58 protein-coding genes and 1 tRNA gene (2 of these 59 cut by a window edge) are annotated in these 52,842 nt (G+C 67.6%); 30 read left to right on the forward strand and 29 right to left on the reverse strand.

Annotated features, from left to right (window positions below; genetic code table 11):
• Positions 1-1,234 carry the 3' portion of a Na+/H+ antiporter family protein gene (locus PSK12I2_RS0104380; RefSeq protein WP_027597456.1) on the forward strand. 86 nt of this gene lie to the left of the window's left edge, so 1,234 of the gene's 1,320 nt are visible here — the last part of the coding sequence; the start codon falls outside the window, past its left edge; its stop codon occupies positions 1,232-1,234.
• A gap of 70 nt (positions 1,235-1,304) precedes the next feature.
• On the forward strand, positions 1,305-2,246 hold the full coding sequence (locus PSK12I2_RS0104385) for a GNAT family N-acetyltransferase (protein ID WP_027597457.1): 942 nt from the start codon (positions 1,305-1,307) through the stop codon (positions 2,244-2,246).
• On the opposite strand, the gene PSK12I2_RS0104390 is transcribed toward PSK12I2_RS0104385, so the two are convergent.
• The 5 genes from PSK12I2_RS0104390 to PSK12I2_RS0104410 all read right to left on the reverse strand — a co-directional run bounded on the left by PSK12I2_RS0104390 (position 2,243) and on the right by PSK12I2_RS0104410 (position 5,355).
• Positions 2,243-2,473, reverse strand: coding sequence for a DUF2934 domain-containing protein (locus tag PSK12I2_RS0104390; RefSeq protein ID WP_027597458.1), 231 nt, complete (start codon positions 2,471-2,473; stop codon positions 2,243-2,245). The two genes, PSK12I2_RS0104385 and PSK12I2_RS0104390, sit on opposite strands and share 4 nt — an antisense overlap.
• A 175-nt stretch (positions 2,474-2,648) precedes the next feature.
• Positions 2,649-3,476, reverse strand: a complete 828-nt coding sequence (locus PSK12I2_RS0104395; RefSeq protein WP_027597459.1) for an AraC family transcriptional regulator — start codon at positions 3,474-3,476, stop codon at positions 2,649-2,651.
• Between the two features lie 36 nt (positions 3,477-3,512).
• Positions 3,513-3,824 (reverse strand): AzlD domain-containing protein, encoded by a 312-nt coding sequence (locus PSK12I2_RS0104400; protein WP_027597460.1) that lies wholly within the window; start codon positions 3,822-3,824, stop codon positions 3,513-3,515.
• Entirely contained in the window at positions 3,821-4,513 is a 693-nt protein-coding gene (locus tag PSK12I2_RS0104405) for an AzlC family ABC transporter permease (protein ID WP_007159822.1), read from the reverse strand. The genes PSK12I2_RS0104400 and PSK12I2_RS0104405 overlap by 4 nt, the downstream gene beginning before the upstream one ends.
• Before the next feature lie 83 nt (positions 4,514-4,596).
• On the reverse strand, positions 4,597-5,355 hold the full coding sequence (locus tag PSK12I2_RS0104410; protein WP_027597461.1) for a ParA family protein: 759 nt from the start codon (positions 5,353-5,355) through the stop codon (positions 4,597-4,599).
• Between the two features lie 229 nt (positions 5,356-5,584).
• On the opposite strand from PSK12I2_RS0104410, the gene PSK12I2_RS23665 reads away from it, so the two are divergent.
• Positions 5,585-6,379 (forward strand): OBAP family protein, encoded by a 795-nt coding sequence (locus PSK12I2_RS23665; RefSeq protein WP_037007506.1) that lies wholly within the window; start codon positions 5,585-5,587, stop codon positions 6,377-6,379.
• A gap of 9 nt (positions 6,380-6,388) precedes the next feature.
• On the opposite strand, the gene PSK12I2_RS25180 is transcribed toward PSK12I2_RS23665, so the two are convergent.
• From PSK12I2_RS25180 to PSK12I2_RS0104425, 3 genes are all read right to left on the reverse strand, one after another.
• Positions 6,389-6,772 (reverse strand): zinc ribbon domain-containing protein, encoded by a 384-nt coding sequence (locus tag PSK12I2_RS25180; RefSeq protein WP_256203947.1) that lies wholly within the window; start codon positions 6,770-6,772, stop codon positions 6,389-6,391.
• A 258-nt stretch (positions 6,773-7,030) separates the two neighbouring features.
• The gene (locus PSK12I2_RS25185; RefSeq protein WP_256203948.1) at positions 7,031-7,453 is read right to left on the reverse strand and encodes a hypothetical protein; all 423 of its coding nucleotides are present in this window, start codon (positions 7,451-7,453) and stop codon (positions 7,031-7,033) included.
• A gap of 54 nt (positions 7,454-7,507) precedes the next feature.
• Positions 7,508-8,353 (reverse strand): membrane protein, encoded by an 846-nt coding sequence (locus PSK12I2_RS0104425; protein WP_027597462.1) that lies wholly within the window; start codon positions 8,351-8,353, stop codon positions 7,508-7,510.
• A 127-nt stretch (positions 8,354-8,480) separates the two neighbouring features.
• Between PSK12I2_RS0104425 and PSK12I2_RS0104430 the strand changes: the two genes are divergently transcribed.
• Positions 8,481-9,170, forward strand: a complete 690-nt coding sequence (locus PSK12I2_RS0104430) for a YoaK family protein (protein ID WP_044342260.1) — start codon at positions 8,481-8,483, stop codon at positions 9,168-9,170.
• Positions 9,167-10,798, forward strand: a complete 1,632-nt coding sequence (locus PSK12I2_RS23675) for a hybrid sensor histidine kinase/response regulator (RefSeq protein WP_051398679.1) — start codon at positions 9,167-9,169, stop codon at positions 10,796-10,798. The genes PSK12I2_RS0104430 and PSK12I2_RS23675 overlap by 4 nt, the downstream gene beginning before the upstream one ends.
• On the opposite strand, the gene PSK12I2_RS0104440 is transcribed toward PSK12I2_RS23675, so the two are convergent.
• Together PSK12I2_RS0104440 and PSK12I2_RS0104445 are read right to left on the reverse strand one after the other, a co-directional pair.
• On the reverse strand, positions 10,791-11,432 hold the full coding sequence (locus PSK12I2_RS0104440) for a response regulator transcription factor (protein ID WP_027597464.1): 642 nt from the start codon (positions 11,430-11,432) through the stop codon (positions 10,791-10,793). The two genes, PSK12I2_RS23675 and PSK12I2_RS0104440, sit on opposite strands and share 8 nt — an antisense overlap.
• 119 nt (positions 11,433-11,551) lie before the next feature.
• The gene (locus tag PSK12I2_RS0104445; RefSeq protein ID WP_027597465.1) at positions 11,552-12,955 is read right to left on the reverse strand and encodes a NorM family multidrug efflux MATE transporter; all 1,404 of its coding nucleotides are present in this window, start codon (positions 12,953-12,955) and stop codon (positions 11,552-11,554) included.
• Between the two features lie 105 nt (positions 12,956-13,060).
• Here PSK12I2_RS0104445 and PSK12I2_RS0104450 point away from each other — a divergent pair, with 105 nt between their 5' ends.
• From PSK12I2_RS0104450 to PSK12I2_RS0104460, 3 genes are all read left to right on the forward strand, one after another.
• On the forward strand, positions 13,061-13,990 hold the full coding sequence (locus PSK12I2_RS0104450) for a LysR substrate-binding domain-containing protein (protein ID WP_027597466.1): 930 nt from the start codon (positions 13,061-13,063) through the stop codon (positions 13,988-13,990).
• A 161-nt stretch (positions 13,991-14,151) separates the two neighbouring features.
• The gene (locus PSK12I2_RS0104455; protein ID WP_037006627.1) at positions 14,152-16,122 is read left to right on the forward strand and encodes a methyl-accepting chemotaxis protein; all 1,971 of its coding nucleotides are present in this window, start codon (positions 14,152-14,154) and stop codon (positions 16,120-16,122) included.
• 128 nt (positions 16,123-16,250) lie between these two features.
• Positions 16,251-16,442 (forward strand): hypothetical protein, encoded by a 192-nt coding sequence (locus PSK12I2_RS0104460; RefSeq protein ID WP_027597468.1) that lies wholly within the window; start codon positions 16,251-16,253, stop codon positions 16,440-16,442.
• On the opposite strand, the gene PSK12I2_RS0104465 is transcribed toward PSK12I2_RS0104460, so the two are convergent.
• Both PSK12I2_RS0104465 and PSK12I2_RS0104470 read right to left on the reverse strand, forming a co-directional pair.
• On the reverse strand, positions 16,439-17,929 hold the full coding sequence (locus tag PSK12I2_RS0104465) for a YifB family Mg chelatase-like AAA ATPase (RefSeq protein WP_027597469.1): 1,491 nt from the start codon (positions 17,927-17,929) through the stop codon (positions 16,439-16,441). The two genes, PSK12I2_RS0104460 and PSK12I2_RS0104465, sit on opposite strands and share 4 nt — an antisense overlap.
• 63 nt (positions 17,930-17,992) lie before the next feature.
• On the reverse strand, positions 17,993-18,292 hold the full coding sequence (locus PSK12I2_RS0104470; RefSeq protein WP_027597470.1) for an accessory factor UbiK family protein: 300 nt from the start codon (positions 18,290-18,292) through the stop codon (positions 17,993-17,995).
• A gap of 393 nt (positions 18,293-18,685) precedes the next feature.
• Here PSK12I2_RS0104470 and glnK point away from each other — a divergent pair, with 393 nt between their 5' ends.
• The 4 genes from glnK to sutA all read left to right on the forward strand — a co-directional run bounded on the left by glnK (position 18,686) and on the right by sutA (position 21,409).
• Complete coding sequence (glnK, locus tag PSK12I2_RS0104475; RefSeq protein WP_003096476.1) at positions 18,686-19,024, forward strand: P-II family nitrogen regulator; 339 nt, start codon at positions 18,686-18,688, stop codon at positions 19,022-19,024.
• Positions 19,025-19,072: 48 nt separating this feature from the next.
• The gene (locus tag PSK12I2_RS0104480; RefSeq protein ID WP_027597471.1) at positions 19,073-20,413 is read left to right on the forward strand and encodes an ammonium transporter; all 1,341 of its coding nucleotides are present in this window, start codon (positions 19,073-19,075) and stop codon (positions 20,411-20,413) included.
• A gap of 172 nt (positions 20,414-20,585) precedes the next feature.
• Positions 20,586-21,005, forward strand: coding sequence for a secondary thiamine-phosphate synthase enzyme YjbQ (locus PSK12I2_RS0104485; RefSeq protein ID WP_027597472.1), 420 nt, complete (start codon positions 20,586-20,588; stop codon positions 21,003-21,005).
• 71 nt (positions 21,006-21,076) lie between these two features.
• Entirely contained in the window at positions 21,077-21,409 is a 333-nt protein-coding gene (gene sutA / locus PSK12I2_RS0104490) for a transcriptional regulator SutA (RefSeq protein ID WP_007159805.1), read from the forward strand.
• 263 nt (positions 21,410-21,672) lie between these two features.
• Here sutA and PSK12I2_RS0104500 read toward each other — a convergent pair whose 3' ends face one another.
• Entirely contained in the window at positions 21,673-22,008 is a 336-nt protein-coding gene (locus tag PSK12I2_RS0104500; RefSeq protein ID WP_007159803.1) for a hypothetical protein, read from the reverse strand.
• Positions 22,009-22,218: 210 nt separating this feature from the next.
• Positions 22,219-22,431 (reverse strand): hypothetical protein, encoded by a 213-nt coding sequence (locus PSK12I2_RS0104510; RefSeq protein WP_027597473.1) that lies wholly within the window; start codon positions 22,429-22,431, stop codon positions 22,219-22,221.
• A gap of 305 nt (positions 22,432-22,736) precedes the next feature.
• Here PSK12I2_RS0104510 and PSK12I2_RS0104515 point away from each other — a divergent pair, with 305 nt between their 5' ends.
• Positions 22,737-23,075 (forward strand): cupin domain-containing protein, encoded by a 339-nt coding sequence (locus tag PSK12I2_RS0104515; protein WP_037007507.1) that lies wholly within the window; start codon positions 22,737-22,739, stop codon positions 23,073-23,075.
• A gap of 187 nt (positions 23,076-23,262) precedes the next feature.
• Here PSK12I2_RS0104515 and PSK12I2_RS0104520 read toward each other — a convergent pair.
• From PSK12I2_RS0104520 to PSK12I2_RS0104535, 4 genes are all read right to left on the reverse strand, one after another.
• Positions 23,263-23,338 (reverse strand) — tRNA-Phe (locus tag PSK12I2_RS0104520).
• A gap of 86 nt (positions 23,339-23,424) precedes the next feature.
• Complete coding sequence (locus tag PSK12I2_RS0104525; protein WP_027597475.1) at positions 23,425-23,697, reverse strand: oxidative damage protection protein; 273 nt, start codon at positions 23,695-23,697, stop codon at positions 23,425-23,427.
• Positions 23,694-24,758 (reverse strand): A/G-specific adenine glycosylase, encoded by a 1,065-nt coding sequence (gene mutY / locus PSK12I2_RS0104530; RefSeq protein WP_027597476.1) that lies wholly within the window; start codon positions 24,756-24,758, stop codon positions 23,694-23,696. The genes PSK12I2_RS0104525 and mutY overlap by 4 nt, the downstream gene beginning before the upstream one ends.
• Complete coding sequence (locus PSK12I2_RS0104535) at positions 24,755-26,980, reverse strand: AsmA family protein (protein WP_027597477.1); 2,226 nt, start codon at positions 26,978-26,980, stop codon at positions 24,755-24,757. Before PSK12I2_RS0104535 ends, mutY begins: the two co-directional genes overlap by 4 nt.
• Positions 26,981-27,275: 295 nt before the next feature.
• On the opposite strand from PSK12I2_RS0104535, the gene PSK12I2_RS0104540 reads away from it, so the two are divergent.
• The 9 genes from PSK12I2_RS0104540 (at position 27,276) to PSK12I2_RS0104580 (ending at position 34,682) form a co-directional block, all read left to right on the forward strand.
• Positions 27,276-28,940: an OFA family MFS transporter gene (locus PSK12I2_RS0104540; protein ID WP_027597478.1), complete on the forward strand. Its 1,665-nt coding sequence runs from the start codon at positions 27,276-27,278 to the stop codon at positions 28,938-28,940.
• A 144-nt stretch (positions 28,941-29,084) separates the two neighbouring features.
• Positions 29,085-29,678 (forward strand): imidazoleglycerol-phosphate dehydratase HisB, encoded by a 594-nt coding sequence (gene hisB / locus PSK12I2_RS0104545; RefSeq protein WP_007159790.1) that lies wholly within the window; start codon positions 29,085-29,087, stop codon positions 29,676-29,678.
• Positions 29,678-30,316, forward strand: coding sequence for an imidazole glycerol phosphate synthase subunit HisH (gene hisH, locus PSK12I2_RS0104550; RefSeq protein WP_027597479.1), 639 nt, complete (start codon positions 29,678-29,680; stop codon positions 30,314-30,316). The genes hisB and hisH overlap by 1 nt, the downstream gene beginning before the upstream one ends.
• Positions 30,316-30,573, forward strand: a complete 258-nt coding sequence (locus PSK12I2_RS0104555) for a DUF2164 domain-containing protein (protein WP_027597480.1) — start codon at positions 30,316-30,318, stop codon at positions 30,571-30,573. The genes hisH and PSK12I2_RS0104555 overlap by 1 nt, the downstream gene beginning before the upstream one ends.
• A gap of 31 nt (positions 30,574-30,604) precedes the next feature.
• The gene (gene hisA / locus PSK12I2_RS0104560; protein ID WP_027597481.1) at positions 30,605-31,342 is read left to right on the forward strand and encodes a 1-(5-phosphoribosyl)-5-[(5-phosphoribosylamino)methylideneamino]imidazole-4-carboxamide isomerase; all 738 of its coding nucleotides are present in this window, start codon (positions 30,605-30,607) and stop codon (positions 31,340-31,342) included.
• Between the two features lie 10 nt (positions 31,343-31,352).
• Positions 31,353-32,135 carry an imidazole glycerol phosphate synthase subunit HisF gene (hisF, locus tag PSK12I2_RS0104565; RefSeq protein WP_007159785.1) on the forward strand — a complete coding sequence of 261 codons (783 nt, stop codon included), beginning with the start codon at positions 31,353-31,355 and terminating at the stop codon, positions 32,133-32,135.
• Between the two features lie 29 nt (positions 32,136-32,164).
• Entirely contained in the window at positions 32,165-32,926 is a 762-nt protein-coding gene (locus PSK12I2_RS0104570; RefSeq protein ID WP_027597482.1) for an ABC transporter substrate-binding protein, read from the forward strand.
• Positions 32,927-32,975: 49 nt separating this feature from the next.
• Positions 32,976-33,737 carry an ABC transporter substrate-binding protein gene (locus PSK12I2_RS0104575; RefSeq protein WP_027597483.1) on the forward strand — a complete coding sequence of 254 codons (762 nt, stop codon included), beginning with the start codon at positions 32,976-32,978 and terminating at the stop codon, positions 33,735-33,737.
• Positions 33,738-33,920: 183 nt separating this feature from the next.
• On the forward strand, positions 33,921-34,682 hold the full coding sequence (locus PSK12I2_RS0104580; RefSeq protein WP_027597484.1) for an ABC transporter substrate-binding protein: 762 nt from the start codon (positions 33,921-33,923) through the stop codon (positions 34,680-34,682).
• Positions 34,683-34,699: 17 nt separating this feature from the next.
• On the opposite strand, the gene PSK12I2_RS0104585 is transcribed toward PSK12I2_RS0104580, so the two are convergent.
• The 4 genes from PSK12I2_RS0104585 to PSK12I2_RS0104600 form a co-directional block, all read right to left on the reverse strand.
• Positions 34,700-35,461 carry a divergent polysaccharide deacetylase family protein gene (locus PSK12I2_RS0104585; protein ID WP_027597485.1) on the reverse strand — a complete coding sequence of 254 codons (762 nt, stop codon included), beginning with the start codon at positions 35,459-35,461 and terminating at the stop codon, positions 34,700-34,702.
• Positions 35,458-36,801, reverse strand: a complete 1,344-nt coding sequence (locus tag PSK12I2_RS0104590) for a S41 family peptidase (protein ID WP_027597486.1) — start codon at positions 36,799-36,801, stop codon at positions 35,458-35,460. Before PSK12I2_RS0104590 ends, PSK12I2_RS0104585 begins: the two co-directional genes overlap by 4 nt.
• A 29-nt stretch (positions 36,802-36,830) precedes the next feature.
• A complete protein-coding gene (locus PSK12I2_RS0104595; RefSeq protein ID WP_027597487.1) occupies positions 36,831-38,114 on the reverse strand; it encodes a murein hydrolase activator EnvC in 1,284 nt (427 codons plus the stop codon).
• A gap of 133 nt (positions 38,115-38,247) precedes the next feature.
• Complete coding sequence (locus PSK12I2_RS0104600; protein ID WP_027597488.1) at positions 38,248-38,859, reverse strand: NAD(P)-dependent oxidoreductase; 612 nt, start codon at positions 38,857-38,859, stop codon at positions 38,248-38,250.
• Between the two features lie 182 nt (positions 38,860-39,041).
• Here PSK12I2_RS0104600 and PSK12I2_RS0104605 point away from each other — a divergent pair, with 182 nt between their 5' ends.
• The 3 genes from PSK12I2_RS0104605 to secB are packed head-to-tail and all read left to right on the forward strand — an operon-like array spanning position 39,042 to position 40,249.
• Positions 39,042-39,461 (forward strand): rhodanese-like domain-containing protein, encoded by a 420-nt coding sequence (locus PSK12I2_RS0104605; protein ID WP_007159777.1) that lies wholly within the window; start codon positions 39,042-39,044, stop codon positions 39,459-39,461.
• A gap of 41 nt (positions 39,462-39,502) precedes the next feature.
• Positions 39,503-39,757, forward strand: a complete 255-nt coding sequence (gene grxC / locus PSK12I2_RS0104610; RefSeq protein ID WP_007159776.1) for a glutaredoxin 3 — start codon at positions 39,503-39,505, stop codon at positions 39,755-39,757.
• Between the two features lie 27 nt (positions 39,758-39,784).
• On the forward strand, positions 39,785-40,249 hold the full coding sequence (gene secB / locus PSK12I2_RS0104615; RefSeq protein ID WP_007159775.1) for a protein-export chaperone SecB: 465 nt from the start codon (positions 39,785-39,787) through the stop codon (positions 40,247-40,249).
• A gap of 45 nt (positions 40,250-40,294) precedes the next feature.
• Here the strand turns inward: secB and rarD are convergent, their stop codons facing one another.
• From rarD to PSK12I2_RS0104640, 5 genes are all read right to left on the reverse strand, one after another.
• Positions 40,295-41,182 (reverse strand): EamA family transporter RarD, encoded by an 888-nt coding sequence (gene rarD, locus PSK12I2_RS0104620; RefSeq protein WP_027597489.1) that lies wholly within the window; start codon positions 41,180-41,182, stop codon positions 40,295-40,297.
• A gap of 533 nt (positions 41,183-41,715) precedes the next feature.
• Complete coding sequence (locus PSK12I2_RS0104625; protein WP_027597490.1) at positions 41,716-42,690, reverse strand: serine/threonine protein kinase; 975 nt, start codon at positions 42,688-42,690, stop codon at positions 41,716-41,718.
• A gap of 110 nt (positions 42,691-42,800) precedes the next feature.
• Positions 42,801-44,690 carry a PhoX family phosphatase gene (locus tag PSK12I2_RS0104630; protein ID WP_027597491.1) on the reverse strand — a complete coding sequence of 630 codons (1,890 nt, stop codon included), beginning with the start codon at positions 44,688-44,690 and terminating at the stop codon, positions 42,801-42,803.
• Between the two features lie 65 nt (positions 44,691-44,755).
• Positions 44,756-45,493 carry a ComF family protein gene (locus PSK12I2_RS0104635; protein WP_037007508.1) on the reverse strand — a complete coding sequence of 246 codons (738 nt, stop codon included), beginning with the start codon at positions 45,491-45,493 and terminating at the stop codon, positions 44,756-44,758.
• Between the two features lie 58 nt (positions 45,494-45,551).
• Positions 45,552-45,848, reverse strand: a complete 297-nt coding sequence (locus tag PSK12I2_RS0104640) for a hypothetical protein (RefSeq protein WP_007159771.1) — start codon at positions 45,846-45,848, stop codon at positions 45,552-45,554.
• 112 nt (positions 45,849-45,960) lie between these two features.
• On the opposite strand from PSK12I2_RS0104640, the gene PSK12I2_RS0104645 reads away from it, so the two are divergent.
• Complete coding sequence (locus tag PSK12I2_RS0104645) at positions 45,961-46,662, forward strand: alpha/beta fold hydrolase (RefSeq protein ID WP_027597493.1); 702 nt, start codon at positions 45,961-45,963, stop codon at positions 46,660-46,662.
• Between the two features lie 70 nt (positions 46,663-46,732).
• Positions 46,733-47,320 (forward strand): cupin domain-containing protein, encoded by a 588-nt coding sequence (locus PSK12I2_RS0104650; RefSeq protein ID WP_027597494.1) that lies wholly within the window; start codon positions 46,733-46,735, stop codon positions 47,318-47,320.
• Here PSK12I2_RS0104650 and PSK12I2_RS0104655 read toward each other — a convergent pair.
• Both PSK12I2_RS0104655 and PSK12I2_RS0104660 read right to left on the reverse strand, forming a co-directional pair.
• Positions 47,317-47,739, reverse strand: coding sequence for a DUF1810 domain-containing protein (locus PSK12I2_RS0104655; protein WP_027597495.1), 423 nt, complete (start codon positions 47,737-47,739; stop codon positions 47,317-47,319). The two genes, PSK12I2_RS0104650 and PSK12I2_RS0104655, sit on opposite strands and share 4 nt — an antisense overlap.
• A gap of 70 nt (positions 47,740-47,809) precedes the next feature.
• Entirely contained in the window at positions 47,810-49,144 is a 1,335-nt protein-coding gene (locus tag PSK12I2_RS0104660) for an MFS transporter (RefSeq protein ID WP_027597496.1), read from the reverse strand.
• Between the two features lie 165 nt (positions 49,145-49,309).
• On the opposite strand from PSK12I2_RS0104660, the gene PSK12I2_RS0104665 reads away from it, so the two are divergent.
• From PSK12I2_RS0104665 to PSK12I2_RS0104675, 3 genes are all read left to right on the forward strand, one after another.
• On the forward strand, positions 49,310-49,633 hold the full coding sequence (locus PSK12I2_RS0104665) for a thioredoxin family protein (protein ID WP_027597497.1): 324 nt from the start codon (positions 49,310-49,312) through the stop codon (positions 49,631-49,633).
• Between the two features lie 146 nt (positions 49,634-49,779).
• Positions 49,780-51,585 (forward strand): phenylacyl-CoA dehydrogenase, encoded by a 1,806-nt coding sequence (locus tag PSK12I2_RS0104670; RefSeq protein WP_027597498.1) that lies wholly within the window; start codon positions 49,780-49,782, stop codon positions 51,583-51,585.
• 186 nt (positions 51,586-51,771) lie between these two features.
• On the forward strand, positions 51,772-52,842 hold the 5' portion of the coding sequence (locus PSK12I2_RS0104675; RefSeq protein WP_027597499.1) for an acyl-CoA dehydrogenase C-terminal domain-containing protein. 699 nt of this gene lie beyond the right edge of the window; only the first 1,071 of its 1,770 coding nucleotides appear in the window; the start codon lies at positions 51,772-51,774; its stop codon lies off the right edge, out of view.

Here is a 52,842-nt window from a genome sequence, read left to right on the forward strand (position 1 = left end):
CGTGGCCGGTGGTCTGGTGGGCGGCCTCGGGCTGGAAGGCACCCTGCTGGCCTTCAACGCCGGCCTGGGCAATGGCGCCAAGGTGGCGCTCTCCTATGCGCTGCTGGGCGCCTTCGCCGTGGCCATCAGCCAGTCGGGGCTGGCGCACATGCTGGCCGATCGCGCCCTGGCGCTGATGGAACGCCAGGCGGCCCAGGGCGGACGCTCGCTGCGCTGGGCGCTGCTCGGCCTGCTGCTGGCGGTGTCCATCGCCTCGCAGAACATCCTGCCCATCCACATCGCCTTCATCCCGCTGCTGGTGCCGCCGCTGCTCTATGTGCTGACGCGCCTGGAGCTGGATCGCCGGCGGCTGTCCTGCGTCATGACCTTCGGCCTGATCGCCCCCTACATGTTCCTGCCGGTGGGCTTCGGCAGTCTCTATCTGCACGACATCCTGCTGGCCAGCGTGTCCCGTGCCGGGGTGGACGTCAGCGGCGTGGATCCCAGTCGCGCCATGCTGCTGCCGGCCCTGGGCATGGTGGTCGGCCTGCTGCTCGCGGTCTTCGTCAGCTATCGCCGGCCGCGACAGTACGATCTCAACCTGGTGGCGCGCACCGAGCGGGCCGACCGTCCCTACAACGGCCGCACCCTGCTGGTGGCGCTGGTCGCGGTGATCGCCGCCTTTGGCGTGCAGCTCTGGCTGGACTCCATGATCCTCGGCGCCCTGGTCGGCTTCGTGGTCTTTACCGCCACCGGCGTGGTGCGCTGGCGCGAGGCGGACGACCTGTTCAGCGAGGGGGCGAAGATGATGGCGGTGATCGGCTTCATCATGCTCACCGCCGGCGGCTTCGCCGAGGTGCTGACCGCCACCGGCCAGATCAAGGACCTGGCCGCCACCGCCGCCGGCCTGATCGGCGACAACCGCGCCCTGGGCGCGCTGCTGCTCCTGCTGCTGGGCATGCTGGTGACCCTGGGCATCGGCTCGTCCTTTTCCAGCGTGCCCATCCTCGCCGCCATCCTCGGCCCACTGTGTCTGCACCTCGGCTTTTCGCCGCTGGCCATCGTCTGCCTGATCGGCACCGCCGGCGCCCTCGGCGACTCGGGTTCGCCGGCTTCGGATTCCACCCTGGGCCCCACTTCCGGCCTCAACGTGGACGGCCAGCACAGCCATATCTGGGACACCGTGGTGCCGTCCTTCCTGCACTTCAGCCTGCCGATGCTGCTGTTCGGCTGGGCCGCGGTGCTGCTGCTGTAACCGGCGATTGCCGCCCGGGCGCAAAGCTCCAGCCGGGCGGGTCCAAGGCCTACAGCCAAGGAGTCGCCCCATGTCCACCCCCGCCTTCAGTGTCGAACCCCTGACCGCCGCCGACCTGCCGGCTACCACCGAGGTGGTGCGCCTGGCCTTCGCCACCTGGATGGGCGCCGCCGAACCGGGCGAATTCTGGAACGACCGCGACTATGTGCGCAGTCGCTTCGCCGCACCCCACACCGCCTGGTTCAAGGCCCTCGACGGCGCGCGGCTGGTCGGCGCCATCTGCGTCACCCGCTGGGGGCGCCACGGCATCCTCGGCCCGCTGGCGGTGCATCCGGACTACTGGGACGCCAAGGTGGCCAAGGCGCTGATGGGCGCCGCGGTCGCGCAGCTCGATGCCTGGCAGCTGGTCCATGCCGGACTCTTCACCTTTCCCGACAGTCCGCGTCACCTGGGGCTCTACCAGGGCTTCGGCTTCTGGCCGCAGACCCTGACCGCGGTGATGGCGCGACCGGTGCAGGCGCAGGCCGCGCCACCGGCGCTGCGCTTTTCCCTGGCGGCCAAACCCGACCGGCTGCTGGCGGCCTGCGCCGACGTGGGTCGGGCCAATGCGCCGGGGCTGGATGTCTCCGCCGAGATGGCCGCGGTGCGCGCGCAGGGGCTCGGCGAGAGTCTGCTGCTGCATGATGCGCAGGGCCGGGCGGAGGGCTTCGCCGTCTGCCATTTCGGGCCCCACAGCGAGGCGGGTACCGGGGTCTGCTATGTGAAGTGCGCGGCGGTGCTGCCCGGCGCGGGCGCGGAGGCGCGCTTCGCCCGGCTGATCGCCGCCTGCGACGGCCTGGCCCGGGACCACGGTCAGCAGCGACTGCTGGCCGGCGTCAATACCGCTCGCCGGGGCGCCTACCAATGGCTGCTGGCTCAAGGCTTTCGCAGCGAGATCCTGGGCATCACCCTGCACCGGGGCGAAGCCCATTACGATCACCCCGAGGTCTGGCTGCTGGACGACTGGCGCTAGGCCTTGGTGCTGTCTTCGGGGGTCTTCTTGCGCGAGCGGCTGCGCGGCTTGGGTGCCGGCGGGGCGACGCTGCTCTGGATGCCGCCGACCTGGGTCAGGTTGTCGTCGGGCTGGTCTTCCAGTTCGCGATTGGCCTGGAACCAGTGCTCGAAATCCTGGCCATGGGGACGCCCTTCGCGTTCCCAGATTTCATAGGCGCGCTGGCGGATGCGTTCTTCGAGGGTCATACCGGTAACTCCAAAGGGGCAGGGGAGAGCGGCCGGCAGCGCCGGCGCTCTTCCTGACTAGGCCCGAGGCGACCGGAAAAAGTTTCCCCGAGGCTTGCGATGAGTCAGGCGCCGTTGCCGCTTGCCGGGCTCTGGCAGGCCGCTTTTGCGGACAGGACCGTTCGTCGGGCCCTGGCTAGCCCTGCCAGGCGCGGCGGTAGGCGCCTGGCGCCACGCCGTAGGCCTGCTTGAACTGGCGAGTGAGATGGCTCTGGTCGGCAAAGCCCAGCTGCAGGGCTACCTCCAGGGGCGCCCAGCCGGCGCGCAGCAGGCCCTGGGCGCGGGTCAGGCGCTGCTGCTTGAGCCAGGCGTGGGGCGGCAGGCCCGTCGCCCGGCGGAACACCCGCAGGAAATGAAAGGGCGACAGCCCTACCGCCTGGGCCAGTTCTTCGAGGCTGGGCGGTTGCTGCAACTGCTGGCCGAGCAGTTCGCGGGCGCGCTGCACCGCCAGGGGTTCGCGGCCAGGTTCGGTCAGGGCGCCCAGGCGGGCATGGCGGCCGAACAGCAGGAGCAGCGCCTCGCGCCAGGCGGTCTGCTGCTCCAGCGCCTCGGCGCCACCATCGGCCAGCCGATGCAGCTGGCCGAAGGCCGCGCTCACCTGAGGGTCGTGCAGCACGCTGGTGGCGAAGGCCGGGGTGGCGTCCAGCGGGCGTCCCAGCTCGGCGAACACGGGGCCCAGCTGCGCCAGCGTCGGATAGAAGCCGCGGTACTGCCAGCCTTCCTCGACCGCCGTGGCCCCGGTGTGCAACTCGTCCGGATTGATCAGCACCATGCTGCCGGCTGCGGCCAGGTGCTCGGCGCCGCGGTGGCGAAAGCGCTGGGCGCCGCGCTCGATCACGGTGAACACATAGCCTTCGTGCACATGGGGCGCAAAGCGCTGGCGGCGATAGCGGGCATGCAGCAGCTCGACGCCGCCCAGGCCGCGGGCCGGCCAGAGGCGGGCGTTTTCTTGTTGTCCGTTCATGGCTCTCTCGTGGCCCCGACGGGTTCCACCTTCGGGCTAGAGGAGCCAGCGTAGCAGGTAGAACACGCCCATGCTGAGGATCACCGTGGTCAGCACCCGTCGCGTCCAGAGCATCAGCCCCACCGCGGTCAGGGCCGCCAGCGGGTAGGGATCGACCAGGGTCGCGGCCAGCGACGTCTCGCCGGAGAACAGGATGGGGCCGCAGATGGCGGTGAGCATCCCGGGCACGGCGAATTCCAGGAAGGTGCGCAGGTTGCGGCCCAGGCGCAGCGGCAGGCGCGGTTCGAGAAAGAGATAGCGATTGCAGAAGACCAGGGCGGCCATGCCGAGCACGGTGGCGAGGATCATGGCAGGCGCTCCCGCAGGCGGCGGACCAGAAAGCCCACGCTCATCCCCGCCAGGCCGCCCAGCACCAGGGCGCCCTGCCAGTGCAGGTGATGCAGCCACACCGACACCAGCAGCGCGGTGAGCACGCAGGCCACGGTGGCCAGGTCGCGCACCAGGGGCACCACCAGGGCGATGAAGGTGGCGGCGATGGAGAAGTCCAGGCCCAGGGCACCCAGGTTGGGCAGCACCCGCCCCAGCAGCAGCCCGGCCAGGGTGAAGAGATTCCACAGCAGATAGAAACTCAGGCCCATGCCCAGGGCGCGCCAGCGGTCGAAGCTGGCTGGTTGCTCGGCATGGTTCAGGGCGAAGAATTCGTCGGTGAGCAGGAAGCCGAAGCCCAGCCGCCAGGGCAGTGGCTGGGGCGCCAGGACGCGTCTCAGGTGCAGGCCATAGAGCAGGTGCTGGGAGGTCAGCAGCAGGGTGGTCAGCAGGATGGCGGCGAGGCCCGCGCCGGCCTTGAGCATGCCCAGGGCCACCAGTTGCGCCGCCCCGGCGAACACCAGCAGGGAAAAGGCCTGGCCTTCCAGCACGCTGAGTCCGGTCTCGATGGCCAGGGCGCCGACCAGGATGCCCCAGGGCGCGCAGGCCAGCGACAGCGGCATGATCTGCCAGGCGCCCTGGAGGAAGGCGCGGCGGCGGGAAGCGGTCATCGGCAGGGCTCCGGAGGGCAGGGGATGCCCAGGGTGCCGCGCCGCGCCGCCGCCGTCTTGAACGTTCTTGCGCTGGGGCGCCTTCAGCCTTCCAGCAGGGCGAACAGTTCCAGGTACTGCCGGGTCAGCTTGTGGCCCGGGTCCAGGTGGATCAGCGGGCGATGCTGCTGGTGGGATTCGCGCATCTTCACCGAAGACATCAGCGGCGCCGCCAGCACCGGCAGGTCGCGCGCCTGGAGTTCCTCGATCAGCTGCCGCGGGGTGCTGGCCTGTGCGTGGTACTGGTTGATGACGATGCCCTCGACGGCGAGCTTTTCGTTGTAGTCCTCGCGGATCTCCTCCAGCTCCTCGATCAGGTCGTAGAGCGCCTGCTGGGCGAAGACATCGCAGTCGAAGGGGATCAGGCAACGATCGGCGGCGATCAGCGCCGAGATGCTGTAGAAATTCAGCGCCGGCGGGGTGTCCAGGTAGATGCGGTCATAGTCTTCGCCGAGCTTGTCGAGATACTTGGCGAGCTTCTGGATCTTGTACTTGGATTCGAGCTTGAACTGCAGCTCGGTCAGCTCGCCCGAGGCGGCGATCAGATCCAGATTCGGCCAGGCGGTGGCGTGGATGTTGGCCTGGGCTTTCTTGCCGCCGCTCAGGGTCTGCTTGAAGAAATCGGCGATGCCGTGGGGCAGGTCGTCGCCCACCTCGCCGGTGAGGTACTGGCTGGAGTTGGCCTGGGGATCGAGGTCCACCAGCAGGGTGCGATAGCCCTCGTGGGCGCTGATGGCCGCCAGGTTGCAGGCGATGCTGGACTTGCCGACACCGCCCTTCTTGTTGAAGACCACGCGGCGCAGGGCATGACCGGAGGGAGAGCTGTGTGCGTTCATTGAGTCGTCCCGACAGTGAGAGGAGCCTGGGTGCAAAGGTGTGGCTGTGGCGTTTCGCTTATACCGAAAGGCCAGGCGCGGACGATGACGAATTTATGGCCGTTGCATGACATTCGTATGACGAGCCTAGCGCAGCGGTGGAACCTAGGCGTCCGCCCGGGCTTCGAACTCGGCAAGCTCCCGTCGAGAATGCGCCATGACCCTCCGCCGATTCCCCGCCTTGCTGCTGCTCGCCTGCGCTCCGCTGGCCCAGGCCGCCAACGACACCCAATCGCCGGTCCCGGTGCCGGGTGCCCCCGCCCAGACCGATACCCGGGTGCTCGAAGCCGGCGCCGACGTCCTGCAGCGCAAGCCGCCCATCGCCGCCCTCAACACCTACCTGGACGGCTTCCACTTCTACAACGGCCATCCCCACAGCCAGATGGAGGCCCATCACTATTGCAGCGTCCTGGGCGAAGAGATGTTCCAGTGCGTGATCTACGACGGCAATGTCGCCGATGCCAAGCTGATGGGCGTCGAGTACATCATTAGCGAACGGCTGTTCAAGACTCTGCCCGAGGCCGAGAAGGCGCTCTGGCACAGCCATGTGCACGAGGTGAAGTCGGGCCAGCTGGTCGCGCCCGGCGTACCCCAGGTGGCCGAACACCGGCTGATGGACAAGCTGGTGCATACCTACGGCAAGACCTGGCATACCTGGCATACCGATCAGGATCTGGAGCTGCCCCTGGGCGTGCCTCAGCTGATGATGGGCTTTACTGCCGACGGCCAGCTCGATCCCAAGCTGCTCGCCGAGCGTGATCGCCGCCTGGGTATCTCGTCCAGCGAGACCAGGGCCGCCCGTGCCGACCTGCCGACCCCCGCGGTCGCCCCCGGCGCCAATGCCTGGCAGCAGGGCCAGGTCATCCAGCTGCAGGACCCCACCGGCCAGTTGCACAAGCACGACGGCGAGCACACCGAAAAGGGCGTCAATACCAGTTCGAACAAGCCCTGAGGCCTGCCATCAGGGCGCGCCCGTCGGACTTCGCTCGGACCCACGCGCCGCCGTCCCGCAGGCGTGGCAGAAATGCGCGAAGGCGCTCTTGCGCGTCTGGCAGGCGCCGCAGTGGTCGTGCAGGCCGATGCCGCAATGGGGGCAGAAGTCGATCCCCGGGTCCTTGAGGTCCACCGGCCGCTCGCAGCCCGGGCAGACGCCCTTGGCCAGCCGCGCCAGGGCGGTGTCGTAGTGCAGTTCTTCGCGTCGGACGGTGTCCGGCTGGGTTTCCTTGAGCGCCAGGCGGGCGCGATAGTCCTGCAGGGCGCGGATGGCGTAGCGCCCGCCCAGGACCGTCAGCAGGATGCCCACCAGATAGCGCACATAGCCGCCATAGCTGGGCAGATAGGGCACCAGTTCGACAAAGAAGGCGAACAGCGCGAAGAAGATGAAGCCCCAGACGAAAGGCCACCAGGTGCTCTTGCGCTGGCGGACGAATAGCCAGGCGGCGACTGCCAGCAGGGGGAGCGTCAGCGCCAGGCGATAGAGGAAGACCCGCAGTTCGGCCTGCTGGCGGGCGTCGAGCCAGGCCTGCTGGGCCGCGTCGCTCAGCTCGGCCAGGCTGCGCGCGGCGGCGGCCGCGTGCTGCTCGGCATCCAGTAGCGCCTGCTCCTAGCGTTCGACCTCCTGCTCGGCGGCGCGCTCGCCGGCCTTGAGCGCGTCCAGGGCGCGGCTGCGGGCGATCAGCTCGGCGTCCTGCTCGGGGCGCTGGGTGGTCTGGCGGGTCGCCAGCCAGTTGTCGAAGGTCTCGCGATTGGCCGTGTAGCTGCGCGCCGCCGCGGCCTGCTGCAGCTGGGCCTGGTCGAGGGCGTCCTGGGCCGCGCGCCGGGCCTGGTTCGCCTGGCGCTGGTCCGCCCGCGCCGCGGCGGTGGCCGCCGGATCCATGAAGTCTTCCAGACCCTGCTGGCGCTCCACCTGGGGCAGATCGCCGACCAGGGTGCCGCCCAGGCCGATGAGAAAGCCGGCGAACACCAGCGCCAGCAGCCAGAGGCCGCGATTGAACCACTTTTCCGAGAGTCGCAGCGATTTGCCCATGGGTCCCTCCAGGTCGAAAGAAGGCACAGCTTAGCCGCTCCCCGGGCGCCCCGCTCAGGCCAGCTTGATCGCCACCACCCCGGCGACGATGGCCAGGCCGGCGCAGACGCGCCCCAGCGGCAGACTCTCGTGCAGCCAGAAGACCCCGATCAGCAGGGCGAACAGCACGCTGGTCTCGCGCAGCGCCGAGACCAGGCCGATGGGCGCCTGGGTGGTGGCAACGATCACCAGGCTGTAGGCCAGCATCGACATGACCCCGCCAGCCAGCCCGGCGCGCCAGTGCGGACCGAGGCCGGCAAAGGCCGAGCCGCCACGACTCAGGCGCAGCACCAGCGCGGCCACCACGCCGTTCACCGCGAACAGCCAGAGGGCATAGGCCACCGCATCACCGCTGGCGCGCGCGCCCAGGGCATCGGCCAGGGTGTAGGCGGCGATGAAGCTGCCGGTGGTGAAGGCGCAGACCAGCAACGCCAGGCTGGGCGGCGTGCCGCGCCGGGCCCCGAGCAGCGCCATCAGGGCGAGACCGGTCACCAGCAGGCCGAGGCCGAGCAGGGCGGGCGGCGACAGCACTTCGCCGAGGGCGAGAAAGGCCACCCCGCTGACCAGCAGCGGGGCGCTGCCGCGGGAGAGCGGATAGACCTGGCCCAGGTCGCCATAGCGATAGGCGCGGGCGAGAAAGGCGTTGTAGCCGATGTGCAGCAGGGCGGAGAGGGCGATCCAGGGCCAGGCCGCGGCCGCGGGCAGGGCCACGAAGGGCAGGGCCAGCAGGGCGGCGACGCCGGCGCCGATCTGGATCAGGCTGGCGGTGAGAAAGCGATCGAGGCCGATCTTGAGCAGGGCGTTCCAGCCGGCGTGCAGCAGGGCGGCGAGCAGTACCAGGGCGAACAGGGGCGTGGTCACGAGGCCTCCGGCCAGGCGGGTCCATCAGTCTAGCCCAGGGCGCCTTCCGGAGCGTCGCCCATGGCGTCGGGGCGCGTCACGTCGCACACTGATGGCCGTCTTTTTTCGCTCAGCCAGGATGGCTGCCATGCACACCTCTTCCCCCCTTCCACCCGCCGCTCTGCCGGTCGCGCCGCGCCACGGCGCGGTCGGCCTGGCGCTGGTCGCCGGCCTGTCGCTGCTGGCCGGCATGACCGATGCCATCGGCTTTCTCGCCACCGGCGATTTCGTCTCCTTCATGAGCGGTAATACCACCCGTCTAGCAGCCGAGGTGGCGGCAGGCCGCTGGGCTGCAGCGGGGCACCTGGCGCTGGCCATCGGCACCTTCGTGCTGGGCAATGCCGGCGGCGTACTGCTGCAACGGCTGACCCGCCAGCGCGCCTGCCTGCTGCTCGGCCTGCTGGCCCTGCTGTTGGCGCTGGCGGCCAGTCTGCCCCTGGGCCCGCTAGCGCTGCTGACCGGAGTGTTCGCCATGGGCATGGTCAATGCGGTGGTGGAGCAGGTCTATGGCCTGCCCATCGGCCTCACCTACGTCACCGGCGCCCTGTCGCGCTTCGGGCGCGGTCTGGGTCACTGGCTGCTGGGCGAGCGGCGACGCGGCTGGCGCATCCAACTGGTGCCCTGGCTGGGCATGCTGCTTGGCGGGGTGCTCGGCGCTGCGCTGGAAGCGGGACTGGGCCTGGCGGCCTGGTACGCCAGCGCAGCCCTGGCCGCGATCCTGGCGGTGATCTTTCGCCTGATCCCGCGGGCCTGGCAACTGGGCTATCTGGCGTCATGAGCGCCGCGACCCAGACCCTGGGGGTCAGCGCCCGCGATCCCGAACTGGGCCAGGCCAAGGTCCGGCTGGCCTTCATCCTGCCGGCCTCGACCTACATCATCGGCGCCTGGGCCTGGGGGCTGTTCGACACCGCCATCCTGCTGGCCAACCTGCTCTGCTACGCCCTGTTCGCCGTGGCGGCCATCGGCCTGTTCGTCGAGGTCCGGCGGCGGCCGGGGGTCAAGCCCTGGCGACGGCTGCTGGCCATGAGCCTGGACTTCAGCGCCATCACATTTTCCTCCATCACCAGCGGCGAGGCCCTGCTGCCGCTGTTCGGCGTGCTGCTCTGGGTCACGGTGGGCAATGGCCTGCGCTATGGACGTGGCTACCTGCTGCTGGCCACCGGACTGTCGCTGACCGCCCTCGCCGCCATCATTGCCGGGATGCCCTTCCTGCAGCGCTATCCGACGGTGGCCCTGATGATGCTGGTGACCGCGCTGCTGGTGCCCGGCTACGTGCATTTCCTGCTGACCCGCATCCAGGATTCGCTGCGCGAGACCCAGGCGGCCAACCTGGCCAAGGCGCGCTTCCTGGCGCAGGCCAGCCATGACCTGCGCCAGCCGATCCATTCCATCGGCCTGTTCACCGCCTGCCTGCGCGACGGCCAGCTGAGCGCCGATCAGGGCCGGCTGGTCGACAACATCGACCGCTCCCTGCTCGGCGTCGAGCAGCTGTTCCGCTCGCTGCTGGACATCTACACCCTCGATCAGCAGCAGGTCAGTCCGCGGCGCACGGTGGTGGACCTGGATACCCTGTTCGGCGACCTGGTGCGGCAGAATGCCGAGGCGGCGCGCTGGGCCGGGGTGGAGATCCGCTGGCGCGCCTGCGGGCTGCAGGTCTACAGCGACCCGGCGCTGCTGCTCACCTCGCTGCAGAATCTGCTGTCCAACGCCCTCAAGTACGCGCCGGGCAAACCTCTGCTGCTGGCGGTGCGCCGGCGCCAGGGCCAGCTCGCCCTGGTGGTCTACGACCAGGGACCGGGCATCGCCGCCGAGCACCTGCCGCACCTGTGCGAGGAGTTCTACCGGGTACGGGAGACGCGCGATCGCGACATCGAGGGCGTCGGCCTGGGGCTGTCCATCGTACAGCGCATCGCCACCCTGCTCGATCTGCAGCTGACCATCCGCTCGCGCCCCGGCCGCGGTACCGCGGTCAGGCTCCAGGGCCTGCCGCTGGCCACCCTGCCGCTGGAGGTGCGGCCACGGCCGGTGAATGGCCCCCAGCACCTGCTCGCCGGCTGGCGGGTGCTGCTCATCGAGGACGATGCCAACGTGCTGCTGGCCACCGCGACCCTGCTGCGCAGCTGGGGTTGCGAGGTCACCACCGCCACCAGCATCCCCGCCGGCGCCGTGAGCTGCGACCTGGTGATCACCGATTTCGATCTGGATCGCAGCGCCTCGGGCGCCGACTGCATCGCCTATCTCAACCGGCTGCAGGGCCGGCGCATCCCGGCCATCGTGGTGACCGGGCACGACATTCCCCAGGTCCAGCAGGCGCTGGGCGACGCCGAGATCCCGGTGCTGGCCAAGCCGGTGCGACCGGCGGAATTGCGCGCCCTGCTGCTGGCCTCTCGCGTCGCGGCTAGCTGAGCGAGCGCTGGGCGCCGAGGCCGGCCTTGGCGCCAAAGGCGGCCGCCGCCGCGCGGGTGCCGACGCCCAGGGTGCGCAGCAGCGCGGAAACATGGATGCGCACGGTAAAGGGCGAGATGGCCAGGATCCGGGCGATCTCCTTGTTGCTCAGGCCCTGGGTGATCAGGCCGAGCACCTCCAGCTGCCGCGGCGTCAGCGCCTGCAGCCGGTGGTCGGGCGCCAGACTGGCCGCAGCCAGATTCGGCATGGCATAGCGCACCACCGGTTGCCCGGCGAGGCAGTCGGCGATCGCCTCGGCCATGGCCGCTGGCGGCAGCGCCTTGCCGATGAAGCCATCCACGCCCGCCGCCAGGATATGCTCGATCACCGTGGCGTCTTCCAGCATCGAGACCACGATCAGGGTGCTGCGCTTGAATTCCTGGCGCAGGGCGCGCAGCGAAAAGCTCAGGTCCTGGCCAGGATAGAGCAGGTCCAGCAGGAGCCCACTGGGCGGCTCGCCCTGGCGTGCCAGTTCCAGGACCTGTTGCAGACTATCGGCCTGCTCCACCTGCGCCTGCGGCTGCAGCTGGCGCAGGATGCGCACCAGGCCTTCACGAAACAGCGGATGGTCGTCGGCGACGATGAAACGTTGCATCTCTGGCTATCCTGGGGGCCCTGGACACCGGGCGTTACGCCGGGGTGGCCCAAAATGGCTAGTCTAGCGCAGGCCCCAAGGGTGGACCACTTGGTAAAACGCTTGGGCTGCCGCAGCGCTCAGCCGTCTTGCGCCAGGCCACGCGGCGCGGCCAGCGGCTCCGACAGGTCCTGCACGGCACCTGCGCCCAACTGCCGCCGCATCAGCCACTCGAAGGCGCCGGTCAGCAGCAGCGCCGCACAGGCCAGGCCGAATGCCAGGCCCCACCAGACGCCATGGGGGCCGATACCCAACCGGACGCCCAGCAGCCAGGCGCCACTGGCGCCGATCAGGCAGTAGCAGAGCAAGCCGCCGTAGAAACCCAGGCGCGCCTGGCGGATGCCGCGCAGAGCCCCTTGGGCGATGCTCTGGGTGCCATCGAAGATGACGAACACCGCCGCGATCAGCACCAGCTGCCGCGCCAGCTCACTGACCGGGCTGTGGCCATCCGGCAGAAACAACCCCACCAGCCAGGTGGGAAAGCTCCAGAACAGCAGGGCGATGCCCAGCATCACCAGGGCACCACCACCGATGGCCAGCCGCCCCACCAGCAGGGCCTCGCGCGGCCGCCCGGCGCCCTGGTGCTGGCCGATACGGATGCTGGTGGCGTAGGAGAGGCCGGCTGGCAACATGAACACCAGATACACCAGCTGATTGGCGATCTGATGGGCCGCCAGGGCGGTGGCGCCGAGGGCGCCCATGCACAGCGCCGCGGAGAGGAACAGGCAGGCTTCCACCGCATAGGTACCGCTGATCGCCAGGCCCTGGCCGAGGGTGTCGGCGAGGGCACGACGATCCGGGCGGCGCAGATAGCGGCGCAGGGGATAGGCGGCATAGGCCGGATGGCGGGCGATATACAGCGCCAGGCCCAGGGCCGCGCCATTCATCACCACCGCGGTCACCGCGCCGATGCCTGGCAGCCCGGGTTGCGGCAGGCCGCCCCAGCCGTGCAGCAGCGCCAGGTTGAACAGGGCGTTGAGCAGCGCCGCCCCCAGCACGATGGTCAACACCGGTCCGGGTCTTTCCAGGGCGCTGGTGAAACCCCGCAGCGTCATGAACAGCAGATGGCCGGGCAGGGCGAAGGCCAGGCAGCGCAGGAATACCCCGGCCGCCTGGCGACTCTCTTCCGGCTGGCCGGCCAGGGCCAGCAATGGCTCGATATGCCACAGCAGGGTGCCGGCCAGCAGTGCCAGCACCGCGGCGATCCAGATCCCGGCCGCCGTCACCGCCGCCACGCCCTCGGTATCGCCCGCGCCCCGGCGCAAGGCCGCCAGGTTGGCCACCGCGGTGATCACCCCCACGCAGATCACCGAGACGAAGGAATAGACCGCCGCCCCCAGGCCGCCACCGGCCAGGGCGGCCGGGCCCAGGCGGCCCATCATCAGGGTGTCGGTGAAGACCATGGCCACATAGGCCAGCTGCGCACCGATCAGGGGCAAGGCGAGGCGCAACAGCGCGAGCAACTCGTGACGCGGCAGAGACATGGGTGGATCTCGCTGAGCAGGGCCGACTTTGACAAGAACTCATTGTTGGATGCGTTCGCGCCTTCCACAATCGGAAAATAGCCATGCCATCCATGAGTCAGAGTCATGCCCGACGTCCCCTCGCGGCTGCCGCCGCTGTATGCCCTGCGCGCCTTCGAGGCCGCCGCTCGCCATGGCTCCTTTACCCGCGCGGCTCAGGAGTTGTCGCTGACCCAGAGTGCGGTCAGTCGCCATGTGCGGACGCTGGAAGAGACCTTTGGCTGCCGCCTGTTCGAGCGCGCCGGCCGTCAGCTGGCGCTGACCGAGCCCGGCAAGCTGCTCCTGCCGGGCCTGAGCGAGGGCTTCGAGGCGCTGGCGCGGGCCTGCGGCAATCTCGCCGTGGCCGAGGGCACCCTGAGACTCAAGGCGCCCACCACCCTGTCGCTGCGCTGGCTGCTGGCGCGGCTGGCGCGCTTTCGCCAGCTCAGTCCGCAACTGGACATCCAGCTCACCAGCGTCTGGATGGCCAGCGACCGGGTCGACTTCGTCCACGAGCCCTTCGATTGCGCGGTGCTGCTCGGTGATGGCCGCTTCCCGGCGGACTGGGAGGTGGTGCCGCTGTTCGAGGAGTGGCTGGTGCCGGTCTGCTCGCCGGCTGCCGCCCGCGAGGGCGTCTGGGACCCGACGCGCCTGCAGCGGGAAGAGCTGCTGCATCCCACCTTCGACCGCCGCGACTGGCGCCGCTGGCTGCAGGCCATGGGCCTGACTCAGGCGGTGCCCCTGACGGGTGGCCAGGTGTTCGACACCCTGGAGCTGGGCATGGCCGCTGCCGCGCGGGGCTACGGGGTGTCCATCGGCGATCTGGTGATGCTGGCCGAAGACGTGGCGGCCGGACTCATCGCCTTGCCCTGGCCCGAGGCGGTGGCCAGCGGCGATGCCTATTACCTGGTCTGGCCGCGCAATCGCCGGGGGCAGGCGCGCTTTCGCCAGCTGGCTGACTTCTTGCAGCGGGAAGTGGCGTCCCAGAGCCTTCCGGAGGTCATTCGCCATAAATAAGGCGCCAGACTGCTGTCATTGGCTTTAGTTCATCGTACCTCTGCCGATAAGATAACAGTTAACCCCTAAGAAGACCGCCCTAGAGCGGTCGGTCGCCTGATATAGCCCTTGCCCTCAAATTCGTACTGCCCTACAGGGATGTAGGCGCTTTGGAGCCCCCTATGGTCATTTCCCCGCGTCGTAGTATCGCCCGACAACTTGCCTTGGCCCTCAGTCTGGTACTGATTGTCGTGATCGCCGGCAGTTGTCTGTTCGCCCTCCATGCCCTGAGCGTGTCCATCGAAGGCACCCAGCGCAAGCACCTGGGCAGCGAGGCCCGACTGCTCTCCGATCAGCAGCAGACCTTTCTAAGCACCCTGAAGATCAGCACCCAGCGCCTGGCCAATCTGTTCGAGCGCCGCTTCGATGGCGGCCTGAGCCTGGCCGGCGAGCGACTGCCCCTGGGCAGCGCCACGGCCCCCGCGCTGCTGTTCGCCGGTCAGGCGCTGAACAGCGACTTCAGCCAGGTCGACGACTTCACCCGGCTGACCGGTGGCGTCGCTACCATCTTCGTGCGCGATGGCGACGACTTCACCCGTATCACCACCTCGCTGAAGAAGCAGGACGGCAGCCGCGCCATCGGTACCCAGCTCGATCGCAAGCACCCGGCCTATGCCGGTCTGCTGCAGGGCCAGAACTACGTCGGGCGCGCCCAGTTGTTCGGGCGCTCCTACATGACCCAGTACACCCCGGTCCGCGACGGTGCCGGCAAGGTCATCGCCGTGCTCTTCGTCGGCTTCGACTACACCGACGCCCAGGCCCAGCAAATGGCCCAGCTGACCCAGCTGCGCATCGGCGAGACCGGCTCCTTGGCCCTGCTCGACGAGCAGGGCAACTGGCTGGTGCCGCCGGCCAATGCCAAGCAGGCCAACGAGCTCCTCGCCGCCCTCAAGAACGATCCCAAGCAGCACGAACACACCTGGCAGGACGGCAACGAGGACTTCCTCAGCGTCAGCGCGCCGGTCGCCGGCGAAGGCTGGACCGTGGTCGCCACCCTGCCCAAGGCCGAGCTGGACGCGCCGGTGCACGCCGTGGGCCTGCGCCTGGCCATCGGCAGCCTGATAGCCCTGGTGCTGGCGGTACTCGCCTCGGTCGTCCTGCTGCGCCACAAGCTGAAGCCGCTGGGCCAGCTGGTGGAGCGGGCCCAGGCCCTGGGTCGCGGTCAGCTCAGCGTGCGGGTCGAGGCGCGCAGCCACGACGAGATCGGCGAACTCGCCCGGAGCTTCAACCAGATGGCCGATGCCCTGGCCTCCACCGTCGAGCAGGTCCGTGGCTCTTCGCGCGCGGTCACCGAGCGCTCCCAGCAACTGAGCCAGCTGTCCGACCAGACCCTGAGACGCTCCGCCGAGCAGTCCAGCCAGATCGACAGCATGGCCAGCGCCGTGGAGGAATTCAGCGCCACCGCCCAGAACATCGCCGACGGCATGCAGCGCACCGAGCGTCTGGTGCAGGAAAACGCCCAGCAGACCCGCACCGGTACCCAGGCCATGCAGGGCGCCTCGGGCGCCCTGGAGCAGATCGCCGATTCCCTGGCCAGCACCGCGGAACTGATCAAGGGCCTGGACGGCCGCTCCCAGCAGATTGGCGGCATCATCGGCGTCATCAGCGGGATCGCCGAGCAGACCAACCTGCTGGCGCTCAACGCCGCCATCGAAGCCGCGCGGGCCGGTGAGCAGGGCCGCGGCTTCGCCGTGGTCGCCGACGAAGTCCGGCAGCTGGCCGGTCGCACCAGCGAAGCCACCCGCGAGATCTCGCAGATGATCGGCGCGGTGCAGGGCGAGACCCAGCGCGCCATGGGCGCCATCGATGAAGGCAATCGCCTCATGGAGCAGGGCCTGGCGCGCAACGCCGACGTGGCCCAGGCGCTGCGCAGCATCGACCAGCAGGTCGCCGAGGCGGTGGAGCAATTCTCCGGCATCGCCCAGGCCACCGCCGAGCAGAGCACCACCGCCACCGCCCTGAGCCGCAACATCCAGGCGATCGCCGTGGACAACGCCGCTCAGCGCGATGCCGCCGAGGTGCTGGCCGGTACCGCGGGCGAGCTGCGTCATCTGGCGGAAGACCTGAGCGCCGAAGTAGGGCGCTTCAGCTGACCGGACCCTTCCGGCAGCAGCGAAAGGGAGGCTCAGGCCTCCCTTTTTCATTCCTGCGCACCTTGGCCCTTGCCTGGCCGCAATACTCTGACTACTGTATGCAAATACAGTATAAGAGGAGGGGTGTCATGGGCGTATCCAACGAGGCGGTGCAGGCCGTCGAACGCATGCTGACCACGCTGCGGGCGGAGCGGGACGACTATCGCGAGCTGGCCCACCAGTGGCGGGCCATGTGCTTCGAGCTGGCGCAGGAAAACCAGGCGTTGCGCGATCGCCTGCAGGAGCCGCCACGCCACTACGGCCCGCCTGCCGGCGCCTAGTGACTCGCCCGATACTGCAGGGCTTCCGCCAGCTGCGGTCGCTGGATCTCGTCCTCGCCGGCGAGATCGGCCAGGGTACGGGCCACCTTGACCACCCGGTGCAGGGCGCGCAGGGACAGATTCAGGCGTTCCCCCGCACCTTCCAGCCAGCGCTGATCGGCCTCGCCAAGGGCACAGACCTGGTGCAGCTGATCGAGACCGAGCAGGGCGTTGGGGCGACCCTGGCGCGCCAGCTGGAGGGCGCGGGCGTCGGCCACCTGGCGTGCGGCCTCCGCCGTGGTGAGTTCGCTGACCACTGAAGCGCCCAGGCGCAGGTGCTCGCGGGCCACGGTCAGGTGCAGGTCGATACGGTCCAGCAACGGACCGGAGAGCTTGCCGCGATAGCGCTGGATCTGCTCCGGGCTGCAGCGACAGCGGCCGCTGGGATCGCCCAGATAGCCGCAGGGGCAGGGATTCATCGCCGCCACCAGCTGGAAGCGCGCCGGAAAGCGCACCCGCTCCCGCGCCCGGGCGATGACGATCTCGCCACTCTCCAGGGGCTCGCGCAGCACCTCCAGCACCTTGCGATCGAATTCCGGTAACTCGTCGAGAAACAGCACCCCGCGGTGGGCCAGGGTGATCTCGCCGGGACCGGGTCGGCTGCCACCGCCCACCAGCGCCGGACCGGACGCCGAATGATGCGGCTGGCGAAAGGGTCGCTGCGGCCAGTGTTCAAGCGGCTCGGGGCCGGCCACCGAATGGATGGCGGCCACCTGCAGCGCCTCTTCTTCGTCCAGGGGCGGCAGCAGTCCCGGCAGGCGACTGGCGAGCAGCGTCTTGCCGGTTCCCGGTGGGCCGGCCAGCAGCAGGTTGTGGGCACCGGCCGCGGCCACCACCAGGGCGCGCTTGGCCGCCTGCTGGCCCTGGACCTCGGCGAGATCGGGATAGGGCAGCGGGGTGCGCAGCAGGCCGCTGGGCTGATAGGGGGCCAGTACGGCCTGGCCACTCAGGTGACCGGCGAATTCCAGCAGGTGATCGACCGCCAGCACCCTGAGGCCACTGGCCAGGCAGGCTTCCTCGGCATTGGCGCGGGGCACCACCAGGATCCGCCCGGCGGCCCGGGCCGCCAGCGCTGCGGGCAGCACGCCGCGCACCGCCCGCACCGCGCCCGACAGGGCCAGTTCACCCAGGCACTCGTAGCCGTCGAGGCCCTGCGCTGGCAGCTGCCCGCTGGCGGCGAGGATGCCGATGGCCAGGGCCAGATCGAAACGCCCGCCGTCCTTGGGCAGGTCGGCGGGCGCGAGATTGAGGGTGATGCGGCGACTGGGGAATTCGAAGCCAGCATTGAGGATGGCGCTGCGCACCCGATCCTTGGCTTCGCGAACGGCGGTTTCCGGCAGCCCGACCAGGGTGAGGGCGGGCAGGCCGTTGGCCAGGTGCGCCTCGACGACCACCGGCGGCGCTTCCACGCCCACCTGGGCGCGGGTATGAACGAGGGCAAGCGACATGATCTCTCCTTGATCGTGATTCGCCAGACTCAGGGCTGCACCATCCTGGCGCGCCCTTGGGGATCAGTCGGCGGGCGCGACGTCCGTGGCCGGGGTAACCGGCGGCTTGACCTCGGCGGTTTGCGGCTTTTCCAGCTCGGTGAGGCGCGCTTCGAGGGCTTCCAGGCGCGCACGGGTGCGGGCCAGCACGGCCATCTGGGCATCGAATTCGTCGCGGCTGACCACATCGAGCTTGCTCAGGGCGCCTTGCAGCAGTGCCTTGAACTGGCTTTCGATCTCGGCCTTGGGCAGCGGCGAGTCCTGACCGAACAGCCGGCTGGCCTGCTGAGTCAGGGAATCGAACAGCGAACGGGTCGTGGACATGGTTATCCCCTGCAATGGATCAAAGCTCGAGTGTAGCACAGCGGGCTTCCGGCCCTCCGGCAGCGGCCTTGCACCGCTTTGGTGCCATTCCCGGCCCAGAGCTGTTCGCTGTTGGTGCAAAAGCCTGCCCGCAGGGCCAGGTCCTGCCCTTTCAGGAGGCGCGCCAGCCGGGCTGGCGCTCGAAATCCGTACGCCTTCACAAACCTGGCAAGCTTTCTGCTACTGCCGATGCAGAGACGGGCGTCAGAGGGCGCCTGGGGTGGAGGCGCGCTCTGGCCGCTTCTGCCGTGACCGCGGCGATTACCACGCCAACGGTTAAACAGACGGTCACTGCGCTAGACTTGGACCGGGGTTTGTTTTCCTGGGGCCAGTCAACTCAATCGGGAGAAGTTCATGAAACTAGTCACCGCCATCATCAAGCCGTTCAAGCTCGACGACGTGCGTGAGTCGCTGTCCGAGATCGGTGTGCAAGGCATCACCGTTACCGAGGTCAAGGGCTTCGGTCGTCAGAAGGGCCATACCGAGCTCTATCGCGGCGCCGAATACGTCGTCGACTTCCTGCCCAAGGTCAAGATCGACGTCGCCATCGCCGACGATCAGCTCGACCGCGTCATCGAGGCCATCACCAAGGCCGCCAACACCGGCAAGATCGGTGACGGCAAGATCTTCGTGGTGAATCTCGAGCAGGCCATCCGCATCCGCACCGGCGAAACCGACACAGACGCCATCTGACGCCTTAACCGACCGCCCAACCCCACACGAGCCCCAGGAGAAACAACGATGACTCTGCGCACCTACGCAGGGCTAGGAGCCCTCATGTCTTTCGTAGCGCTGCCGGGCCTGGCCATGGCCCAGGAAGCGGCTGCGGCACCAGCCATCAACAGCGGGGATACGGCCTGGATGCTGGTCTCGACGGCCTTGGTGCTGTTCATGACCATCCCGGGTCTCGCGCTGTTCTACGGCGGCATGGTGCGTGCCAAGAACGTCCTCTCGGTGATGATGCAGTGCTTCGCCATCACCGGTCTCGTCAGCATCCTGTGGATGGTCTACGGCTACAGCCTGGCCTTCGACACCACCGGCATGGAGAAGGGCGTCACCAACTTCAATTCCTTCATCGGCGGTCTGGGCAAGGCCTTCCTGTCCAGCCTGCAGCATGATGCCGTGACCTCGGCTACCGCCCTGTTCCCGGAAAGCGTCTTCGTCACCTTCCAGATGACCTTCGCCATCATCACCCCGGCGCTGATCGTCGGTGCCTTCGCCGAGCGCATGAAGTTCTCCGCCATGCTGGTCTTCACCGGCCTGTGGTTCACCTTCGTCTACGCCCCCATCGCCCACATGGTCTGGAGCGGTGACGGCGGCCTGATGTGGGACTGGGGCGTGCTGGACTTCGCCGGCGGCACCGTGGTGCACATCAACGCCGGTGTGGCCGGTCTGGTCGCGGCCCTGGTCCTGGGCAAGCGCAAGGGCTATCCCACCACTCCCATGGCGCCGCACAACCTGGGCTACACCCTGGTCGGTGCCGCCATGCTGTGGGTCGGCTGGTTCGGTTTCAACGCCGGTTCCGCCGCCGCCGCCAACGGCACCGCCGGCATGGCCATGCTGACCACCCAGATCGCCACCGCCGCTGCCGCCCTGGGCTGGATGTTCGCCGAGTGGATCACCCACGGTAAGCCGAGCGCCCTGGGCATCGCTTCCGGCGTGGTTGCCGGTCTGGTCGCCATCACCCCGGCCGCCGGTACCGCCGGCCCCATGGGCGCCCTGATCATCGGCCTGGCCGCTGGCGTGATCTGCTTCTTCACCGCCACCAGCCTCAAGCGCAAGCTCGGCTACGACGACTCCCTGGACGCCTTTGGCGTGCACGGCATCGGCGGCATCGTCGGCGCCCTGCTGACCGGTGTCTTCGCCGCTCCGTCCCTGGGTGGCTTCGGCACCGTTACCGACATCGGCGCCCAGCTGTTCATCCAGTTCAAGGGCGTGGCCTTCACCATCGTCTACACCGGCATCGTCACCTTCGTGATCCTCAAGGTGCTGGACGTGGTCATGGGTCTGAGAGTCAACGAAGAAGAGGAAACCGTGGGTCTGGACCTCACCCTGCACAACGAGCGTGGCTACAACCTGTAAGCCACCACTCTGGAAAAAGGCGCCGTGAGGCGCCTTTTTCATGTCCGCCATACGGCTGGAACAACCGCCATCCTGCTGTGTCTAGACTGCACGCAAGCGGTGTGCAATCACCGCTTTGCTTTTCCGATCGTCGCGCTAGAATGCGCGCCCAGTCAGTCGGCGGGGGTTGTTCATGTGGCTGCAGCGGAGCTTTTCCCTGCGCGCGCGGGCGCGTGGTTTCCATCTCGTCACCGCTGAGGTGCTGGAGCAGCTGCCCGAGCTTGGCGAGTGCCGGATCGGCCTGCTGCACCTCTGGCTGCAGCACACCTCGGCCTCGCTGACCATCAACGAGAATGCCGATGGGGCGGTACGCCGCGACTTCGAGCGGTTCTTCAACCAGCTGGTGCCCCAGGGGCAGGCCGGTTACGAGCATGACTACGAAGGGCCGGACGACCTGCCTGCGCATTTCAAGAGCAGTCTACTCGGCTGCAGCCTGAGTCTGCCGGTCCAGGTGGGTCGCCTGGCCCTGGGAACCTGGCAGGGCATCTACCTGGGCGAGCATCGCGACCAGGGTGGCGCACGGCGACTGATCGCGACGCTGCAGGGCGAATAGCCAGGAATTTTTTTTAGGAGGCCGCGTCAAAACGCGCGGTCCGATTTTGCCAAAGTGTGTGGAGGCGGTTTATGAGCGACGAAGATCTGGAGCAGGACGACCTGGAGACAGGCGCGGAAGAAGAGGGCGATAACGAAGACTTCGCTGCCGCAACCGACGACGCCGAGCAAGAGGAAAGCGGGGACAGCGAAGCGCCCGCGTCCGGGAGCAAGGCCAAGAAGAAGCGTGAAGCCGAGCCCGAGGAATTGCCTTCGGTGGAAGCCAAGCAGCGCGAGCGGGATGCATTGGAAAAGGCCATGCAGGACTTTCTGGCCCGCGGTGGCAAGGTGCAGGAAATCGACGCCAATGTGGTCGCCGATCCGCCGAAGAAGCCCGACAGCAAATATGGCAGTCGTCCCATCTAGGACCGTGCCATACCGCCTTCGAAACCCCGCCTCGGCGGGGTTTTGTCTATCTGGCGATCACAACAGCGCCATCACCATGATGAAGCCGGTGAAGGCTGCAGCCATGGTCGCAAGGCAAGCCATGCAGATTACATCATCTCTCTCATACATGTTGGCAGCGCCCTAAAGCCTAATGGGTGATGGCATTCTGCTCCTCTGGCAAACATCTCCCTGTGTGGCTCATCGCAAAAGGCCATCATCTCGCCGTCGTGATGCCAAGCAGTTCACCAATGGCGCGGGGGCCCGTAATAGGGACGGGGTTCATAGGCCGGCTGGTAGGGGTAGTAGCCCGGTGGCGCCGGCCGCCAATGGGGCGCGGCATAGCCGGGCTGCGGATAGGGCTGGTAATAGCTGTAGGGATAGCGATCCCTGCGGTAATAGGGGTGGTGCCGGTGATGCCGTCGAAATTCGCCCGCCGGCAGGAATTCGCCGCCCTCGGCGACGGCTGCGGGGCCGCCTGCCCAGGGTTGCCCACGCTCGGGGCCCTCGTAGGCGGCGGCCAGGCCGCTGGCGGTCAGGGTGGCGGTCAACAGCAGAATCAACGACGCTCGCGATGCCATGGTGCTCTCCTCGCGGCGCTCGATGGGCCGCGTCACCATGAAACACCTTTGGCGGTCAGCGGACGTCAGGCCAGGTAAAGGTCTGGTAAGGCCGCCCGTGGACTCAGGCCCAGTCCAGGCCCTGCATGCCCACGGCGACGATGAGCGCCATGGCCAGCAGGCCGATGCCGCACATCAGGATGGTCAACTCCAGTTGATCCAGGCGCCGCTTCATCCCTGCCACCAGTGCCATAGGGTAAAGCCGATCAGCGCCATGACCAGGCTGAGAAACAACCGGTTCAACCAGAGGCTGACGCCACTCAGGAGTCTGAGCCAGAAGGGTGCGGCGGGCTCGACGGCGCGCGGGTCGGGTTGAGCAGCGGCGTCCTGGGGGAGAGCGCCGGGCAGAGCGGGAGCGACGAGGGGAAGCGAGGGAATGGGCATGCAGCGAGCGCCTCCGTGCGCCTGGTGCGAAGTCCGACTGACCACAGCGGTCAGCCAAGGTCGAGCGGCACCCTGGACGGGCTGCCACTGCTGCGATCGATCATCGCCGAAATCCCCTGCAGCCGGGAAACGACCTCCTGAAACCGTCGGGCGGATCGCACTCCTGACCGCAAATAGCCGCGGACCCGGTGGCCTGGCCGCGGGCTCCGAGTGCGGAGGAGCCCTGCGCGGCTTGAGCGCCCGTGCGGACCGGTGCAGGCTGGATGACCTCGGCGCCCTGGCGCCAGCCCCGGAGGGAAAACGTCATGAGCAATCTGTTTCGCGACCTGCCCGATGCCTCCGCGGCCGAGGTGTTCACGGCCCTGCTGGAGCGGCCGGGTTGTCGTATAGAGCGGATCGTCTCCCAGGGCCAGACGACGCCGGCAGCGACGCCCTGGCGGCAGGCCCATGAGGAATGGGTGCTGCTGCTGAAGGGCGCCGCGCGGATCGCCCTGGAGGGGCGGGAGGTGGCACTCGAACCGGGCGATACGCTGTTCATCCCGGCTGATGTCGAGCACTGGGTGACCTACACCGATCCCGCGGTCGCCACGGTGTGGCTGGCGATCCATCTCGGTGCGGTGGACGGGGCTCCAGCACTCGCGTGAGCAGGGCGGTACCGAACTCTTCAGACCAGGCGCCCGCAGCGCGGGTCGTTGCAAAGACGTCCTGATCGGCAGGGAAGGGACGCGCCCGGGGTTTGGACGCGAGCGGGTAGGAATCGCAGGCACAAAAAAACCGGCGCTAGGCCGGTTTCTCTGATTTCCAGATCCCGCAGGATCCGGAAGCTTGTCTTGGTGCCCAGGGACGGAATCGAACCGCCGACACGGGGATTTTCAATCCCCTGCTCTACCAACTGAGCTACCTGGGCAACGGGGCGCATTAAAAGCGTTTCTCGACCTTGTGTCAACAGTGAGCCCAAAAAAATTTAGATTTTTCGGGCGCTTAGCCGTCGACTCAGGCGCTGGGGGGTACGTAGCCCTCGGCCTGGGCGTAGTCTTCACCGGACAGGAACTTGTCCATCTCGGCCTGCAGGAACTTGCGATCCTCGGTGTTCATCATGTTCAGCCGACGCTCGTTGATGAGCATGGTCTGGTGCTTCTGCCACTCTTCCCAGGCCTGCTTGGAGACGTGCTGATAGATGTCTTCGCCCTTGGCGCCAGGATAGGGCGGACGATCGAGGCCAGGCAGCTCCTGCTTGTGCTTGCGGCACATCACGGTGCGGGTCATGCGGGTTCTCCTTTGAGCGCCTGCTCGGCGCGCTTGAGCAGTTTCTGCACCGGGGCGGCAAGGCCCAGGCGCGGCGGGGAGGCGAGGTTATACCAAAGCCAGTCGCCCTCGGCCACGCGGTGCTGGCGGTGGTCCACCTGGACCAGCCAGGGTTCGATGGCCAGCTGGAAGTGACTGAAGGTGTGCACCAGGCCGGGCAGCGCCTGGCGTTCGTCGATGACCAGGCCCTGGCGTTCGGCGAGGGCTTCGAGCTCGGCCACGTCGGCCACCTCCGGCGGGCCCCAGAGACCGCCCCAGAGACCGGTCGAGGGGCGGCGCTGCAGCAGCACGGCATTGGCGTCGTTGACGAACAGCGGCATCAGCGTCTGCCGCTGGGGCAGCGTCTTGCGCGGCTTGGGCGTGGGAAACTCGGTTTCCTGGCCCAGCAGGTGGGCGCGGCAGCCCAGCTTGACCGGACACAGCAGGCAACTGGGCTTGCTGCGGGTGCAGAGGGTGGCGCCCAGGTCCATCATCGCCTGGGTGTAGGGGCCGACCCGCTCGCGGGGCATCAGCCGGTCGGCCACGTCCCAGAGGCGGCGGGCCACGGCGGGTTCGCCGGGATAGCCGGCGGTGGCGGTGTAGCGGGCCAGGACGCGCTTGACGTTGCCGTCGAGAATCGGCGCGCGGATGCCCATGCTCAGGCTGGCGATGGCGCCGGCGGTGGAGCGACCGATGCCGGGCAGCTCGGCCAGGGCCTCGACGCTACGGGGAAATTCGCCGCCATGGCCCTCGACCACGGTCTTGGCGGCCTTGTGCAGGTTGCGCGCGCGGCTGTAGTAGCCAAGACCGGTCCAGAGGTGCAGGACCTCGTCTTCCGGGGCGGCGGCCAGCGCCTCGACGGTGGGCAGCGCCTGCATGAAGCGATCGAAATAGCCCAGCACGGTGGCGACCTGGGTCTGCTGGAGCATGATCTCCGAGACCCAGACCCGATAGGGCGTCACGGCCTGTTGCCAGGGCAGATCCTTGCGACCGTGCAGGTCGTACCAGGCCAGCACGGCGGTACCAAAGTCGTCATCAGTCATCGACGTTGCAACAGCCCTCGGATGGCGTTCTGGATGTCGGGACTGATCTTATCACCGAGCTTCTCTTCGATTTTTTCGTTCAGACGATTGCCGGCGGCGCGGGCGACGATCTGGCCCATGGCTTCGCGATCCAGGCGACAGGCCTTGGCGCCCAGTTCCAGGGGGCCGCGGCACTGCAGGGGCCACTCGATGTCGGCATAGCGCTCGCCGACCTGGCAACCGGGGTCGGCGGCGGCATTGGTGTCGCCCTGCACGGTGATGCCCAGGCGGTAGTCGAGACCGAGGGTGCGCAGGTCGATGTCGCCCGCGCCCTTTACCGCAAGGCCGGGCACGCTGACGCTGAGGTCCTGGTTGCGGGCCACGCCGTTGACGATGCTGAGGCTGCCGCTCAACTGGCGGAAGGGGGTGTTCTGGCCGCCATGGGGCAGCTCCAGCGGCTTGCGATTGAGCAGGGCGATGCCCTGGCACAGCTGGCTTTCGACATTGGCGTCGATCAGCTGGCCGTTGCGCAGGGCGAAGCGCGCGGTACCGCCCAGGTTGTCGATCAGGCTGCGCTGGCTGGCGCCCGAACTGCGCAGATCGGCGTCCAGGTCGAGCAGGCCTTCCACCGGCGGCTTCTGGCCCTGGGCCTGGAGGATGCGCTCCACCGGTACGCCCTTGATGCGCTCGCGGGCGGTCAGTTGCGGCTGGACGCCCCGCACGTCGAGGGCGCCCTCGGCTGCGAAGCGCCCGCCGAACAATTCGCCTTCCAGGGCGCTGAGCTGCAACTGGCCATCGGCGGCCCTGGCCTTGAGGCTGGCGCCTTCGAAGGGCAGGCGATTGAGGGTCAGGTGCTGCAGGCCGAGATCGACCTCGGCGTCCAGGCTGCGCAGGCGCTCCACCGGCAGCAGGGTCTCCTGGCTCCAGGCGTGCTGGGTCGGGGCCTCCGGCAGCGGCGAATTGCCCTGGGTGGCGATGGCATCGACCTGGGCGACCTCTTCCTGGCGCGCGCCATTGGCCTGGCGCGCCGCGGCGGCCTTGGCCGGCAGATAGCGATCCAGGTCCAGGCGGTCGCCGCTGAGCTGGACGCGCAGGGCGCGGCGGGCGATGTCGGCTACCGCGACCCGGCCCTTGAGGGTGCTGTCGTCCAGCTGGAAATTGAAGTCGTCCAGCGCCAGGGCGTTGCGGCTGGCCTGCACCTGGGCATTCATCTCGAAGCGCTGCAGGGTCTTGGCATCGGCCATGGCCGGCAATTCGACGCCGATACTGTCGAGGAAGGCGCGCAGGTCGAGGCGGGCGATGGAGACGCGCCCGGCCAGCTGCGGATCGCTTTCCAGGCCGGTGAGCTTGAGATCGCCCAGGGCCTTGAGGTCGTTGGCGGTGAGCTTGAGGCTGGTCCACTCGGCGGTCTGGGCGCGGCGGTCGACGGCCAGTTGGCCGCTGGCGGAATAGTTGACCAGCTTGCCGTTGAAGGGCTCGCCGCTGGCGTCGCCGGTCAGCTGGAGGTCGTCCAGGGCGTACTGCTGGTTGGCGGGATCGAAGCGGAATTTGCCGTTGAGCAGCACGGTGGCGTTGACCGGCGGCTGGGTGGTGCTGGCGGTGCCGGCCAGCTTGATGGGAATGGCGGTGCCGGCATAGATGGCCCCGGTCTCCAGGTCGATGCCGTCGAAGGCATAGCGCGCGCCGCTGCGGGCGTCGCTGTATTCGACCCGCGAATTGCGCACGGTCAGGCTCTCGACATTGAGCTTGAGCGGCTGGCGACCGGCGCTCGGCTCGCCTGGCGCGGAGGCGCCGCCTGAGGTGTCGGTAGGCGCGGCGCCCGTGTCCGCCTTGGGTGCCGGGCGGCCGATCTCGGCCCAGTTGGTGCGGCCCTGCTCATCGCGACTGGCGGTGAGGTCCAGGCCGTCGATCTTGATGTCGCTCATCTCCAGGTCGCGCCGCAGCAGCAGCGGCAGCAGGCGGACCGAGAGGATCAGTCGCTGCACCTGGGCCAGCTGGCGATCCGGGGTAGCGGCGCTGGCCAGGGTGGCGTCGTGCAATTCGACGCCCAGCCAGGGAAACAGACTCCAGCCGATGTCGCCCTTGAGTTGCAGGTCGACGTTGGCCTTGTCGCGCGCCAGTTGGCGGATCTCGTCCTTGTAGTCGTTGGGATCGACCAGGTGGGTGAGGGCGAAGCCTACGGCGACCAGCAGGAGCAGCAGGCCGACGAGGACGATACCCAGCACTTTGGCGAAAGCTTTCATGACGAGGAAATTCCTGTTCCGGCGGGCGATGGCGCGACTGGCCAGTATAGGGGCTCGGCCGGCCCCGATGACATCGAGGTGTCGGCGCTGTGACAGCAGTGGTACTCGCCCGTTTCGTCGGATGACTGATGCCGCCCGTACCCTGGTAAATCAGCAGGGCTGGCAGTTGGCCAGGGTGCGCTTTAATGTCGCGCACCTCTGGTCGGTTGGCGCCGTTTCTTTGACTCGTTTAAGGGGAAGCGTGCAGGGAATGTCCACCGGCCTGGACGCTATACACTAGAAAAGGGCTGAACCCATGAGCACTACTCTCACTGCTGGCGGTGTCGCTTCGGCACGTCCGGCTTTCCTTTCCAAGGAGCGCATCGTCGCCCGGCCCGGTTTCAACCGCTGGCTGGTCCCGCCGGCCGCCCTGGCCATCCACCTGTGCATCGGCATGGCCTACGGCTTCTCGGTCTTCTGGCTGCCGCTGTCCAAGGCGATCGGCATCACCGCCGCCGTGGCCTGCCCGGTCGAGATGGGCTTCTTCGAGCAGATCTTCAGTGCCACCTGTGACTGGAAGATCTCCCAGCTCGGCTGGATCTACACCCTGTTCTTCATCTTCCTCGGCTGCTCCGCCGCCCTGTTCGGTGGCTGGCTGGAACACGCCGGTCCCCGCAAGGCCGGGGTCGTCTCGGCCCTGTGCTGGTGCGGTGGTCTGCTGATCTCCGCCCTGGGCATCTATACCCACCAGATCTGGATGCTGTGGCTGGGTTCGGGCGTGATCGGCGGTATCGGACTCGGCCTGGGCTACATCTCGCCGGTGTCGACCCTGATCAAGTGGTTCCCGGACAAGCGCGGCATGGCCACCGGCATGGCCATCATGGGCTTCGGTGGCGGCGCCATGGTGGGTGCCCCCCTGGCCGACCTGCTGATGCGCCACTTCGCCTCGGCGACCGAGGTTGGCGTCTGGCAGGCCTTCCTGGTCATGGCGGTGGTCTACTTCGTGTTCATGATGAGCGGTGCCCTGGGCTATCGCGTACCGCCGACCGGCTGGAAACCCGCCGGCTGGACGCCTTCGACCAAGAAGGCGCAGAACGCCATGATCACCAATCGCCACGTCCACGTGAGCAAGATCTGGGGCATCCCGCAGTTCTGGCTGGTCTGGGCCGTGCTCTGCCTGAACGTGACCGCCGGCATCGGCATCCTCGGCATGGCGTCGCCGCTGCTGCAGGAAGTCTTCGGTGGTCGTCTGCTGGGCAACGGCCTGGCCTACGGTGAACTCAGCGGCGATCAGCTCAAGCAGATCGCCGCCATCGCCGCCGGCTTCACCGGTCTGCTGAGCCTGTTCAACATCGGCGGTCGCTTCTTCTGGGCATCCTTCTCCGATTACATCGGCCGCAAGATGACCTACTTCGTCTTCTTCACCCTGGGCTTCGTGCTCTATGCCATCGTGCCCTGGACCGGTCACCTGGGCAGCGTGGCGCTGTTCGTCTTCGCCTTCTGCCTGATCCTGTCCATGTACGGCGGTGGTTTCGCCACCGTGCCGGCCTACCTCGCCGACCTGTTCGGTACCCAGATGGTCGGCGCCATCCACGGTCGCCTGCTCACCGCCTGGGCCGCCGCCGGCGTCTTCGGTCCGGTGCTGGTCAACTACCTGCGCGAGTATCAGCTCGGCATGGGCATCCCCCGCGCCCAGGTGTACGACATCACCCTGTACATCCTGGCCGGTCTGCTGGTGCTGGGCTTCATCTGCAACCTGATGGTGCGTCCGGTGGCCGACAAGCACTTCATGACCGAGGCCGAACTCGCCGTCGAGCGCGCCAATGGCCACGACAGCAACGCCGGCAGCGCCCAGGTGCTGGAGTGGAGCGCCGATCCCAAGACCAAGCCGCTGGCCATCGCCGCCTGGCTGGCCGTGGGCATCCCGCTGGCCTGGGGCATCTGGATCACCCTGCAAAAGACCGCCGCCCTGTTCAGCTGAGTCACAGCCGAACCGGACGGTAATGGGGCGTCCCCACGCGGGCGCCCCTCGCGGTGGGACGCCTCGTCCCGCCGCGCTTTCGATCCAGCCCCCGCGCCCCTATAATATCGGCCCTTTCGCCCACCGATTTTCGCGGAGCAGGCTATGGCCGAACGCAAGGCAACCGTCGAGCGCAACACCCTGGAGACCCAGGTCAAGGTATCCCTGGATCTGGACGGCACGGGCGCAGCGCGCTTCGACACCGGGGTCCCCTTCCTCGAGCACATGCTCGACCAGATCGCCCGCCACGGGCTGATCGACCTCGATATCCACTGCCGCGGCGACCTGCACATCGACGACCACCACACGGTGGAAGACATCGGCATCACCCTCGGCCAGGCTTTCGCCAAGGCGGTCGGTGACAAGAAGGGCATCCAGCGCTATGGCCATGCCTATGTGCCCCTGGACGAAGCCCTGTCGCGGGTGGTCATCGACTTCTCCGGCCGGCCCGGGCTGCACTGGAACGTGCCCTTCACCCGCGCCACCGTGGGCCGCATGGACGTCGACCTGTTCCTCGAATTCTTCCAGGGTTTCACCAATCACGCCCAGGTGACCCTGCACGTCGACAACCTGCGCGGCGTCAACAGCCACCACCAGATCGAGACGGTGTTCAAGGCCTTTGGCCGCGCCCTGCGCATGGCCCTTGCCGAAGACCCGCGCATGGCCGGCGTCATGCCCTCCACCAAGGGGTGCCTGTGATGCAGACGGTAGCCGTCATCGACTATGGCATGGGCAACCTGCACTCCGTGGCCAAGGCCCTGGAGCATGCCGGTAGCCACCAGGTACTGGTGACCGGCGATCCCGCGGTGATCCGCGAGGCGGACCGCATCGTCCTGCCCGGCGTCGGCGCCATCCGCGACTGCATGGCCGAGATCCGCCGCCAGGGCATCGATGAGCTGGTCCGTGAAGTCAGCCAGGACCGCCCCTTCCTCGGCGTCTGCGTCGGCATGCAGGCGCTGATGCAGCGCAGCGAAGAGAACGGCGGCGTGGATTGCATCGGCCTGTTCCCCGGCGCCGTACGGCGTTTCCCGGGCGGCATGCAGGAAGAGGGCGAGAGCCTCAAGGTGCCGCACATGGGCTGGAACGAGGTCAGCCATGTGCTCGACCATCCGCTCTGGCACGGCATCCCCGATCGCGCCCGCTTCTATTTCGTGCACAGCTTCTATGTCGAGGCCGGCAATCCGCGCCAGGTGGTCGGGCGCGGCCACTATGGCCTGGATTTCGCCGCGGCCCTGGCCGACGGCTCGCGCTTCGCCACCCAGTTCCACCCCGAGAAGAGCGCCGACTGCGGCCTGCAGCTCTATACCAACTTCCTCGCCTGGGACGGCCGCTGGTAATGGCGCGCAAGCCGCCCGCGCCGCTGGTGACGCTCGAACCCGAGCAGAGCCAGCGCCTGGTCACGGCCTTGCAGACCCTGCTGGACGACCGCTTCGAGGTCTGCCTGGGGCGGTTCGAAGTCGAGGAACTGCTGGATTTCTTCGCCCGCGAGTGCGGGCCGCTGTACTACAACAAGGCGGTTGCCGACGTGCAGACCCTGCTCAGGGAGCGTGTCGACAGCCTGGAAAGCGACATCTGGGCGCTGGAAAAGCCCTAGATCGCCCTCACCCCCGAGCCAAGGTATTGCCATGCTGATCATCCCCGCCATCGACCTCAAGGACGGTGCCTGCGTCCGCCTGCGCCAGGGGCGCATGGAAGATTCCACCGTGTTCTCCGACGATCCCGTGGCCATGGCCGCCCAGTGGGTCGACGGTGGCTGCCGCCGGCTGCACCTGGTGGATCTCAACGGCGCCTTCGAAGGCCAGCCGGTCAATGGCGAGGTGGTGACCGCCATCGCCAAGCGCTATCCCGGCCTGCCGATCCAGATCGGCGGCGGCATCCGCTCGCTGGAGACCATCGAGCACTATGTCCGCGCCGGCGTCAGCTACGTGATCATCGGCACCAAGGCGGTCAAGCAGCCGGAATTCGTCGCTGAAGCCTGCCGCGCCTTCCCCGGCAAGGTCATCGTCGGCCTGGACGCCAAGGACGGCTTCGTCGCCACCGACGGCTGGGCCGAGGTCAGCGAATTGCAGGTCACCGACCTGGCCCGCCGCTTCGAAGCCGACGGCGTCAGCGCCATCGTCTACACCGACATCGCCCGCGACGGCATGATGCAGGGCTGCAACGTGCCGGCCACCCGCGCCCTGGCCGAAGCCACCAGCATCCCGGTGATCGCCTCCGGCGGCATCCACAACCTGGGTGACATCCAGAACCTGCTCGACGCCCGCAGCCCGGGCATCATCGGCGCCATCACCGGTCGGGCGATCTACGAGGGCACCCTCGACGTCGCCGAGGCCCAGGCGCTGTGCGACAACTTCAAGGTCTGAGGACTCAGTCATGGCGCTGGCGAAACGCATCATCCCCTGCCTGGACGTGGACAATGGCCGCGTGGTCAAGGGCGTCAAGTTCGAGAACATCCGCGATGCCGGTGATCCGGTGGAGATCGCCCGCCGCTACAACGAGCAGGGCGCCGACGAGATCACCTTTCTCGACATCACCGCCAGCCACCAGGGTCGTGATACCACCCTGCACACCGTGGAGCGCATGGCCAGCCAGGTGTTCATCCCGCTGACCGTGGGCGGCGGCGTGCGCACCGTGCAGGACATCCGCAACCTGCTCAATGCCGGCGCCGACAAGGTGTCGATCAACACCGCGGCGGTCTTCACCCCGGAATTCGTCGGTGAAGCCGCGGCGCGCTTCGGTTCCCAGTGCATCGTGGTGGCCATCGACGCCAAGCGCGTCAGCGGCCCCGGTGAAACCCCGCGCTGGGAGATCTTCACCCATGGCGGACGCAAGCCCACCGGCCTCGACGCCGTGGCCTGGGCGCAGAAGATGGAAGGCCTGGGCGCCGGCGAGATCCTGCTCACCAGCATGGATCAGGACGGCATGAAGAACGGCTTCGACCTGGGCGTGACCCGCGCCGTCAGCGAGGCGGTGGGCATCCCGGTGATCGCCTCCGGCGGCGTCGGCAATCTGCAGCACCTGGCCGACGGCATCCTCGAAGGCAAGGCCTCTGCGGTGCTGGCGGCGAGCATCTTCCATTTCGGCGAATGCACCATTCCCGAGGCTAAACGGTACCTGGCCGAAAAAGGGATTGTGATACGCTCCACAAAATCTTAAGCACCGGCGGTGCCGGCAGGGAGAGGGGCGTGCGCAAGGGAATCTGGGCCTGCTTGGCCGGTTTGCTGCTGGTATCGACGACTGCGGTCAGGGCGGAGCTACCGGCGGGTTATCAGCTGACGCTGCTGACGGAAAACTTCCCGCCCTACAACTTCTCCGTGGATGGCAAGAACTTCGCCCGCGAGGGCGAGCTCAAGGGCATCGCCGTCGACATGGTCCGCGAGATGTGCCAGCGCGCCGGCATCTCCTACAACCTCACCCTGAGATTTCCCTGGGAGCGGATCTACGGCATGGCCCTGGATCAACCCGACCACGGGGTCTTCGTCACCGCCCGGCTGCCCGAGCGCGAGGGGCTGTTCAAGTGGGTCGGCCCCATCGGCCCGGACGACTGGGTGCTGCTCGGGCGCGCCGACAGCCACCTGCAGCTGCGCAGCCTGGACGACGTCCGCAAGCAGCAGCTCAAGATCGGCGCCTACAAGGGTGACGCCATCGCCGAGAGTCTCGCCCAGCAGGGCTTCCAGCCGGATCTCGCGCTGCGCGATCAGGAAAACGTACAGCGCCTGGTCAAGGGACAGATCGATGTCTGGGCCACCGGTGACCCCGCCGGCCGCTACCTGGCCCGCCAGGAAGACGTGACCGGACTCAAGATGCTGCTGCGCTTCAACAGCGGCGAGCTGTTCCTGGCGCTGAACAAGCAGACCCCCGACGAGGTGGTACAGAAGCTGCAAAAGGCCCTCGAAGAGATGCGCCAGAGCGGCGCGGTTCAGACCATTTTCAATCGTTATCTGTGATCCCGGCGGGCCGAGCGATCGGCGCGGACGGTCGCCTGAGGAGAGAGCTATGCGCAAGTCCTGGTTGGCCATCGCCGCCGTACTGTTGAGTTGCACCCTGGGCCTGGGGACGGCCCGGGCGGAATTGCCAGCGGGCTATCGCGTGGTGCTGCTGACCGAGAACTTCCCGCCCTTCAACATGGCGGTGGACGACAAGAATTTCGCGCGTGACGATGCCATCGACGGCATCAGCGCCGATCTGGTGCGCGAAATGTTCAAGCGCGCCGGGATCGACTACAACCTCTCGCTGCGCTTTCCCTGGGATCGCATCTACAACCTGACCCTGGAGAGCCCCAACTACGCGCTGTTCTCCGTGTCGCGCACCGAATCGAGGCTGCCGCTGTTCAAGTGGGTCGGGCCGCTGGGCAAGACCCGCAAGGTGTTCATGGCGCTGTCCGGCAGCACCCTCAAGGTGCCGGACCTGGCCACGGCGGCCCGGCTGCGCGTCGGTGCCTACAAGAATTCCGCGGTGAGCCTGATGATCCAGGAGAAGGGCATCGTTCCCATCGATGCCCTGCGTGATCAGGAGAACATCGCCAAGTTGCAGAAGGGCGAGATCGACGTCTGGGCCACCACCGACGTGGTCGCCCGCTACCTGGCCAAGCAGCAGGGCGTCAGCAATCTGCAGACCCTGCTCAGCTTCCAGGAATCCGACCTCTACCTGGCCTTGAACAAGGACACCCCCGACGAGGTGGTGACCCGCCTGCAGCAGGCGCTGGATGCCATGCGCCAGGAAGGTCTGGTCGACAGCATCACCAACAACTATCTCTAGTGCGCCGCCTGGCGGTGGGCGTGGACGCGAGGGGCCAGGAGTTCCGGATCGGCCAGGCGGCCAGACCGGGATCGACTCAGGACTGACGACCGCGGCGCAGCCAGCGGCAGTGAGCGCTGAATGTTGTAAAGGGATATTCGACGAAACCTCGGAAATGCGGCCGTGCGTCGCCAGGGAGTTGCAATGCAAAAGCTGTGGTTGCGTCTTGCAGGTGTAGTCTTGGGTTGCACCCTGGGTCTGACCCAGGCCCGTGCCGAGTTGCCGGATTACTACCAGGTCGTGCTCCTGACCGAGAATTATCCTCCCTTCAACATGTCGGTCGATGACAAGAACTTCGCCCGCGATGACGCCATCGACGGTATCGCCACCGATATCGTCCGCGAGATGTTCAAGCGGGCCGGCATCAAGTACAGCCTTTCGCTGCGCTTCCCCTGGGACCGCATCTATCGGCTGACCCAGGAGACGCCCAACTACGGCCTCTTCTCCGTGGCCTACACCGAGGCGCGCAAGGATCAGTTCAAGTGGGTGGGCCCTTTCGGCCGCTCGAGCTGGACCCTGCAGGCGCTGCCTGGCAGCAAGCTGGACGTCAAGACGCTCAAGGACGCCGCCCGCTATCGCATCGGTACCTATCGCAACGATGTGATCAGCAAGACGCTGACCGCCCAGGGCATTCCGGTCATCGACGCCCTGCGCGATCAGGAGAACGTCGACAAGCTGGTGAAAGGCCAGATCGACATCTGGGCTACCGCCGATCCTGTCGGCCGCTATCTCGCCAAGCAGCAGGGGGTGACCGGCTTGCAGACGCTGCTGCGCTTCAACGAGGTGGATCAGTATCTGGCGTTGAACAAGGACACCCCTGACGAGGTGGTGATACGCCTCAGGGCGGCGCTGGAGCAGATGCGCAAGGAAGGAGTGATCGACAGCATCACCAACAACTACCTCTGACGCCTGGAGGCCGCTCGCTAGCGATAGCGACCGGCGCGGCCGTGCCCGGGCATGGCCTGATTGGCCCGCAGGGCGATCATCTGCGGCAGGTCGATGACCTCCACGCCCTGGGCCTTGAGCAGCGGCAACTGCTGGGCCAGCACCGCCAGGGTCGCCGGGTGCGGATGGCCGATCAGCACCGCGCTGCCCTGGCGCTGGGCCAGGCGCACGCCTTCGGCCAGCTGGGCCGCCACCGCCGCCGGGGTGGCGTCGTTGTCGAGAAAGACATCGCGCGAGACGCTGGCCAGGCCGATCTTCTGGGCTTCCGCCGCGGCCACGGTGGCCGCGCTGGTGCGGCTGTCGAGAAACAGCAGGTGACGCTCCTGCAGGACCTGCATCAACTCGGCCATGGCGGGGCGGTCCGCGGTCATGCGACTACCTTCATGATTGTTCACCCCATCCGCCTCGGGTACCCGTTCCAGCGCCCGGTCCAGGCGTTGCAGGCGCTCGGCCGAGGACATCTCCGGATGCCAGGCATAGGGACCGCCGGCCGGGTCCATGGGCAGGTGCAGCAGCACGGTGCGTCCGGCGCGGTGGGCCACGGTGGCCAGTTCGGCGGCGTAGCGGGTCTCGGGGATGATCGCCAGGACCACCGGCGCGGGCAGGGCCAGGACCTGCCGATCCCGCGCCGGATTCTGCCCGAGGTCGTCGATGACGATGGTCAGCTGCGCGGTGGCGGCCTGGGCGAGGGTGCCGACCAGGGCGAGCGCCCCGGCCAGTAGCCAGCGTCCCGCCCTCACGGGGTATGGGTGACGTTGAGTCCCTTGAGCAGCGACAGCGCCTGGGAGAGCTGGAAGTCGTCATCCTGCGGCCGCGGACTCTGGTTGGGCGCCTTGCTGCCGGTGGGCCGATCGGCGCCGCCATTGCCATTGCCCAGGTGACCGGCCAGGTCCGCTTCGCGGAAGTATTCGTCGCCACCGCTCTGCGGGGTGACCTTGGCCGGCGCCACGGCGATGTCCGGGGTGATGCCCTGGGCCTGGATGGAGCGTCCGCTCGGTGTGTAGTAGAGCGCCGTGGTGAGCTTGAGCGCGCGGTCGTTGTTGAGCGGCAGCACCGTCTGCACCGAACCCTTGCCGAAGCTGTCGGTGCCCATGAGGATGCCGCGCTTGGAATCCTGCAGGGCACCGGCGACGATTTCCGCGGCCGAGGCGCTGCCGCCATTGATCAGCACCACCAGGGGCACCTTCTCGCTGGGATCGGCGGCATCGGCCGAGAAGCGCAGTTCGGAGTTGGGCAGGCGGCCCTTGGTGTAGACGATCAGACCGTGAGTCATGAAGGCATCGGCCACCTCGACCGCCGACTGCAGGACCCCGCCCGGATTGTTTCTCAGGTCGAGGATCAGGCCCTTGAGCTTGCCCTTGTTCTCCTGACGCAGCTTGCCGAGCGCCTTGACCGTCTCTTCGCCGGTATTGACCTGGAACTGCGAGATGCGCAGCAGGCCGTAGCCGGATTCGAGCAGCTGGCTCTTGACGCTGTTGACCTTGATCACCGCCCGCGCCAGCTTGACGTCGAACGGCTGGCCGCCACCGCGGACGATGGTCAGCACGATGAGGCTGCCCGGCTTGCCGCGCATCTTGTCGACGGCTTCGTTGATGGCCTGGCCCTTGGTGGGCTGACCGTCGATCTTGACGATCAGGTCGCCCGGTTGCAGGCGCGCCTTGGCCGCCGGGGTGTCGTCGATGGGCGAGACCACCTTGATGAAGCCGTTCTCCTGGCCGACTTCCAGGCCCAGGCCGCCGAATTCACCGCTGGTGGTTTCCTGCAGTTCGGCGAAGTCCTTGGGTTCCAGATAGGCGGAATGCGGATCCAGGTTGCTGAGCATGCCCTTGATGGCGTTCTCCAGCAGGACCTTGTCCGACACCGGCTCCACATAGGCGGCCTTGATGCGGTCGAACACCTCGGCGAAGGTGCGCAGCTCGTCCAGCGGCAGCGGAGCACTGGCCGGGGCCGCGGGCGCGGCGCCCGGTGCGACCGGCGTCACCGCAGCCGGCGTGCTCTGCGACGATTGCGCCTGGACGACTCCGACGCCGCTGAACAGCAGGGCGAGGACCAGGACGGTGGGACGAAAGCGATGCGGCATGTGCAGCTCCTAAACCGAGGTGTGTCGCACTATCCCTGAGCACGGCACCAGATGACCGGGTCCGTCGGGCGGCCCTGTTGGCGGATGGCGAAGTACAAGGCGGAGGCTTCCTGACCGCCGCTGGCGCCGACGGTCGCGATGGCATCCCCGGCCTTGACCACGTCACCCGCAGACTTGAGCAGGCTCTGATTATGTCCGTACAGGCTGAGATAGCCATTCCCATGATCGATGATAACCAGTTGGCCAGCGCCTCTTAGCCAGTCGGCGAAGACCACCCGGCCGTCGTGCACCGCCTTGACCCGGGTACCGGCTCCGGCTGCGATCAGGACACCGTCCCATTTCGCGCGGGGGTCGTCGCCGCGGGCACTGCCGAAACGCGCCACCAGACGGCCATCGACCGGCCAGGGCAGCTTGCCGCGGGCATTGGCGAAGGCGCCGCCATAGGCAGGTGCTGCACTAGACACCGCCAGTTCCGGGGCGTTCGAGGGGCGCGGGGCTTTCGGCTCGCTTTGCGCCTGGCGCCGTGCCGCTTCCCGTGCTTCGGCGGCGCGGGCTTCGGCCAGTTGCCGCTGACGGGCTTCCTCCGCTTCGCGGGCCTGGCGCGCGAGGGTTTCCTCGATGGTCTTGAGCACCTTGTTCAGCGCGGCCTGATCCTGCTCGCGGTTCTCGATCTCGCGACTCTTGTCGCGGTAGTCCGCGTTGATCTTGGCCAGCGCCGCCTGGCGCTCCTTGCGCACCTCGGCCAGCTCCGCCTGACGCTTTTCCAGGTCTTCGCGACGGGCGACCAGGTCGCCCTGTTCCTGCTGGATGCCCTGTTCCACCTCGCGGATCTCGCGCAGGGTGTCGTTGAAGGTGGCGAGCTGATCCAGCCGGGTGCGATTCAGGTAGTTGTAGTAGGTGAGGGTGCGGCTGACCTTTTCCGGATGCTCCTGATTGAGCAGCAGCTTGAGGTATTCCTGGCGGCCGCTCTGGTAGGCGGCCCGCACCTGCACGGCGATCAGCTGTTGTTGCTCAGCGCGAGACTGGTCGAGCTTCTTCTTACGCCCGTCCAGCTCTTGCAGCTTTTTTTCGCCGTTCTCCAGCTGCTTCTGCAGCGAGTCGACCTGCTTTTCCAGCTCGCCCATCTGGGTCTCGGTGCCCTGCAACTGCTTCTGCACGCCGGACTTCTCGGCCTGCACCTGCTTGAGGACCTTCTGCATCTCCTGGATTTCCCGGCGGGTCTGCTCGATCTGCCGCTGGGTATCGGCGCGATCGTCGGCCAGGGCGGGAGCGAGAACGCTGGCAAGCAGGAGAAGGGCGAGAACACGGCGCATGCGAGGTCGTACGTTTCTAGGGCGAAGCGCCTAGTATGCCCGTCACATCCGGCAAAAAAAACGGCAAGGCACGCCGTTCAGCGTTCACGGCCCGACCAGGCGGCCAGGCTGCGAACGAGGGGGCATTTCCGTTTCAGTAGCCGACGGTGAAGCGGGTACGGTGATGAACAGGACGTTCGACCTCGTCGAGCAGGGCCACGGCGAAGTCTTCGTAGGAGATGTGGCTGTCCCCGGCCGCATCGAACAGCAGGGTATCGTCGCCCAGGCGGAAGCGGCCCGTGCGGGTGCCCGGGGCGAAGACCATCTGCGGACTGACGAAGACCCAGTCGAGGTCGCTGACCCCGCGCAGGGCGTCCAGGGTGGCGATCCCGGCCCCGGCTTCGCTGCGGTATTCCGCGGGAAAGGCCGGCGCATCGAACAGTCGCGAGCCGTCCGGCAGCTTCAGGCTGGCGGCGCCGCCAACGATCAGCAGGCGCGGGATGCCAGTGGCTCTGGCGAAGTCGATCAGCGTATCCGGTGCGATGTCGGCGAACCTCAGGCTGCTGACCAGCACGTCATGGCCGGACAGCGCCTTGGCCGCCTGCGGATCCTTGACGTCGCCGGCAACCACGTTCAGGTCGGCACGGGACGCCAGGCGCGCGGGTTCCCGCACCAGGGCGGTGACCCGGTGGCCACGGGAGAGGGCTTCGTCGAGCAGACGGCTGCCGACGTTGCCGGTGGCGCCGAGCAGGGCGATGGAAGTCATGGCTGGATTCCTCGGAAATGAAGGGAAGCCAAGCCTAGGCAGAGCGACGGAAGCCGCCAAGGAGGCAGTTCGGGATGAGCTGGTTACCTGCGGATAACCCGGGGGCGGCGAGGGTATGGCGCCATCGGGGGGCTGTGTATACTGGCCAGCATTTTTAGCCCTCCTTGGATAGTTCTTTCATTATGGAATTTCTCGGTCGGGTGGTCGAATTCGCCACCCATCATCCGCTGCTCGTCGCCGCCTTCCTCGCCATCGTCGCCCTGATGCTGTTCAACGAGACCCGTCGGGGCGGGCGCAGCCTGTCCACCGGCGAACTCACCAATCTGGTCAATCGCGAAGAGGGCGTGGTGCTCGACATCCGCCCGAGCAAGGACTTCGCCGCCGGGCATATCGTCGGCGCGTTGAACATCGCCCAGGAGAAAGTCGCCAGCAGCCTGTCTCTACTGGAGAAGCACAAGGCCAAGACCCTGATCGTGGTGGACAGCGCCGGCCAGCAGGCCGGCGCCGTGTGCGGCGATCTGCAGAAGGCCGGCTTCACCGCCGCCCGGCTGAACGGCGGCATCGCCACCTGGCGTGCAGAGAATCTGCCCCTGGTGAAGTGAACCCCTAGCGTGGCCGCCTCATCGGCCACTGGAGACCGCGCATGTCTGACGTCGTCATCTATACCAGTGCCTGGTGTCCCTATTGCCATCGTGCCAAGCACCTGCTCGATCGCAAGAACGTGGCCTACCGGGAAGTCTCCGTCGACGGCCAGCCGGCGCTGCGCAGCGAGATGGCCCGCAAGGCCGGTCGCACCAGCGTGCCGCAGATCTGGGTCGGCAGCACCCACGTCGGCGGTTGCGACGATCTCTATGCCCTAGACCGAAGCGGACGTCTCGATCCGCTGCTGTCCGCCTGACCAACACTCATCACTCAAGGCCCTACCATGACCGACCAAGCCAATGGCGCCCAGGAAGACGGCGCTCAGTTCTCCCTGCAACGCATCTACATCCGCGACCTGTCCTTCGAAGCGCCCAAGAGCCCCGAGATCTTCCGTCAGGACTGGCAGCCCAACGTCAACCTGGACCTGGCCACCCGCCAGAAGACCCTGGGCGACGACTTCCACGAAGTGGTGCTGACCCTGACCGTGACCGTCAAGAACAACGAAGAGACCGCCTTCATCGCCGAAGTGCAGCAGGGTGGCATCTTCCTGATCAAGGGCCTGGACGCCGCCTCCATGGCCCATGCCCTGGGCGCCTTCTGCCCCAACATCCTGTTCCCCTACGCCCGTGAAGCGCTGGACAACATGGTGGTGCGTGGCTCCTTCCCCGCGCTGATGCTGCAGCCGGTGAACTTCGACGCCCTCTACGCCCAGGAACTGGCGCGCATGCAGACCGCCGGCGAAGCCTGATCGGCGCCGCAGCGGTGACGAACGCCCCTTGCCAGGGGCGTTCTGCTATCCGGCCTTCAGCTTGCGACTGGCGCGCCAGAGATCGAAGCTGAACACGGCAAGGCCGGTCCAGATGCAGATGAAGGCGAACAGCCGCTCGCGGGGGAAGGGCTCGTCGTAGAGCCAGACCGCCTGGATCAGCACCAGGGTCGGCGCCAGGTACTGCAGGAAGCCCAGGGTCGAATAGGGCAGCTTGCGCGCCGCGGCGTTGAAGCACAGCAGCGGGATCAGGGTGACCGGCCCGGCCAGCACGATCAGCAGACCCAGCGAGGACTGCCAGGTTTCCGGCTGCAGGCTCACCCCCGGGGTCAGCAGCGGCAGCGCGACCAGGGCGATCGGCACCAGCATCCAGCTCTCCACCACCATGCCCGGCAGCGCGGCCACTGGCGTCTGCCGCCGCACCAGGCCATAGAAGGCGAAAGTCAGGGCCAGCGCCAGGGAGACCCAGGGCAGTTGCCCCAGGGTCCACAGTTGCTGGGCGACGCCGAGCACCGCCAGGCCCACGGCGATCCACTGCAGCGGCCGCAGGCGTTCACCGAGGATCACCAGGGCGAGCAGGATGTTGACCAGCGGATTGATGTAGTAGCCCAGGCTGGCCTCGACCACATGGGCGTTGTTGACCGCCCAGATGTAGACCAGCCAGTTGCAGGCCACCAGGGCGCCGGACAGCGCCAGCCAGAGCAGCCGTCGCGGGTGGGCGCGCAACTCCGCCCACCAGCCGCGATGGCGCCAGACCAGCAGCAGCAAGGCGCTGAACAGGGCGGACCAGAGGATGCGCTGGAACAGGATTTCGGTCGCCGGCAGGGCCGCCAGCAGCTTGAAGAACAGCGGAAACAAGCCCCACAGCCCATAGGCGGTGAGGCCCAGGGCATAACCCTGGCGCAAGGCAGACATGAGAGGTCCTTAGGCAGGCAACGTTCTTGTCCGGGCAGGATAGCCTAAGGGGCGGTGTGATGTGGGAGTGACGACAGCAAGCGTTTGCCTGCTGCGCCACTGCGCTATCGCGGCCATGGCGGCCCGCCGATGCGGCCGCTCCTCCCGATACATCGCGCCTCTGTAGGAGCGGCCCATGGCCGCGATCAGTGCTGTAGCGTGAAAAACGACGCGGTCTTTTCCACTGTGGAGTTCATCGCGCGTCCTACCCTCACCCCCGCCCTCTCCCGGAGGGAGAGGGGGTATCCGCGCCTGTAGCGTGGAAAACGACGCAGCCTTTTCCACTGAAGAGTTCATCGCACGGCTTACCCTCACCCCAGCCCTCTCCCGGAGGGAGAGGGGGTATCCGGGCCTGTAGCGTGGAAAACGGCGCAGCCTTTTCCACTGAAGAGTTCATCGCACGGCTTACCCTCACCCCAGCCCTCTCCCAGAGGGAGAGGGGTATCCGGGCCTGTGGAAAACGGCGCAGCCTTTTCCACTGAGTCGCAGCAAGCCTAGAACAGCCGCAACGGCGCCTCGTCCAGGGCGGCGCGTTGTTCGCGCAGGGTGAGGATCTGGTCGCCCCAGTAGCGTTCACTGCCGAACCAGGGAAAGCTCTTGGGAAAGGCCGGATCGTCCCAACGACGTGCCAGCCAGGCGCTGTAGTGCATCAGCCGCAGGGTGCGCAGCCCCTCGATCAGGGCCAGTTCGCGCGGCTGGAAGTCGTGGAATTCCTCGTAGCCGTCCATCAGCTCGGACAGCTGCGTCAGCCGCTCCTGGCGATCGCCGGCCAGCAGCATCCAGAGATCCTGCATGGCCGGACCGTGGCGGCAGTCGTCGAGGTCGACGATATGGTAGGCGTCATCGCGGCAGAGCAGGTTGCCCGGATGGCAGTCGCCGTGCAGGCGGATGACGTCGTAGCTGACGCCTTCGAAGAGTTCGTCGAGACGCAGCAGCAGGTCGCGCGCCACCGATTCATAGGCTGGCAGCAGGCTCTGGGGAATGAAGTTGCCGGTCAGCAGCGTGTCCAGCGAGGCATGCCCATAGCCCTGGACGTCCAGCGTCTCGCGGTGCTGGAAGGGGCGGCTGGCGCCCACCGCGTGCAGGCGACCCAGCAGCTGGCCGAGGCGATGCAGCTGATTGAGATCACCCGGCTCCGGCGCCCGGCCGCCGCGGCGGGGAAAGAGCGCGAAGCGAAAGCCGGCATGATTGAACAGCGTCTGGCCATCGCGCTGCAGGGGCGCGACCACCGGCACCTCGCGTTCTTCCAGTTCGGCGGAAAAGGCGTGCTCTTCCAGGATGGCCGCGTCGGTCCAGCGATCCGGGCGATAGAACTTGGCGATCAGCGGGGTCTCGCCTTCGATGCCGATCTGGTAGACGCGGTTCTCGTAGCTGTTGAGGGCCAGCACCCGGGCATCGCTGAGATAGCCCAGGCTTTCGATGGCGTCGATGACGAGGTCGGGACTCAGATTTTCGAACGGATGAGACATGGCGCGCTCCTCGGTCACGGGGGACGATGGCGATTGCCACCCTGCATCCGGGAGATGCTAGCGCATGCCCGAGCCCCATGGCGAAGGCTCGAGCGCTATCCGCTCGCCGGTCAGGCGCCGATCACACCACCGTCTTCGCGGCTGATGACCATTACCGAAGAGCGTGGCTGGCCGTTCGGCTGGGCCTCGGGAAAGCTCGAACCGCCTTCCTCGCCCGGGTGCTGGATGCCGACGAACATCGTCTTGTAGTCCGGCGAAAAGGCCAGGCCGGTGACCTCGCAGCCGACCGGACCGACCAGGAAGCGGCGCATCTCGCCGCTGCGCGGATCGGCGCAGAGCATCTGATTGTTGCCCATGCCCTCGTAATCGCCCTTGTTGCTGTACTTGCCGTCGGTGAGCACCCACAGCCGGCCGGCGGCGTCGAAGCCCAGGCCATCGGGGCTGTTGAACATGTTCTCGGCGTTGATCTGTTGGGAGCCCGCTTCCGGCTTGCCCGGGTGCACCTTGGGATTGCCGGCGATGACGAAGAGGTCCCAGTCGAAGCTCAGGGCCGCGGCATCGTCACCGCTCTCGCGCCAGCGCACGATCTGGCCGTAGAGGTTGTTGGCGCGGGGATTGGGGCCGCCCACCGGCATGCCGTCCTCGCCGCGCTTGGTGTTGTTGGTCAGGGTGCAATAGACCTGGCCGTCCTTGGGGCTGACGGCGATCCACTCGGGTCTGTCCATGCGCGTGGCGCCGACCTGGGTGCCGGCCTGGCGCGCGTGGATGAGCACCTCGGCCTGGCTGGCGAAGCCGTTGGCGGCGGTCAGGCCGTTCTCGCCATGCACCAGCGGCAGCCACTGGCCGCGGCCCTTGGGGCGGTTCGGATCACGATCGCCCTCGTCGAACCGGGCGACATAGAGGGTGCCTTGGTCGAGCAGGTCGCGATTGGCCTTGGGATCGTCCTGCAGGGGCTCGCGGCTGACGAACTTGTAGATGAATTCGCCGCGCTCGTCGTCGCCCATGTAGACCACCACGCGGCCATCGCGGGTGCGGGCGAGGGCGGCGTTCTCGTGCTTGAAGCGCCCCAGGGCGGTGCGCTTGACCGGCTTGGCCTGGGGATCGAAGGGATCGATCTCGGTGATCCAGCCGTGGCGGTTGAGTTCGTTGGGATTCTGCGCCAGGTCGAAGCGATCGTCGTGCAGGTGCCAGTCGTTCTCCACGCTGGCGTGCTTGACGCTGTAGCGCTTCTGGGCGGCGTCGAACTTCAGGTTGGCATCGCGACTGCCGAAGACGTCGGTGAAGTTCTCTTCGCAGGTCAGGTAGGTGTGCCAGGGGGTGGCGCCGCTGGAGCAATTCTGGAAGGTGCCCAGCACCTCGCGTCCGGCCGGATCGGCGGCGGTCTTGAGCAGGTCATGGCCGGCGGCCGGACCGCTGACGGCGATGGGCGTGTTGCCATGCACGCGGCGGTTATAGGGCGAGCCCTGGACGAAATGCCACTGGCCGTCCACGCGCTTCACCTCGATCACCGAGACGCCCTCGGCGGCCTGGGCCTTGCGGGTGTCTTCCAGGGACTTGGGCGGCGTGCCGTGGCTGAGCAGATAGCGGTAGTTGGTGTATTCGTTGTTGATCGCCATCAGCGCCCGATCCGGATCGTCCGGAAAGGGATAGAAGGCCATGCCGTCGTTGTTGTCGCCGAATTGCACGGCCTGGTCGGCGGCGCTCGGGCTGCCATCGGGGCGGAAGGCCGGACCGTCGGCGTGCAGCGGCTGACCCCAGCTGATGAGCACGCTGGCGCGATAGCCGGGCGGCACCACCAGGGTGTCGGCGGTGGAGGCGGGGATGTTGGCGAAGCCGATCAGCGGATTGCCCGCGGCTTCGCCGACGGCGTCGGCCAGGGCGCTGCGACCGAGCAGGCCGCCGCCCAGGAACAGGGCGGCACCGGCCAGGGCGCCGGCACCGATGAAGCGCCGGCGGCTCAGTTGGACGAGGCGTTCGAGATCGGTCTGGTCGTTGTGCATGCTGATGGCTCCCTCACGGTGTGCAGGCGAGGCTAGTCAGACTAAATGACGGTTTGGTGACAGCGCTACTCGCCGGGTGGCGGCGTCCGCGCCAGGCAATAGACATCCACCCGCCGGGCGCCCGCGCGCTTGAGCAGGCGCGCCAGGCTGTCGGCGGTGGCGCCGGTGGTGAGGACGTCGTCCACCAGGGCCAGATGGCGACCCTCCAACCCGGCGTCCTGCACCAGGGCGAAGGCCTGCCGGAGATTGCGCCGCCGCTCGCTGGCGCTCAGGCCCTGCTGGCTGTGCTGCTCCTGCACCCGCTGCAACAGTCCGCCATCCACCGGCACCTTCAAGGACTTGCCGAGCCAGCCGGCCAGCAGCGCGGCCTGGTTGAAGCCGCGCTGGCGCAGGCGCAGGGGCGAGAGAGGAACGGGCAGCAGGCAGTCCGGGCGCGGCTGGCCTTCGTCGAACAGGTGCTGCAGATGCCGCGCCAGCAGCGCCCCGGCCAGACGGCCGAGACTGCCGTGATCGCGGTGCTTGAATCTGTTGATCAGGGTGTCGACCGGAAAGGCATAGCGCCAGGGCGCCAGCACCTGGTCGAAGGCCGGCGGCTTGGCCAGGCAGCCGCCGCAGAACAGGCCGTCCACCGGCAGCGGCAGGGCGCAGCCCTGGCAATGGGGGCCGAGCCAGGGCAATTCGCTGTCGCAGCCTTCGCACAGGGGCAGTCCGGCCGGCAGCCAGGCGGCGCAGAGAACGCAGCTGGTCCCGGGCCGCAGGCGTTGCCAGTGGCGCTTCAAGGCCTGGGAAAGGGGTGGGGTCATGACGGCGTCCGTGCCGAGCGAGAGCCCTACTGTGCCAGGCGATCCGCCTGGCGACCAGTCAGCCGCGGATCAGCCAGCTCATCACCATCAGGCCGAGAATCAGCCAGATGACGCCGCCCACCACCGAGCGCGCCATGAAGGCGCGTACCGCGGCGTAGAGCAGCAGCAGGCCGATGGCCAGGACCACGAAGCTGATATAGGAGTCGTCCATGCCGATGGAGCGGGCCATGCCATGGAGAAAGTCGTGCACGGCGTCGGCGAGGCCGCCGAGCACCGAGCCGAACAGATCGATGATGAAACGGATGACCTGGCCGAGCGCGGCGCCGAGCCAGTCGAAGAAGCCTTCAGTACGCATGGATGTTTCCGGATCCTTGGCAATGTCCCTTGGAACCCACGAAGCCCGCCGGGTTCGCTGGTGATCCGCGCTACACTGCGCGTTTTCCGCAGTGTCTCTCAAGTCCCCCGTGATGACCGCTACCGATTCCCTTCCGCTGATCCTGCTTCCCGGCCTGCTCTGCGACAGCCGTCTCTGGGCGGCTCAGGCCGCCGACCTGGCCGACGTCTGTCCGGTGCTCATTCCCGACCTCACCCGCGACCTGGGCATCCCTGCCCTGGCGCGCCGGGTGCTGGCCGAGGCGCCGCCGCGCTTCGCCCTGGGCGCCCTGTCCATGGGTGGCTACGTGGCCTTCGAGATCCTGCGCCAGGCGCCGGAACGGGTAGCGCGGCTGGCGCTGTTCGACACCATGGCCAGCCCGGACGCCCCGGAGCGCGCCGCGCAGCGCCGCGCCATGCTCGAACTGGCCGAGCGCGGGCGTTTCCTCGGTATCAGTCCGCAACTCTTGCCGCGGCTGATCCACCCCTCGCGCCTGGGCACGCCGGTGGCCGATACCGTGCTGGCCATGGGCAAGGCGGTGGGCAAGGAGGCCTTCCTGCGCCAACAGCAGTCGATCATCGACCGCCCCGACTCACGCCCGACCCTGGCAGGGATCCGCATCCCGACCCTGATCGTGGTGGGCGCCCAGGACCAGCTGACCCCGCCGGCCGAAGCCGAGCTGATGCACGCCGGCATCCAGGATTCGCACCTGGTGGTGCTGGACGACTGCGGTCACCTGCCGCCGCTGGAACTGCCGGAGCGCACCTCGGCGCTGCTGCGGGAATGGCTGGCCTGACCCCTCGTCGCGGGCGCTGAACCCGGGCACCAGGCGGGCCTCCATTGGCAAAGCCCCGAGGGAGTCCCGCATGCCGCATCGTCCGTCTCTGTCCGTCCTTTCCCTGGTGCTGGGCCTGGCGCCCGCCGCCCTGGCCCTGGCCGCGCCGGTGGGTGCCGGTCAGCCCGAACAACTGCATTTCGCCGACGATGGCGTCATCCCCAACAGTCGCCTGCCCGTATTGCTCTATCGCCAGGTTCCCCTGGCCGGCTCAGACCGCGCCGCGGCCCTGGAGCAGCTGTTCGCCGACAACGCCTGGCCGCCGCAATGGCGCTATGGCGTCTACGATTATCATCACTATCACCCCAATGCCCATGAAGTCCTTGGCGTGGCGCGCGGCCAGGCGCGGCTGCGGCTGGGTGGCGAGCAGGGGCAGGATGTGGAGGTGACCGCGGGCGACGTGGTGGTGCTGCCGGCGGGGACCGGACACCGCAACCTGGAATCCAGCGCGGACTTCCTGGTGGTGGGCGCCTATCCGCCCGATCAGCAGGACTTCATCACCCAGCGCGCCGATCCGGCCGCCCATGCCCGTTCAGTCGAACTGATCGCCCAGGTGCCTGTGCCACTGACTGATCCGGTGACCGGACGGGAAGGGGCGCTACCCGAGCGCTGGCGCTAGCAGAGTCGCGTCAGGGTGGCTTCGTCCGGCTGGCCGGCGAAAAAGGTCTTCAGCGCCTGACGAAAGGGTTCGGGGTCTTCGGCCACGGCGGCGAAGAGGGTCAGGCAGGAATGGAATTTGAGATCGTCCGGCTGGCCGAACAGCGCCGTGGCCGACAGCTGCGGATGCTCCAGCGCGGCGGCGGTGATCTCCCGCAGGCGCGGTCCCAGCAGCGGATGCGCCAGGTAGGCACTGGCCTCGTCGCGAGAGGCGATGGCGTAGCGCTGCGCCGTCTCGCTGCGGCCAAGCCCCTGGATCTGCGGAAAGATGAACCACATCCAGTGGCTGCGCTTGTGCCCGGCGCGGATCTCCGCCAGGGCGGTGGCATAGGTGTCGGCCTGGGCGTCGAGGAAGCGTTGCAGATCGTGAGCGGCGGGCATGGCGAAACTCCGGGCCTTTTGCCTATCGGCAGATGGACCCGGAGGAAGTGCCGGTCAAGGGACGAGCGGTCTAGCCGCGCACCGCGCGATAGGCCGTTTCACCGCCTTCGCTGACCTCGTCCAGATCGATGCGCGAAGTCTCGGGCAGACTCAGGCCGCCGATCAGGCCGAGCAGGGCGATCAGGATCAGGTAGAGCGCCGGCGAGAGATTGCTGCCGGTGGCGCCGATCAGCCAGGTCGCCATCAGCGGCGCGGTGCCGCCGAAGATGGTGTAGGCCAGGTTGTATGTGATGGCCCCGGCGGTGTAGCGCGTGCGGGTGGGGAAGACCTCGCTGAGCAGCGGCGCGGTCACCACGTTGCACAGCACCGCCCCGGCGCCCAGCAACAGCGAGCCCAGCAGGGCGCTGCCGAACTGGCCGCTGCTGGCCAGCAGCAGCGCCGGATAGACGCCTACCGCCAGCACCAGACTGGCCAGCACCGTGGTCATGCGCCGGCCGATGCGGTCGGTGACGCGTCCCAGCACTGGACAGGCCGCCGCGGCGGCGAACAGGGTGATCAGGCTGATGGCCAGGGCCGCGGCCCGGTCGAAGCCGCCGGCCAGTTGCAGGTAGGTGGAGAAGTAGGTGGTGAACATATAGAAGGACAGCGCCGTCAGCGAGATGAAGGCGCCCAGGCGCAGGATCGAGCGACCCTGCAGCCTGAGCGTCTCGCCCAGCGGCGAATGGCTGACCTCATGGTCCGCTTCCAGCGCCTGGAAGGCCGGGGTCTCGTCCAGCTTCAGCCGCAGATAGAGACCGATCAGACCTAGCGGCGCGGCGGCCAGGAAGGGGATGCGCCAGCCCCAGTCGGCCATGGCGGCGGCGCCCAGCAGTCGCTCCAGGCCCCAGGCGGTCAGGGCCGCGCTGGCAAAGGCGAGAAAGGTCGAGACCGGTACGAAGCTGCCATAGCGCCCGCGGCGATCGCGCGGTGAATGCTCCATCACATAGGCGCAGGCCCCGGCGTATTCGCCGCCGGCGGAAAAGCCTTGGGCGCAGCGGATCAGTGTCAGCAGGATCGGCGCCCAGATGCCGATGGTGGCGTAGCTGGGCAGGATGCCGATCAGGGCGGTGGCGCCGGCCATGATCAGGATGGTAAGCGCCAGGGTGCGCTTGCGGCCGATGCGGTCGCCCAACAGGCCGAAGACGATGCCGCCCAGTGGCCGGAAGGCGAAGGCCACGGCAAAGACGGCAAAGGTCTTGAGCAGGCCGGCGGTGGCATCGCCACTGGGAAAGAAGTGCGCCGCGAGCAGGGTGGCGAGAAAGCCGTAGAGGGCGAAATCGAACCATTCGACGAAGTTGCCGATGGATGCGGCGGAGATGACCTTGCGCAGGGTGGCGGGTGAAACGGAAGTCGCTGTCTGGCTCATGGCGGGCCTCGGGAAAGGGCGGAGACGGAGGCAGAAATGGAGCGCCTTGTTTTATTGTCATGACATCGGGGCGTACCGCAGGATCGACCCTAGTCCTTTTCTCGTGACCGAGCAGTCCCGCCAGCGACTTGTCCACCGTTGGAACCGACTTCAGGAGCCCCCGCCATGACCATGACGACCACCTATGCGGAAAAGGAGCCCGTCCGCGCTGATGTCGACGCCCTGCCGGGTGTCACCCTGCTGGAGTTCGGCGCACCCTGGTGCGGACACTGCCGCGCCGCCCAGCCGCTGCTGGCCACGGCGCTCGCGGACTACCCCGGCGTGCGCCATCTCAAGATCGAGGATGGCCCCGGCCGCCGCCTGGGACGCTCCTTTCGCGTCAAGCTCTGGCCCACGCTGATCGTCTTCAAGGACGGCCAGGAACTGGCGCGGCTGGTACGTCCGGCGACGGCGGCGGCCCTAGACGAAGCCCTGGCCCTGGCGGACTGACCGGTCGTTCCGCTCGTCCTCGCCAAGCTTGACAAGGCCAGGCCTGGAACATTAGTTTCAAACGACTGTTTAAACGCCCTGGCGGCAGGTCCGCAGCGACGCTGCCGCCACCCTCGACAACAAGCATTCGCAAAGAGGTAACAGTCATGCCCGATTACAAAGCCCCCCTGCGGGACATCCGCTTCGTCCGCGACGAACTCCTGGGCTATGACGCGCACTACCAGAGCCTGCCCGGGTGCGGCGACGCCACTCCCGACATGGTCTCCGCCATCCTCGAAGAGGGCGCCAAGTTCTGCGAACAGGTACTGGCGCCGCTCAATCGCATCGGCGACCAGCAGGGCTGCACCTGGAGCGAAGACGGGGTGAAGACCCCCGATGGCTTCAAGGAAGCCTATGCCCAGTTCGTCGAAGGCGGCTGGCCGAGCCTGGCGCACAACCCGGCCCACGGTGGCCAGGGCCTGCCCGAGTCCCTTGGCATCTCTCTCTCGGAAATGGTCGGCCAGGCCAACTGGTCCTGGGGCATGTACCCCGGCCTGTCCCACGGCGCCATGAACACCCTGGAGCAGCACGGCACCGACGAGCAGAAGCACACCTACCTGGAAAAGCTGGTGACCGGCGAATGGACCGGCACCATGTGCCTGACCGAACCCCACTGCGGTTCCGACCTGGGCATGCTGCGCACCAAGGCTGAGCCGCGTGCTGACGGCAGCTACGCCATCACCGGCACCAAGATCTTCATCTCCGCCGGTGAACACGACATGGCCGAGAACATCGTCCACATCGTGCTGGCCCGCCTGCCCGACGCCCCCGCCGGCACCAAGGGCATCTCGCTGTTCATCGTGCCCAAGCGCCTGCCCGACGCCAGCGGCGCGGCCGGCGAGCGCAACGCCGTGCACTGTGGTTCCCTGGAACACAAGATGGGCATCCACGGCAACGCCACCTGCGTGATGAACTTCGACGGCGCCACCGGCTTCCTGATCGGCCCGCCGAATCGCGGTCTGAACTGCATGTTCACCTTCATGAACTTCGCCCGCATCGGCACCGCCCTGCAGGGCCTGGCCCATGCCGAGGTGGCCTTCCAGGGCGGTCTGAAGTACGCCCGCGAGCGTCTGCAGATGCGTTCCCTGACCGGTCCCAAGGCGCCCGAGAAGCCCGCCGATCCCATCATCGTGCACCCCGACGTGCGCCGCATGCTGCTGACCATGAAGGCCTTCGCCGAAGGCAGTCGGGCGATGATCTACTACACCGCCAAGCTGGTGGACATCCTCAAGTACAGCCAGGACGAAGAGCAGAAGCAGCAGGTCGAGACCCAGCTGGCCTTCCTCACCCCCATCGCCAAGGCCTTCATGACCGAGGTGGGTTTCGAGGCGGCGAGCCACGGCGTGCAGATCTACGGCGGCCACGGCTACATCGCCGAGTGGGGCATGGAGCAGAATCTGCGCGATGCCCGTATCGCCATGCTCTACGAGGGCACCACTGGCATCCAGGCCATCGACCTGCTGGGTCGCAAGGTGCTGATGACCCAGGGTGAATCCCTCAAGGCCTTCACCAAGGTGGTGCACAAGTTCTGCCAGGCCAACGCCGAGAATGCCCAGCTCAAGGCCTTCGTCGAGCCGCTGGCCAAGCTGAACAAGGAGTGGGGCGAGATCACCCTCAAGGTCGGCATGGCCGCCATGAAGGATCGCGAAGAAGTGGGCGCCGCCGCCGTCGACTACCTGATGTACTCCGGCTACTGCTGCCTGGCGTACTTCTGGGCCGACATGGCCCGGGTCGCCGCCGAGAAACTGGCCGCCGGTACAGACGAGGCCGCCTTCTACCAGGCCAAGCTGGCCACCGCGCGCTTCTACTACGAGCGCCTGCTGCCCCGTACCCGCGCCCATGCCGAGGCGCTGCTGGCCGGCGCCGGCAGCCTGATGGCCCTGGCCGAGGAAGACTTCGCCCTCGGCTACTAAGGCGTCGCCGCTCCACAGAAACCCCGCTCCGGCGGGGTTTTCGTCTTTTCGCGGCCGCGAAAAAACCACCCGCTGCGGACCTCCGATCGGCTGACCATCAGGTCAGATCATGAACCTATGTCTCCCTTCCGGTTCGGTCTTACACTCGGGTCATACCGACAAGAACACCTTCCGAGGAGACTCGACATGGCCGACTACAACCCGCCGCTTCGCGATATCCGTTTCGTGCTGGATGCCGTCTTCAAGGTCAAGGACCGCTGGAGTCAGTGGCCCGCCCTGGCCGAGGTGGTGGACGGCGAGACCGCCGATGCCATCCTCGAAGAAGCCGGCAAGCTGTGCGCTCAGGAACTGGCGCCGCTCAATCGCAATTCCGATGAAGAAGGCTGCCACTGGCACGCCGGTGAAGTGACCACGCCCCAGGGCTTCCGCCAGGCCTACCAGGCCTTTGCCGAAGGCGGCTGGGTGGGGGTCGGTGGCGATCCCGAATACGGCGGCATGGGCATGCCCAAGGTGCTTACCGCCCAGGTCGAGGAAATGATGCACGCCAGCTGCCTGGCCTTCGGTCTCTATCCGATGCTCAGCGCCGGCGCCTGCCTGGCCCTGCACGCCCATGGCAGCGAAGCCCTGAAGCAGGCCTACCTGCCCAATCTCTACAGTGGCCAGTGGGCCGGCTCCATGTGCCTGACCGAGCCCCATGCCGGTACCGACCTGGGCCTGATCCGCACCCGCGCCGAGCCCCATGCCGACGGCAGCTACCGGGTCACCGGCACCAAGATCTTCATCACCGCCGGCGAGCACGACCTCACCGAGAACATCATTCACCTGGTGCTGGCCAAGCTGCCCGATGCGCCGGCCGGTTCCCGGGGCATCTCGCTGTTCCTGGTGCCCAAGATCCTGGTGGACGAGGCGGGCGCCCTGGGCGCGCGCAACGCCGTGGCCTGTGGCTCCCTGGAACACAAGATGGGCATCAAGGGCGCCGCCACCTGCGTGATGAACTTCGATGGCGCGGTCGGCTATCTGGTGGGCGAGGTCAACAAGGGCCTGGCCGCCATGTTCACCATGATGAACTACGAGCGCCTGGGCGTCGGCATCCAGGGCCTGGGCTCGAGCGAGCGCTCCTACCAGAACGCCCTGGCCTATGCCCGCGAACGCCTGCAGAGCCGTTCTCCGGCCGGCATCCAGCAGGCCGCCAAAAACGCCGATCCCATCATCGTCCACCCCGATGTACGGCGCATGCTGCTGACCATGAAGGCCCTG

Source organism: Pseudomonas sp. MOIL14HWK12:I2, from assembly GCF_000510745.1.
Lineage (GTDB): Bacteria > Pseudomonadota > Gammaproteobacteria > Pseudomonadales > Pseudomonadaceae > Chryseomonas > Chryseomonas oryzihabitans.

Bases quoted from the DNA above. Each gene is read 5' to 3' on its own strand.
- PSK12I2_RS23665 (WP_037007506.1), top strand. From the start codon at position 5,585: ATGACCCTCCGCCGATTCCCCGCCTTGCTGCTGCTCGCCTGCGCTCCG.
- PSK12I2_RS0104575 (WP_027597483.1), top strand. From the start codon at position 32,976: ATGCGCAAGTCCTGGTTGGCCATCGCCGCCGTACTGTTGAGTTGCACC.
- PSK12I2_RS0104450 (WP_027597466.1), top strand. From the start codon at position 13,061: ATGCCCGACGTCCCCTCGCGGCTGCCGCCGCTGTATGCCCTGCGCGCC.
- PSK12I2_RS0104555 (WP_027597480.1), top strand. From the start codon at position 30,316: ATGGCGCGCAAGCCGCCCGCGCCGCTGGTGACGCTCGAACCCGAGCAG.
- PSK12I2_RS0104650 (WP_027597494.1), top strand. From the start codon at position 46,733: ATGCCGCATCGTCCGTCTCTGTCCGTCCTTTCCCTGGTGCTGGGCCTG.
- PSK12I2_RS0104525 (WP_027597475.1), bottom strand. From the start codon at position 23,697: ATGACCCGCACCGTGATGTGCCGCAAGCACAAGCAGGAGCTGCCTGGC.
- PSK12I2_RS23675 (WP_051398679.1), top strand. From the start codon at position 9,167: ATGAGCGCCGCGACCCAGACCCTGGGGGTCAGCGCCCGCGATCCCGAA.
- PSK12I2_RS0104485 (WP_027597472.1), top strand. From the start codon at position 20,586: ATGTGGCTGCAGCGGAGCTTTTCCCTGCGCGCGCGGGCGCGTGGTTTC.
- hisF (WP_007159785.1), top strand. From the start codon at position 31,353: ATGGCGCTGGCGAAACGCATCATCCCCTGCCTGGACGTGGACAATGGC.
- PSK12I2_RS0104405 (WP_007159822.1), bottom strand. From the start codon at position 4,513: ATGACCGCTTCCCGCCGCCGCGCCTTCCTCCAGGGCGCCTGGCAGATC.
- sutA (WP_007159805.1), top strand. From the start codon at position 21,077: ATGAGCGACGAAGATCTGGAGCAGGACGACCTGGAGACAGGCGCGGAA.
- PSK12I2_RS0104390 (WP_027597458.1), bottom strand. From the start codon at position 2,473: ATGACCCTCGAAGAACGCATCCGCCAGCGCGCCTATGAAATCTGGGAA.
- glnK (WP_003096476.1), top strand. From the start codon at position 18,686: ATGAAACTAGTCACCGCCATCATCAAGCCGTTCAAGCTCGACGACGTG.
- PSK12I2_RS0104480 (WP_027597471.1), top strand. From the start codon at position 19,073: ATGACTCTGCGCACCTACGCAGGGCTAGGAGCCCTCATGTCTTTCGTA.
- PSK12I2_RS0104500 (WP_007159803.1), bottom strand. From the start codon at position 22,008: ATGGCATCGCGAGCGTCGTTGATTCTGCTGTTGACCGCCACCCTGACC.
- PSK12I2_RS0104510 (WP_027597473.1), bottom strand. From the start codon at position 22,431: ATGCCCATTCCCTCGCTTCCCCTCGTCGCTCCCGCTCTGCCCGGCGCT.
- PSK12I2_RS0104655 (WP_027597495.1), bottom strand. From the start codon at position 47,739: ATGCCCGCCGCTCACGATCTGCAACGCTTCCTCGACGCCCAGGCCGAC.
- PSK12I2_RS0104535 (WP_027597477.1), bottom strand. From the start codon at position 26,980: ATGAAAGCTTTCGCCAAAGTGCTGGGTATCGTCCTCGTCGGCCTGCTG.
- PSK12I2_RS0104385 (WP_027597457.1), top strand. From the start codon at position 1,305: ATGTCCACCCCCGCCTTCAGTGTCGAACCCCTGACCGCCGCCGACCTG.
- PSK12I2_RS0104465 (WP_027597469.1), bottom strand. From the start codon at position 17,929: ATGTCGCTTGCCCTCGTTCATACCCGCGCCCAGGTGGGCGTGGAAGCG.
- PSK12I2_RS0104605 (WP_007159777.1), top strand. From the start codon at position 39,042: ATGGAATTTCTCGGTCGGGTGGTCGAATTCGCCACCCATCATCCGCTG.
- PSK12I2_RS0104645 (WP_027597493.1), top strand. From the start codon at position 45,961: ATGACCGCTACCGATTCCCTTCCGCTGATCCTGCTTCCCGGCCTGCTC.
- PSK12I2_RS0104430 (WP_044342260.1), top strand. From the start codon at position 8,481: ATGCACACCTCTTCCCCCCTTCCACCCGCCGCTCTGCCGGTCGCGCCG.
- mutY (WP_027597476.1), bottom strand. From the start codon at position 24,758: ATGACTGATGACGACTTTGGTACCGCCGTGCTGGCCTGGTACGACCTG.
- PSK12I2_RS0104670 (WP_027597498.1), top strand. From the start codon at position 49,780: ATGCCCGATTACAAAGCCCCCCTGCGGGACATCCGCTTCGTCCGCGAC.
- PSK12I2_RS0104400 (WP_027597460.1), bottom strand. From the start codon at position 3,824: ATGATCCTCGCCACCGTGCTCGGCATGGCCGCCCTGGTCTTCTGCAAT.
- PSK12I2_RS0104590 (WP_027597486.1), bottom strand. From the start codon at position 36,801: ATGCCGCATCGCTTTCGTCCCACCGTCCTGGTCCTCGCCCTGCTGTTC.
- PSK12I2_RS0104635 (WP_037007508.1), bottom strand. From the start codon at position 45,493: ATGACCCCACCCCTTTCCCAGGCCTTGAAGCGCCACTGGCAACGCCTG.
- PSK12I2_RS0104600 (WP_027597488.1), bottom strand. From the start codon at position 38,859: ATGACTTCCATCGCCCTGCTCGGCGCCACCGGCAACGTCGGCAGCCGT.
- hisH (WP_027597479.1), top strand. From the start codon at position 29,678: ATGCAGACGGTAGCCGTCATCGACTATGGCATGGGCAACCTGCACTCC.
- PSK12I2_RS0104515 (WP_037007507.1), top strand. From the start codon at position 22,737: ATGAGCAATCTGTTTCGCGACCTGCCCGATGCCTCCGCGGCCGAGGTG.
- hisB (WP_007159790.1), top strand. From the start codon at position 29,085: ATGGCCGAACGCAAGGCAACCGTCGAGCGCAACACCCTGGAGACCCAG.
- rarD (WP_027597489.1), bottom strand. From the start codon at position 41,182: ATGTCTGCCTTGCGCCAGGGTTATGCCCTGGGCCTCACCGCCTATGGG.
- PSK12I2_RS0104455 (WP_037006627.1), top strand. From the start codon at position 14,152: ATGGTCATTTCCCCGCGTCGTAGTATCGCCCGACAACTTGCCTTGGCC.
- PSK12I2_RS0104630 (WP_027597491.1), bottom strand. From the start codon at position 44,690: ATGCACAACGACCAGACCGATCTCGAACGCCTCGTCCAACTGAGCCGC.
- PSK12I2_RS0104445 (WP_027597465.1), bottom strand. From the start codon at position 12,955: ATGTCTCTGCCGCGTCACGAGTTGCTCGCGCTGTTGCGCCTCGCCTTG.
- secB (WP_007159775.1), top strand. From the start codon at position 39,785: ATGACCGACCAAGCCAATGGCGCCCAGGAAGACGGCGCTCAGTTCTCC.
- PSK12I2_RS0104460 (WP_027597468.1), top strand. From the start codon at position 16,251: ATGGGCGTATCCAACGAGGCGGTGCAGGCCGTCGAACGCATGCTGACC.
- PSK12I2_RS0104640 (WP_007159771.1), bottom strand. From the start codon at position 45,848: ATGCGTACTGAAGGCTTCTTCGACTGGCTCGGCGCCGCGCTCGGCCAG.
- PSK12I2_RS0104395 (WP_027597459.1), bottom strand. From the start codon at position 3,476: ATGAACGGACAACAAGAAAACGCCCGCCTCTGGCCGGCCCGCGGCCTG.
- PSK12I2_RS0104660 (WP_027597496.1), bottom strand. From the start codon at position 49,144: ATGAGCCAGACAGCGACTTCCGTTTCACCCGCCACCCTGCGCAAGGTC.
- grxC (WP_007159776.1), top strand. From the start codon at position 39,503: ATGTCTGACGTCGTCATCTATACCAGTGCCTGGTGTCCCTATTGCCAT.
- hisA (WP_027597481.1), top strand. From the start codon at position 30,605: ATGCTGATCATCCCCGCCATCGACCTCAAGGACGGTGCCTGCGTCCGC.
- PSK12I2_RS0104580 (WP_027597484.1), top strand. From the start codon at position 33,921: ATGCAAAAGCTGTGGTTGCGTCTTGCAGGTGTAGTCTTGGGTTGCACC.
- PSK12I2_RS25185 (WP_256203948.1), bottom strand. From the start codon at position 7,453: ATGGGCAAATCGCTGCGACTCTCGGAAAAGTGGTTCAATCGCGGCCTC.
- PSK12I2_RS0104540 (WP_027597478.1), top strand. From the start codon at position 27,276: ATGAGCACTACTCTCACTGCTGGCGGTGTCGCTTCGGCACGTCCGGCT.
- PSK12I2_RS0104440 (WP_027597464.1), bottom strand. From the start codon at position 11,432: ATGCAACGTTTCATCGTCGCCGACGACCATCCGCTGTTTCGTGAAGGC.
- PSK12I2_RS0104595 (WP_027597487.1), bottom strand. From the start codon at position 38,114: ATGCGCCGTGTTCTCGCCCTTCTCCTGCTTGCCAGCGTTCTCGCTCCC.
- PSK12I2_RS0104470 (WP_027597470.1), bottom strand. From the start codon at position 18,292: ATGTCCACGACCCGTTCGCTGTTCGATTCCCTGACTCAGCAGGCCAGC.
- PSK12I2_RS0104665 (WP_027597497.1), top strand. From the start codon at position 49,310: ATGACCATGACGACCACCTATGCGGAAAAGGAGCCCGTCCGCGCTGAT.
- PSK12I2_RS0104625 (WP_027597490.1), bottom strand. From the start codon at position 42,690: ATGTCTCATCCGTTCGAAAATCTGAGTCCCGACCTCGTCATCGACGCC.